This window comes from Curtobacterium sp. ZW137, assembly GCF_003762905.1.
GTDB lineage: Bacteria > Actinomycetota > Actinomycetes > Actinomycetales > Microbacteriaceae > Curtobacterium.
The window spans coordinates 458,106-514,211 of the sequence record NZ_RJKS01000002.1; the positions used below are offsets into that span (position 1 = coordinate 458,106).

Genomic DNA, 56,106 nt, shown 5'->3' on the forward strand with positions numbered 1-56,106 from the left:
CTTCCCGTCGAAGGCGGACGCGGCGCTCGGGTTCCCGCCGAACACCGTGCCCGCCGCGGTCCGGACGCGGTTCCTGGCGTCGTCCGGCGCCCTCGTGTCCGACGTCTGCGCCCTGGTCGCGCACACGGTCGCCCTGCCGCAGGACCGGCACCGCGCCCGTGACCTCGTCGAGCGGCACCCCGAGGTGATGCCGACGATGCTCGACTGGATGGCCGCGACCCGGCGTGCCGTGATCCGGGTCGCCGCCGAGCGCACCGACGAGCAGACCGCCCGCACGGCGGTGACGCTCGTGATGGGCGCGCTCATCGAGCTGGCGCAGCGCACCACCGTGGCCGACGGGGACGAGCTCACCGCGGTGCTGCGGGGCGTCGTCGGCGAGATGGGGGCGCTGGCGCGGGCCTGACGCGCGGGGGCGCGGGGGGCGCGGGGGGCGCGGGGGGCGCGGGGGGCGCGAGCTTCAGCGCGGGATCACGCTGAACAGGAACTTCTTCCGCACCATGTACCAGGCCAGCAGGATCAGCAGCGAGTGGGTGACGAAGCCGATCCACCCGTTGCTCCAGTCGACCCCCGGGATCGACGCGATGGCCAGTGCGAAGAACACCTGCCAGACGAAGACGTAGAGACTCGCCTGCCCGATCGGGATCCACAGCCACCCGATCGCCGCCGCGATCGGCTTCCAGAACACGGTGAGGATCGCGTAGGACACGATCGCGAAGAACGCGATGTCGACCAGGCGCCCCCACTGCAGGTCCACCCGCTGGTACGCCGTGTTGTACAGGTCGTCGTACATCGACGCCGGGAACGGCACAGGCGTGAAGCCGAAGTGGTTCGCGGCCCAGACGTAGACCAGGAACGCCGCGTAGCCGCAGATGCCGACGCCGATCAGCACCTTCCCGAGGCGTCCGGTCAACGCACGCACGATCTGCCGGCGGTAGTAGCCGAGGACCAGGCCGTGCGTGAACACGACCTGCCAGGTGAGGAGCGGGAACACCGACTCGAACTGGGAGTTCAGCGGCCGGAACTCCGGGTGGAGCGCCTGGAAGACGTAGAGGGCCCAGCTGCCGATGAGCACCGCCCACCAGAACCCGCGCCGGATCACCCAGAGCAGCGGCGGGATGAACAGGCTCAGCACCACGAAGAGGCCCATGATGTTGAACGGCCACGGCCCCATCTCGAGCAGCAGGAACTGCCGGATGGCGTACCAGGGCGGCGGGTACGCGAGCAGCTGCATGGCGTTCGGGTACAGGTCGTAGACGCGTCCCTCGGCGCCGACGCCGCCGGTCCCGGTCCCCCGGTCCGTGAACGTCGTGATCGCGTCGGTGTTCAGGAACGGCAGGAAGCTCAGCGCGAAGACGACCGCGATCACCACCAGCGTGACGAGGTACTGCTTCCGCGCGCGCTTCCAGGCGCCGACCGCGGCCACCCACTCGCCGAACTTCTTGATCGCGAGCGGGTAGGTCATGCCGAGGACCATGCCGGAGAGGAACACGAACATCTCCGCGCCGGTGATCGCCCCGACCGCGTGCAGCGTGATGTACGAGTACGGACCACCGATCTCGATGTGGGTGATCACCACCGCCAGGATGATGAACCCGCGGAACAGGTCGAGCCGCAGGTCGCGCCCGGGCTTGCCGTCGTCGGGGTACCGCCAGCTCGGCAGGAGTCGGCCGAACAGCCCGCTCAGCAGGAACACGATCGCGAGCCCCACCGCCAACCAGACGATTCACGCCATCTGGTCGCCGCCGGTGTCGAGCTGCTGGTTCGTCGCCGCGTTGCCGTCCTGCGGCGTGACCCGTTCGGTGACGGGGCCGAACACGAACCGGTCGGTGCCCTGCAGGTCGGTGCGGAAGGAGCCCGCGATCCCCGGCACCGCGGTGTCCCGCCAGTCGGCCACGCGGTTGCCGGCCTCGGGTTCGCGCCGGTTCGTCTCGAGGAAGGTCACACCGCGGATGAGCGGGCGGTCCTCGATCGCGCTGAAGACCTGCCGCCACCACCCCTGCTTGACCGCGAGCTCCGTCGCGCCCCGGAGCGAGTGGTCGTACAGCGCACCGGTGTCCAGGAGCATCGGCCGGTCGTGTCCCACGGCGAAGCGGTCGTAGAAGTCGCTCTGCTGCTGGGCGTCGTAGCCCCAGGCCTCGTCGAACCGGGCTGCGACCTCGCCCGACACGGGGACGTCGTTCGTCGTCAGCGGGACGTCCCGACCGGCCGCCTGGGTCGCCTTCCCCTTGCCGAAGAAGAACATCGACATGCCGACCCAGTCGACGGACGAGTCGCCCGGCCAGTAGGGCTGGTACGGATCGTCGGCGGCGGTGAGCTGGCCGTCCCCGTTGGTGTCGAGCTTCGCGGTGTCCGTCGCTGACAGGTCCGCCAGGCGCCCGGCGGACTCGCCGAACGGGTACCCGGCGCCGTACGACGGGGACCAGACCATCAGTGCGTCCGACGTCCCGCCGTGCACCGCGGTCGCGAGCGCGCGGAACGCCCGCACGTACTGCGTCGGCTGCTGCCCCCAGCGCACCCACGTGCCGTTCGTCTGCGGTGCGAAGCGGACGAGCACCTGCGTGTCGTACTGGTCGTGCACTTCCTCGAACAGCGTGTTCGCGTGCCGGGCGTCCGCGGCGGTCAGCGACCGGAGCGCGGCGTCGGGCTCCAAGCTGACGACGAGGGTCGCGCCCTGGGCGGCCGCGGCCCGGGTGGAGCGCAGCAGCTGCCGTTCCGCGCTCGCGTCGACGGGGTAGTCGATCTCCACCGCGTAGCTCGAGGGCGTCGCGCCGAGCCGCCCTTCGTACCCGTCGGGGGCGTCCGATCCCCAGTCGAGGTCCGGCCCGAACCAGGTCTTCCCCGAGGACGGCGACAGCGACGCCGCCTGCGCCGGGATGGCTCCCCCGAGCAGGAGCACGCCGACCGTGACCAGGATCGCCACGACACGGACGAGCGTCCGCCTCACCGTGTGCACACCAGGGTCCAGACGTTGTGCCCGTGTTCGTGCCGGTGTTCGAGGCGGTCCAGCGCGGCGATGGCGAGTGCGAGCCCGCGGCCGCTCTCGGCGTCGAGGTCGGCCATCGTGACGGCGCTGAGGTCGATGTCGACCGGCAGCCCGTTGTCACGGAGCTCCGCGGTGAACTCGTGGTCGGTGGCGGTGAGCTCCACGGAGTATCGGCGTCCCTGCTGTTGGTCGGCGCGAGCGGTGTGCTCGACGATGTTCGCGGCGATCTCGGCGAGCGCGGTCTCGAGCGCGAAGCGGTGCGCCATGTCGTCGACGCCGAGGCCGGCCCACCACGCGCCGAAGCGGTCCTGCACGGTGTCGAGGCTCTCCGGCACGGCGGGCACGTCGAAGGACGCGACGTCGAAGGCCGTCACAGCGGACCACCGGCCGTGCTCGACTCGTGCTCGGACTGCACGCCGGTCCCCGGGCCGCGGTACAGCACCGCGCGGATCACGATGCTGAAGATGAACAGGTCGAAGACGACCCACGCGGTGTTCACGAGCGGCGCGATGCCCGACGCCTGTCCGGCGAGGTACCGGATCCCGATCAGGATCAGCGCGGCGACGAGCGCGGCCATCGCGATCAGCTGGGGCCGGACGAGGTCCCAGCGCGGCTTCTGCTCGGACTCGTCGCGGACCTTCGGGGTGACGCGGAACCCGAGGGGCTTGCCGCGGAACACGTTCTCGAACGCGCTCGTCACGCTCTCGATCCACACCGGGAAGAGCGCGAGGGAGTACTGCTGCCCGCGCCACGTGGGTCTACCGGCCGCGACCACCCAGAACAACAGCTGGTTGAGCACCAGGAACGGGATGAGCCGGGCGAAGAAGTCCACGCTGTAGGCCTGGACGGGGACGACCCCGAACGACAGGCAGAGCACCGGCGCCGCGATGTAGACGATGGCCGCGAAGCCGGACAGGTAGCTCCACATCGTGGAGAAGTACATCAGGCGCTGTCCGAACGACAGGCCCTTCTGCACGAGCGGGTTCTGGCGGAAGAACACCTGCATGGTGCCCTGCGCCCAGCGGAGCCGCTGTACGAGCATCGTCGGCAGGTCTTCGGGGGCGAGGCCCTTCGCCAGGATCTCGTCGTGGTAGGCCGACTTCCAGCCGAGGCCGTGCAGGCGCATCGCGGTCGCCATGTCCTCGGTCACCGAGATCGTCGCCAGGGGCATGATCGCCTGGGCCTCGTCGCCGCGGTTCACGTCGACGGCGCGGGCGAGCACGGCGATCGCCTCGATCGCCGCGACCGGCGACGCGTTCCGCTGCCCGAGGACGTCGAGTGCGGCGTCGTCGAGCCCGGCGAACGTGTTGGCGTCCGTCGACATCGCGGCGAGTTCCTGCAGGTCGTTCCGCACCGACTCGAGGTCGGCCGCGGCGAACCGGAACGCGATCGCGTCGATGCCCCGCTGGAACTCGTACGTGACGTCACCGAGCGGTTCGCTGCCGGCCATCTGGTCGCGGGCGCGGTCCACCACCGCTTCGGCGTCGTCGAGGGCGCGCAGCACGCGCGGGTCCGTCTCGGTCTCGCGGGCGCGGGACAGGAGCTTTCGGGAGGTCTTGATCGTGCGCTGGACGGACGCCTCGACTTCGCGGACGTAGCGGGAGATGCCGAGCTGCATCAGGGCTTCTCGCCGGAGGATGGCGTTCGACCCGCAGAAGAACGCCGCGTTCCAGCCGTCCTTGGACTGCTGGATCGGGCCGTAGAACAGCGGCGCCTGGCTGCCGAGGAGGTCGGCGTCGGGCACGTTCTCGAACCACTGCGGTGTCTGGACGAGCGCCATCCGCGGGTCCTTGAAGTACCCGAGCGTGCGGTCCAGGATCGCCGGGTCGGGGACCTGGTCGGCGTCCAGGATGAGCAGGAACTCGCCCTGGGTCGCCATCAGCGCGTTGTTGAGGTTGCCCGCCTTGGCGTGCCGCGGCCGGTCGATCCAGTCCTGCCCGCGGGTGATCACGCCGAGCCCGAGGCGCTCGGCAGCGTCGCGCATCTCCGGCCGGTTGCCGTCGTCGAGGATCCACGTGCTGTGCGGGTACGTGATCGCCTTCGCCGCGTGCGCGGTGCGCATCACGAGGTCGACCGGCTCGTTGTACGTGGTGATGAACACGTCCACGGTGACGTCGGTGCTCGGGGTCGTCGGTGGTTCGCCGCGTTCCCGGAGCTTCCAGGCACCGAACGCGAACAGCAGCGAGTCGATCACGCTGTACGTCTCGGCGAGGATCAGCGGCACCGCGATCCACCACGAGTGCCAGTTCACCGAGGCGACCCAGCGCCATGCGACGTAGTTGATGCCGGCGAGCGACGCCAGCACCGCAACGGTCCGGACGGTCACCAGGCGGCGGCGCGCCGTGCTCTGCGTGAGGCGCCGGCGGTCCTGCCTGCTGAGGTCGAGCGCCGTCACCGTCGGGCTCCCGAGCCGACGACGGCCGTCGTGGTGCGCTGCAACGTGTCTCCTGATCGCGGCGTGGTGGTTGGTCACGCCCTGTCCGTCGGGTCGGACTCGGCGTAGGGACCTGTCTACCCCAGACCCGCTCCGTCTGTCAGCCCGCCGCCCCGATCTGGGGATGGACGTCGACGGAGAAGCCGATGTCCGCCGCCAGCCGCTCCACCACGAGGTCGAAGTACGCCGCGTGGTCGGAGACCGACCCCACGTAGTGCCCGAACAGCTCGAACGACACCGTCCCGAACACGGCCGTCCAGGCCATCAGCGTGCGCATCACGGCCTCGGCGGGCGCGTCCTTCGCGATCCCCCGCGACCGGATGTACGCGGCCGCACCGTCGACCACCGACCCGACCGGCCGGGGAGCCGGGCTGACCGTGGGCGGTGGGAGGGGCCTCCCGGCCATGGCGTCGACCACGATCCGGACCAGCACCATCGTCGCGCGCGTGGCGGGCTCGATCGTCTCCTGCGGGGCCGCGTAGCCGGGGACGGGACTGCCGTAGAGCAGCGCGAAGTCGCCGGGGTGCGCGACGGACCAGTCGCGGACCGCGCGGCACGCGGCGAGCCAGCGTGCGCCGACGTCCTGCCGGTTGTGCGCGGCGTCGGCACGTTCGACGGCGTCTCCGAGTTCGTCGTAGTCCTGCACGAGGAGCGCGGTCAGCAGGTCGTCCCGGCTCGGGAAGTACCGGTAGAGCGCGGAGGACACCATCCCGACGTCCCGGGCGACGGCCCGGAGGCTGAGCTGCGCGGGCCCCTCGTCGGTCAGCCGTGCCCGTGCGGCAGCCAAGATGCGTCCCCGGATCGTCTCGCGAGCCAGGTCTCGTGCGGTCGGTGGCCGGTCTGTCATCCCTCCACCCTGGCACGCGAGAGCACTGCACACAACCGAGAGCACTGCTCTTGCGGTGGGCGGCACCGCGTGTCATGCTCATCGAACAGAGAGCACTGCTCTCGCGATTCTCGGACGGAAGGACTCCCCATGTCGGACCACCTGGTCATCGGCGCCGGCCCCGTCGGCCGGCACGTCGCCGCACTCCTCGCCGAGCGTGGCGAGCACGTCACGGTCGCCACCCGCTCGGGTCGTGACACCGGCCTGGAGGGCGTTGGTCACGTCGCCCTGGACGCTGCGGACCCCGAGGCACTCACCCGGGCGACCGAGGGTGCGGCCGCCCTCTACAACTGCGCCAACCCGGGCGACTACACGCAGTGGGAGCGGACCTGGCCGCCGCTCGCCGCCTCCCTGCTCACCGCGGCCGAGCGGACCGGCGCGGTGTACGCGATCACCGGGAACCTCTACCCGTACGGCCCCGTCGACGGCCCGATGCGCGAGGACCTGCCCGACGCGGCGACCGACCACAAGGGGATCCTCCGGGCGCGGCTGTGGCGGGATTCCCTCGACGCCCACCGCGCCGGCCGGGTCCGCGCCGTCGAGGTCCGGGCATCGGACTACGTCGGACCCGGCATCGGCGCGAACGGCCACATCACCCGTGTGCTGCCCGGTGCCCTCGCGGGGAAGACCGCGTGGATGATCGGCCGCACCGACCTGCCGCACACCTTCACGGACGTGCTCGACGTCGCGCGGACCCTCGTCGCCGCCGCCGACGACGAGTCCGCGCACGGACGCCTCTGGAACGTCCCCTCGAACCCGCCGAGGTCGCAGGTCGAGGCGCTCACCGACGTGCTCGCCGCAGCCGGGAAGCCGCCCGTGACCGTGCGGCGGCTGCCCGGTGGAGCACTACGTGCGCTCGGGTTGGTCTCGCCGATGATGCGGGAGATCGCCGACATGCGGTACCAGTGGACGGCGCCGTACGTGCTCGACGACACCGCGGCCCGGGCGCACTTCGGCATCGAGCCGACCCCGTGGGACGAGGTGTGCCGCCGCACCGCCGCCGGGGTCGCCGCGTCAGGTCGCGCGTAGGACGTCGTTCCGCGCGTTGGCAGTCGTTTCGCGCGTCGGCAGTCGTGCCTTTCGACCCCCTCCGCACGTTTCGACCACCCAGCGCGGGTGCGGTGGGTGAGAACGCAACCCACTGACAGACGGGAGGCCCGGTGCCAGCTGGCACCGGGCCTCCCGTCCGTGTCGTCCTGGGTCAGTAGCGCGGCTTGCGCACCGGACGCTCGTCGCGGTCCTCGCGCGGGCCACGGCGGTAGCCGCCACCGCGGCGGTCCGGCTGGATCTCGATGAGACGACCGCTGATGCGGGTGTCGCGGAGCTTGTCGAGCACGTCGCCCGGCATGTCCGACGGCAGCTCGACGATGGAGAAGTCCGGCTGGATGCGGATCGCACCGAAGTCGTCGCGACGCAGCCCGCCCTCGTTCGCGAGCGCCCCGACGATCTGGCGCGGCTCGACGCGGTGACGACGACCGACCTCGATCCGGTACGGGGTCATCGGCACCGAGCGGCGACGACGGTCGCCACCGTCGGCCTCGCGCTCGCGGCCCTTGCGGTCGTCGCGACGCTGGTCGCGCTCGACCTGGCGGCGGAGGGCGTCCTCGGCCGGGTCGAGGAGCAGCGGGGTGTCCCCCTGCGCGACGACGGCGAGGGCTGCCGCGACGTCCTGCTCGGGGACGTCGTGGTGCTCGACGTAGTGGGCGATGATGTCGCGAAACGCCTCGATGCGCTCACGCGACTCGAGTGCGGCGGTGATGGCGTCGTCGAAGCGCGTCAGGCGGGTGACGTTGACGTCCTCGACCGAGGGCAGCGTCATCTCGGTGAGGGGCTGGCGCGTGGCCTTCTCGATCGCGACGAGGAGACGACGCTCACGCGGGGTGACGAAGCTGATCGCCGCACCGCTGCGGCCGGCACGACCGGTGCGGCCGATGCGGTGCACGTAGGACTCGGTGTCGACCGGGATGTCGAAGTTCACGACGTGCGTGATGCGGTCGACGTCGAGGCCTCGGGCGGCGACGTCGGTCGCGACCAGGATGTCGAGCTTGCCCGACTTCAGCTGGTTCACGGTGCGCTCGCGCTGGGCCTGGGCCACGTCACCGCTGATGGCGGCTGCGGCGTACCCGCGGGCGCGGAGCTTCTCGGCCAGGGTCTCGGTCTCGCTCTTGGTGCGGACGAAGATGATCAGACCCTCGAAGTCCTCCACCTCCAGGATGCGGGTGAGCGCGTCGACCTTCTGCGCGTACGACACGATGAGGTAGCGCTGCGTCGTGTTGGCGGACGTGGTCGTCTTCGCCTTGACCGTGATCTCGGCCGGGTCGTTGAGGTACTGCTTCGAGATGCGGCGGATCTGCGCGGGCATCGTCGCCGAGAAGAGCGCGACCTGCTTGGTGTCCGGGGTCTCGGCGAGGATCGTCTCGACGTCCTCCGCGAAGCCCATCTTGAGCATCTCGTCGGCTTCGTCGAGGACCAGGTACTTCAGCTCGGACAGGTCGAGCGTGCCCTTCGCGATGTGGTCCATGATGCGACCAGGGGTGCCCACGACGACGTCGACGCCGCGGCGGAGCGCGGAGAGCTGCACGCCGTACGCCTGCCCGCCGTAGACCGGGAGGACGTGCACGCCGCGCATGTGCGAGGCGTACTGCTCGAACGCTTCGCACACCTGCAGGGCGAGCTCGCGGGTCGGGGAGAGCACGAGGGCCTGGGGCAGCTTGCTGCCGGCTTCCATGCGGGACAGGACGGGCAGCGCGAACGCGGCGGTCTTGCCGGTACCGGTCTGCGCGAGACCGACGACGTCACGCCCTTCGAGCAGGGTCGGGATGGTCGCGGCCTGGATCGCGGAGGGGGTCTCGTACCCGATCTCCTTGACGGCCTTGAGGACGGGCTCGCTGAGCCCCAGGTCGGCGAACGTCACCACGGGCCCCTCGTCGATGGGCTCGGTGGTGCTGTTCGTGTCGGAACTCATCCTGGTACGGTACCCGGTCCCCGGCGCAGAGCACGACCAAACGATGCGCAAGAACACGGCCTGCATAGGATTCGGGCGTGGACTCCAAAGCTGCCTCGGTCATCCGGATCCTCCGCGCGGAGATCATCGACGGCACGCTCCCCGGCGGCACCCGCCTGAAGGAGGACACCATCGGTGCCCGGTTCGACGTCTCCCGGGTGCCGGTCCGCGAGGCGCTCCGGCAGCTCGAGACCGAGGGGTTCGTGGTCTCCGAGAAGTACAAGGGCGTGACCGTCGCGTCGACCTCCACCGCGGTCGTCGTCGAGCTCATGCAGATCCGCCGCGGGCTCGAGACGCTCGCCGCCGGCCTGGCCGCCCGACGACGCGGGGGCGACCAGGCCGCCGGGTTGCAGGCCGTCGTCGCACGCGGCCGGTCAGAGGGCGAGGCCGGGCACTTCGCCGAGCTCCCGCCGCTGATCTTCGAGTTCCACCGGCTCGTGGCCAGGGCATCGGGGAACGCACGACTCGAGCAGATGATCGAGCGGCTCCTCGAACAGACCGCGTGGGGCTTCGAGCAGGAGATCGAGGACCGGGTGACCTCCAGCTGGACCGACCACGGCGCCGTCGCGGCCGCGATCCTGGCCGGATCGCCGATGCAGGCGCGCCTGCTGATGGACGAGCACATCGAGAAGGACGAGGCGATCTACCGCCGGTCCTTCCCTGGCTAGGAACGTATACAAAGATGCCGCGGTCTGAAACGATGGCCCCCGAAGTCAGCGGTACTTCGGGAACGGAATCGAGACCTTACATGCGCGAAACCAGCCGGAAACAGGTTTTCGTATACAAAAGTCATGACCTCGTGAATCCAGTCCCATCGGACTCACCCCGCGAACCCATCCGTGGAGTTACCCATGACTGCCGTAACCCGCACCACCGCCCCGACCGCCACCGTCCCGCCGTCCGGATCGCGTACCGTCGCCTCCTCGCTCGACCGGATCGGCTTCACCCGAGCCCAGTTCTGGATCTTGATGCTGATCCTCGCCGGGGAGTTCTTCGACACCCTCGAGCAGAACTCCGTCGGCGCGATGGCCACCAACATCAAGGCCTCGCTGCAGATCGGAGACGTCCAGCTCACCACGATCAACACCGCGACCGTCCTCGGCGGTCTGGTCGGTCGGTTCGTCGCCGGCTGGCTCGCCGACCGCTACGGACGCCGTTTCTCGCTCAGCCTGAACCTGCTCGTCTACACGCTGGGCGGACTGCTCAGCGCGATCTCGTTCAACTACGACATGCTCCTCGTGAGCCGCTTCATCGTCGGCATCGGCATCGGCGGCGAGTTCATGATCGGCATCGCGATGCTGTCCGAGATGGTGGCCACGCGCTTCCGCGGCGGTCTCATCGCGACGATCAACGTGGGTGCCGGCGGCGTGGGCAACTTCATCTCCTACGGACTCTTCCTGCTGCTCCTCGGCCCGCTCGCCCCGGCGCTCGGCGGCGACCACCACGTGTGGCGCTGGACGTTCGTCATCCTCGCGGTCCCCGCCCTGTTCGTCGTCCTCTACCGTCGCCGCCTGCCGGAGACCCCGCGCTTCCTGCTCTCGAAGGGCCGCGTCGCCGAGGCGAACCGGTCCCTCGCGATCCTCGCGTCGAACTCGCTGCGACCCACCGACGCGAAGCCCCCGGTGGAGCTGACCGAGGCGGACCTGCCGCCGGAGCAGCTGCACTCCTCCCCCGCCGCGGTCTTCCACCGCTCGGTCCTCCGTCGCACGATCTCGATCGGCGTCGCGTCCTGGATGGCGTTCGGGTCGCAGGTCACACTGAACTTCCTGATGCCGACGCTGCTCGTCGAGCGCGGCTACTCGGTGTCGCAGAGCCTGCTCTACACGATGATCATGAACATCGGTTCGCTCCTCGGAGCCACGACCGCGGCGCTCATCGCCAACCGCGTCGGGCGGCGGAGCGCCGTCACCGCTGCCGGTGTCCTCGGCTGTCTGACGGCCCTGGCGTTCGCGGCGTTCGGCAACAGCACTGCCGCGATCCTCGTGCTCGGTGCGCTCTTCCAGTACTTCACGATGGTGACGAACACCACGCTCGCAGCCTGGACCGCCGAGGTCTACCCGACGTCGATCCGTGCCTCGGGTGCGAGCATCGTGAACGGCATCGGCAACATCGCCGGCGCGGTGATGCCCTTCCTCGCGATCGCCCTCTACGGCTCGTTCGCCTTTGCCGGTGTCTTCGGCCTGGCGGCACTGATGTACGCGATCCTCGTGTTCGCGGCCCGCTTCGCACCGGAGACCCGCGGACGCTCGCTCGAGGACGTCAACGAGCTCGCCCTGTCCCGCTGAGCGCGTGGGCGTCGGCACTCCCGGCGCCCGCACTCCCGGCACCACCAGCACCCGTACCAGCACCAGCACCAGCACCGACCCCATGGAGGAACTCATGGACACCCTCACCGTCTCCGCGACCGCGAACGGCCTCAACTACCTCCCCGAGTACGTGGCGGACGTCTCCGGCATCTTCGCCGAGCACGGCCTGTCCGTGACCGCGAAGGCCTGCGACCCGTGGACCGGCGTCCTCGACGACCTCGAGTCCGGCGAGGCCGACCTCGCTCTCGGTGGCCTCTGGGTCCCCGCGATGTACGCCGGTTCGCCCCGTGCGCTGAGCGTCGTCGGGCAGCTGAACCACAAGTTCCCGATGACCATCGTCGCGCGGAACGCGACCGGGCCGGTCGGGCTGGACTGGCTCGCCGGCAAGGTGGCACTGGCACCCGGCGCGGGCGGCAGCGCTCCGTACGAGTACACGGCCGGACTGATCCGCGAGGCCGGACTCGACCCGGCGGCCACGCGCTGGGTCCGCGACCTCTCGACCGCGATGCTCATCGAGCTCTACCGCGCCGGACTCGGCGACGCGATCGTGCTCGACCTCGTCTCGGCCATGGAGCTCGAGGCCGCCGGTGACGGCACCGTCGTCTTCCGCCACCTGGACACGGGCGTGATGCCGAACAGCGTCTACTACACGCGCACCGATCGCGTCGCGGAGCTCGGCGAGAAGATCGAACGATTCGTCGCGGCGATCGACGTCGCCGAGCGGCGCATCACCGCAGGTGCAGCCGGTGCCGACATCGAGCAGGTCCTCGCCGCGCGCTGGCCCGACAAGGACCACGACCTCCTCCGTTCCGCGGCGCAGCAGATGGCGGACGGCGGCGTCTGGGACAGTGTCACGATCGACCGAGGCGCCTCGGACCGGTGGATGCAGATCCTCGACGAGGGCGGACTGGTGACGCACCGGCCGTCGTTGGAGGAGTTGCTCGGCAGCACCAGCGCCGTCGGTTCCGCCTCGTGACCCTGGTCCTCGGAGCCGACGACGTCCGCCGGCTGCTCCCCGAAGTCGACGCGATCGCTGCGGTCGAGGCCGTGCACGCCGACCTGGGCTCCGGCGCGATGGTGCAGCCCGCCCCCGTCACGCTCGGTGGCACCGACGACGCCCTGTTCCTCCCGATGGCCGTCCGGTCGGACCGGCTCGGCTTCGCGGCGGTGAAGCTGATGGCGGACATCCCCGCGAACGTCGGCACGGCCCTGCCCAGCCAGCGCTCGACGATCCTGGTGTCCTCCGTCTCGACAGGCGAGTGCATCGCGGTCATCGACGGCGCCGGCATCACGCGGGTCCGGACTGCGGCGGCCTCGGCGGTCGCCACCCGGCACCTGGCACGGCCGGACAGTCGGGTCCTCGGCCTGGTCGGCGCGGGCAACCTGGCGATCGAGCACGTCCGCGCGATCAGCGCGGTGAGGCCGATCGAGCAGGTGGTCGTCTGGTCACGCTCGTCATCGACCGTCGAACGGTTCCGCGAACAGCTCGCGGAGGCCGGTGACGGAGCGACGGACGTGGCCGTCGTCGTCGCCGAGGACCCCCACGATGTGGTGGAACGTACGGACGTGCTCTGCACGCTCACCCCGTCCGTCGAGCCGATCGTGCGCGGTGCCTGGCTGCACCGTGGACAGCACGTCAACGCGGTCGGCGCCCGGCCGCGTCCGACGCACCGCGAGCTCGACGCGACCGCGATGGCCAGGGGCACCCTGGTGGTGGACAGCGCGGCGACTGCGCGCGCGAAGTCCGGGGACCTGGTGCTCGCGACCGCCGAGGGCGCACTCCGGACGAACGCGCGACTCGTGGAGCTGGGCGAGGTCGTCGCCGGTCTCGCGAGCGGACGGGCGTCGGAGGACGAGATCACGGTGTTCGACTCGGTCGGGCTCGCGGCGCAGGACCTTGCGGTGGCCGCGGCGGTCATCCAGCTCGCGCAGCGGCACGGGGTGGGCGAAACAGTCCACCTCTCGGCTGCCGCGTCGTCGCTCGCCCCGGTGCCCTGAGGTCCGGCGTCCCGAGGTCCGGCGTCCCGAGGTTCAGGCCGTCCGGCGCTCGCTCCGCACGCGCAGGCGCCGGGTGGGGGCGTTCCGGAGCGTCTCGGCGGGGAACTCCCCGAAGCGCTGTGCGTAGGCCGCGGAGAACCGTCCCATGTGCCGGAACCCCCAGTCGCGGGCGACGCCGCCGACCGTCACCACACCGGGGTCGGCGAGCTGGAGGACGACCCGCACGCGGTCCAGTCGCATGTCCTGGACGAAGGCCATCGGCGATCGACCGGCCTCCTGCAGGAACGCACTCTGCAGCGTCCGTGCGCTGACGTCCGCGGCGCCGCAGAGGTCGGAAAGGGTCACTGGTCCGCCGCAGTGCGCCGCTGCCCAGGAGCGCGCCGCCTCCAGGGTCCGTCGCGCAGCGCGACCACCGACCGACGGCTCGCCGACCGACGGCTCGCCGGCCTGCGCGGTGCCGAAGACGGCGAGGACGGACTCGGCGAGCTCCACCTGGAGCGACGACCGGACCACGGCGGAGTCGTCGCCCGAGACCGCGGCCGACGCCACGGCGGCGATCGCGGCGCGGAGGCCGGGCAGTCCGTCGGATCGCGGACGCCGGTTCAGCGTCGGCACGTCGCCGACGTCGGGTTCCACGAGTCGGCCGACGGCACGGAGGAAGGCCAGGTCGATCCGCACGAGGTGGTGCACGCCGGCGGGAGCGGAGAACGAGAACGGTCGGGCCACCGGGAACGTCTCGGGGACCCCGGGCAGCGTCACGTCACCCTCGGCCCCGGTCCCGATGCGGGCACCGCCCGTCGCCGTCCACCCGAACACCAGCCCGTCGCCCGGGTCCACGACGCCGTGGCGTTCGGTCGACACGGCGGCGTTCAGCAGTTCGACGTGCAGGTCGCGGATCGAGCGGTGCCGCAGGCGGAACGCGGTGTCCGTCCCGAACCCGATGCACTGCGCGTGGTAGCGGTCCTCGTACAGCCGGGTCGCGATGGCGCGGTCGTTCGTGGCCCGGTCCGCAACCCGGTGCTCGACGACGTGTGGTCCGTCGCCGACGCGCGTCAACACGACGAGGCGGACGCCCGTGGTCCGCACACGTGCTCGACGTCACGGTCCTGCCAGGCTCCCACCTCGGGGCCCTGACCATCGACGAATCCGTGCATGACAACCCCTCCTCGCGCTGAACGGCCCCGCACCACGCACACCTCCGCGAGACGATTCCAGTATCGCTCGGACGGATTGCGCAAGAGCAGGGGTTGACAAACCGAGATCGGTACGCTGGCGTCATGAGTGACGAGGACGTGTCACCTCCGGCGCCGGACGTCGTACAGCCGGGTTCGGCGGCGCCCACCGCACGGCTCTCGCGCAACGTGCGCGAGGCGCTGCGGTTCCTGCACGAGCACGCACAGGAGCGCATCTCGGTGCCCGATGTCGCAGCGGCCGTCCACCTGTCCCCCCGCGGCCTGCAGAAGGCGTTCCAGCGCGAGGTCGGGGTCACCCCGGGCCGGTACCTCCGCGCGCTCCGGCTCGACGGCGTGCGGCGCGAGCTGCAGTCCGCGCGACCCACTGACCACAGCACCGTCGCCGAGATCGCGCAGCGTTGGCACTTCAGCAACGCCGGGCGGATGGCGGCGGAGTACCGCTCCGTGTACGGCAGCGCCCCGTCCGCCGCACTGCGCTACTTCGAACCCGACGACGAGCCACGTGACCGGGTCGCGGCCATCGGGGAGCCGGGCAGCACCCGGCGGCGCTTCCGCCTGGTCCTCGACTGCGAGATCGACGTCGAGGATCCAGGAGCCCTGCTCGCGAGCGCCCACCGCCGTTCCGAACGGAGTGGCGACGCGTGGCAGGGGTACCGGCCGGACGGCGGGACCGAGGACCTCGTCGCCTTCCTGCTCAACGACGCCGTCCGCGGCGCGGTCCGTGACGCCGACGGACTCCGGCTGCTCGCACTGAACCCGCTGCTGCGCGTGCCCGAGGCCGACGGCTCCTACGCCGCGGCGGAGCTCCCGCCGTGGACGGCCGTCCTGAGCCCACCGGGCAGTCCACGGATGGGCCCGCGGGTAGCATCGGAACCGGACCAGGAGGACGCTGATGGATGACGCAGTCGATCGTGCACTCCGCGCGATCCGGTCGACCGAGATCGCGGACGACGACCTCAGTGAGCCGTTCCAGCGCGCGGTCCCCGTGGGCGGCGTCTCGGTGTCCTCGTTCGGGTCCATCGTGGCGAGCGAGACGATCTCCGCGACCGACGACACGGCCTTCCGCGTCGACGAGATCCAGTTCGACCTCGCCGAGGGACCGTGCTGGACGGCGCTCCGGCACCGCGCCCCCGTGCTCGAGGGCGACATCGTCGGCAACCCGAACCGCGAGTGGCCGGCGTTCAACGACGCCGTCCGCGCGGAATCGGTCCGCGCGGTGTTCGCGTTCCCGATCGTCTTCGGCCCGTTCCCCCTCGGCGCGGTCGACATCTACGCGCCGCGCCCCACCGAACTCCGCGGCGCACAGGTGGAGGCGGCCGCGGCCCTCGCCAACGCACTGGGCCGACGGGTACTCCGTCGCGCGATCCGCAGCGCCCAGGACGAGGACGAAGCACTCGTCGACCAGAACCCGTTCTCCCGTCGTGTCGTGCACCAGGCCACCGGGGTCGTCCTCGCGCAGCTCGACGTCACCCCCGAGGACGCCTACCTGCTCATCCAGGGGCACGCGTTCGCCCGCCGCACACCCATGCGGCAGGTCGCCGAGGAGATCCTCGCCGGGACCGTCCGGTTCGAGAAGCACGGGGACCTGATCGAGGAGGTCCGATGACCGCTGCCGAACGAGAAGCACGGATCGTGGAGACCTTCGCGACGCTCGCCGACACCCTGGTCGACTCGTACGACGTCGTGGAACTCCTGCAGACCCTCGTCGAGACCTGCACCGAGGTGCTCGACATCGACGCCGCCGGCATCATGCTCGCGAACGGGTGGGGTGAGCTCGAGGTGATCGCTTCGACCTCCGAGGCCAGCCGCCTCATCGAGGTGCTCCAGCTCGACGCCGAGGCCGGCCCGTGCATGGAGTCCTTCGCGACCGGCCGGACGATCACCTGCCCGGACATCACGGATGCCCCCGACGAGTGGGCGGCGTTCCAGCGTGGCGCTCTCGCACTCGGGGTCCGCTCGGTCCACGCCGTACCGCTCCGGCTGCGCTCCTCCGTCATCGGCACGCTCAACCTGTTCGGCTCGTCCGTCGGCGACCTCTCCGAGCCGGACGTCCGCATCGCGCGGGCGCTGGCGGACGTCGCGACGATCGGCATCCTGCACGAGCGGACCCTCCGCGAGCACGAGGTCGTCAGCGCGCAGCTCCAGCGCGCGATCGGTTCGCGCGAGGTCATCGAGCAGGCCAAGGGCGTGGTCTCCCACGTCAAGGGCGTGTCCATCGACGACGCCTTCGGGGTGATCCGTGCGCACGCGACCGCGACCGGCGGGCGACTCTCGGACGTCGCCCGCGCGATCGTGGACCGCACACTCCAGCTCTGATCAGGCGATCGGCCCGTACAGTGGCGTCTCCGCCTGGTCGAGTTCCAGCTCGGCCGTCTGCTGGATCAGCGCCAGCAGGTCGGCGTCGAGACCCGGCGCGAACTCCTCCAGCCGCTCCGGGGCGATGAACGAGGGCGCACCCTTCGGCGCCTGCTCTGATGCGTCCAGGTCCGTCCCGTCCCCCGAGGGCGACGCTCCGCGGAAGATCTTCGCCGCCTCCGACGCACCGTCGAGGTCGAAGCTGTACTGCTTGCTCTGCAGGCCGAGGTCGACGAGCTCCTTGACCTCCGGGAACTGCTCGGCGTTCGTCTTCGGGATCGGCAGCAGCGACTTCCACTCGACGCCGAGCGCCTCGAGGGCCTTCGCGTAGGCGTTCTCGTGCGCCTGGTCACGGACGATCAGGTACGCCACGGTCGCCCGCGCCGTCGGGTTGTCCGTCATCTCGTAGATGCGGCACTTCTGCAGCCGGCCGGTCGACTCGAGCATCAGGTTGTAGAGCAGGTCGAGCGGCAGGTTGCCGGAGTTGTAGACGTAGCTGCCGCTCCACGGGTTGCCGGCGGAGTCCACGGGCAGTGCCCCCTGCGCGCCGACGAGGTAGTGGTGGATGTTGCCGGTGTCGAGCGCGATGCTGAGCGGCGTCGCGCCCTTCGCACCCGGCTGGTCGACCGGGTCGGTCACCTTGCCGGTGTATCCCGGTGCGCCGTCGAGCAGGCGGGAGATCGTCGTGCCGATGAGTTCGACGTGGCTGATCTCCTCGGTGCCGACGCCCTGGATGAGGTCCCGGAACGGCTTCGCGGCTGGACCGCGGAAGTTCATCGCCTGGAAGAGGTACTGCATCATCGTGCGCATCTCGCCGAACTGGCCGCCGAGCCCTTCCTGCAGGGCGTTCGCGGCTGCGGGGTCCGGGTCGCCCGGGGCGATGTCGTTGATCCAGGTCTGTGCGTGGAAGTACATGCTGACTCCTGATCCGTGCGGCGTCGTCACCGCGCGGTGCTCACGCTCCTCGGGGCGGCCTGGGCACGGAGTCGGGTGATCCACGAGGCGCAGCGCGCGCCGCGCGGCGCGCGGCGCAGCGCGCCGTGCAGGTCCGCGGGCGGTGCGCCGTGGCGGCGCGCAACGGAAACCGGCTCGAACCACGGACGTGCGTGGTTCGAGCCGGTTTCGGTTGTGCGGGAGCGTTCCGCACCGCGGCCGGGGCGAGCAGACGGCGGACGGGAGGCTCGGTGCGGGGCCGACCCGGGCCTCCAGGCCGTCAGGGGGTCTGGTCCGCCGCGGTGGCCGGGTCGGTCGTGGCGGTGACTGCGGGTGCGTCGGAGTCAGCTGCGTCGGGTGCGTCGGCTGTAGCCGTGGCTGCGGCGGCCGCGGCCACCGCTGCGGCCGCCAGCCGGTCCGCTCGGCGGAACTCGCCGTTGCGGGCGAGCGCGCCGGCGGCGCCCGCCGCCACCGAGATCGGGCCGAGGATGATGAACCAGTCCGGGAGCGCCACGAGCGGCAGCGCCGCCAGGACGCCGGCGAGCGCCGAGGTCGCCGCGATCTGCAGCAGCCGGGAGCGGACGGGGCGCATCGCACGCCCGAGCAGCATCGTGAACGGGAGTGCCACGATCGCGGCCGCCATCGTCGGCAGGAACGCGACCACGTCGACCATCAGCATCCAGACCACGGTGCCGCCGATCGCGCTCAGCCACGAGCCGAAGGAGGTCTCGACGTCCCAGCCGGACGACGCGCCGGCCCCGACCAGGCCGATGACGACCGTCGCCGGCAGGGTCACGCCGAGCATCCAGCCGAAGGCGCGGATCTCGAGCCACCGGCTGTCCGACCAGGTCCAGGTCGCCGGTGCGGTGGCGCTCATGCCGCGCGCCCGGCGACGATGCCGACGATCTCGGTGACCGCCGTGCGGAACGGCCGGATCCGGAGCAGCGGGAGGGCGAAGCGCAGGACGCCGAGCATCGCGTCGACGAGTCGGTTCGTCCGGCTCTGCCCCGGCGAGGTGTCGTACGTCCAGAACAGCGCGAACAGCAGGTAGCCCGTCCAGAGCGCCGTCGGCAGGTCCTCGGCGAGGTCGGCTGGGAGCTTCTGCCGGGCGCCGGCGACCGCACGGCGGAAGAGGTCGAGCACCAGGTCCCGGGCTTCGGACGACTCGGCGGACAGCGGGTTGATCGGCGAGTCCGGGGCGACCGCGGCGGCGAGGAACTGCGGCGCGATGGCGTGGTAGGTGGCGAGGTTCGTCAGGCCCGAGCGGACCACGATGCCGATCCGGGCGGTGAGGTCGTCGGTGGTGTCGAGCAGGGGCAGCGCGACGGCGCGGTGCTCCTGCTGCACGTCGACGTAGAGCTCCTGGACGAGGTGGTCCTTCGTCGGGAAGTGGTAGTAGGCGTTGCCGACGGAGAGCCCGGCCTCTGCCGCGATCCCGCGCATCGTGGTGGCGTCGTAGCCCTGCTCCCGCAGCGACCGGATCGCCACCGCGCGGATGGCTGCCCGGGTGCGCTCCCGCTTCGGGAGCGGCTTCCCCTCGTTTTCGAACATGTTCAAAAACTACACCCCACCCGGTCCGGTGTCACTAGGGTGGTGCGATGACGAGCGTGCGGGAGTTCCAGGTCACCGTCGACTGCGCCGACCCGCAACGGGTGGCGCGGTTCTGGGCCGACGTGCTCGGGTACACCGTCCAGGAGTCGGGGACGTCGTGCGTCGACCCGAACGGCGTCGGGCCCCGGCTGTACTTCCAGCAGGTGCCGGAGGGCAAGGTCGTGAAGAACCGCGTGCACCTCGACGTGCGGGTCGGGACCGGGCTCGTCGGTGCCGAGCGGCTCGATGCGCTGGAGGCCGAGTGCGCGCGACTGGTCGCGATCGGTGCCACGCGCGTCCGGCTCCTGCCCGCGGACGACGACGAGGAGTCGTGCATCGTGATGCAGGACGTCGAGGGCAACGAGTTCTGCCTGGACTGATCCGTCCGACCACCCTGCTCACCCTGACGAAGGAGTCGGCGTGCTCTCACCCACCCAGGAACGGCTCACCACGCTGATGGACCGTGTCGTCCCCGGCGACGAGGACCCGTCCGCGAGTCAGGCCGGTGGCCTGGCGTTCCTCGAGTCGGTGGTCGCCGAGCGACCCGAGTGGGCCGACCGGCTGGACGACGTGGTCGCCCGCGAAGAGGCCAGTGTGCACTGGGACTGGTTCGCCGAGCTCGTCGCGGGTGGCTTCTACGCCGACCCGGCCAACGGCGGCAACGCGGGCGCGGCGTCGTGGCGGATGGTCGACTGGCAGCCGGAACCCCTCGGCGGGTGGCCGACCACGGTCCCGGTCGCCGAGGCGACGCCGGTCACCGTGCACCCGGCTGCGCTGGAGGACCGCTACGACGCGATCGTGATCGGCTCCGGAGCCGGCGGCGGCGTGGCTGCCTGCGGCCTGGCCGAAGCCGGACGCCGTGTCCTCGTGGTGGAAGCGGGCGAATGGCCCGCCATCGGCACGCTCGCCGAGGACCACCTCCGGAACCCGCGGTCCGACTGGGGCCTCGCGCCGCGCTCCGGCCCGACCGACGACCGGGACGTCCGGGTCGCCGACGACGGCCGCACCCGGCTGCCGATCCGGCCCGCGGACCCCGGGTGGAACAACAACGCGTCCACCGCCGGCGGCGGCACCCGTGTGTACGGGGCGCAGGCCTGGCGGTTCGCACCCCTCGACTTCCGGATGGCGTCGACGTACGGGGTCCCGGACGGCAGCGCGCTCCGGGACTGGCCGATCTCCTACGACGACCTGGAGCCGTACTACTCACGTGCCGAGTGGGAGGTCGGGGTCAGCGGCGGCATCGACGACGGCAGGTGGAGCGGGCCGCGCTCCCGTCCGTACCCGATGCCGGCCGTCGCCGCAGGTCCGGCCCGCGAGCGGTTCGCGGCGGCGGCGTCCGCGCTCGGCTTCGGCACGGTGCACGTCCCGCTGCTGGTCAACAGCACGCCGTGGCTCGGCCGACGGGCCTGCGCGGGGTGCAACCAGTGCGTCGGGTTCGCCTGCCCGGTCGACGCGAAGAACGGCTCGCAGAACACCATGCTGACCCGGGCGTTCGCCACCGGCCGCGCGCAGGTCGTGCTGCGGACGCGCGCCGCTCGGCTCCGCACCGACGCGACCGGACGGGTCGTCGGCGTGACCCTCGTCGGCACCCGGGACGGCCGGGACTGGCAGCGCGACGTCGACGCAGCGGAGATCGTCGTCGCAGCCGGGGCGATCGAGTCCGCACGGCTGCTCCTGAACAGCCGGAGCGACCTGGAACCGAACGGCATCGGGAACGGCAACGACCTGGTCGGGCGGCACCTGCAGGGGCACGTGTACGGCGGGGCGACCGGTGTGTTCGACGACGTGGTGGAGGACCTGGTCGGCCCCGGCCCATCCATCGCGACCACGGACCACCGGCACGGCAACGCCGGGCTCGTCGGCGGCGGCATGATCGCGAACGAGTTCGTCGCCACCCCGTCGAACACCTACCGGTACCTGGTCGGTGCGGGGCTCCTCCCCCGGGCCGGCACCGCATCGAAGGAGGGCATGCGCCGCCTGGTCCGCCGGACCGCCCGACTGATGGGCCCGATCCAGGAGGTGACCTCCGCCGACTCCCGCGTCCGCGTGGACGACGGGGTCACCGACCGGTACGGCGTGCCCGTCGCCCGCCTGAGCGGCAGCGTGCACGCCGAGGACCTGCGTGCCCGCGACGCGACGAGCGCACGCAGTGCCGCGTGGCTCCGCGCCGCCGGAGCCGTCCGGGCCGTCGAGGTCGGGGGCACTCCGGTCGGACCGTCCGGCGGGCAGCACCAGGCAGGGACGCTCCGGATGGGGTCGGACCCGTCGCACTCGGTCGTCGACGAGTTCGGCCGGGTGTGGGGACACGAGAACCTCCGCGTGACCGACGGGTCGGTGCACGTCACGAACGGCGGGGTGAACCCGGTGCTGACGATCTTCGCGACGGCGATGCGGAGCGTCGAACAGATGACCGCGGAGTAGCGCAGCCGACCGCGGAGGAGGTCAGTCGACGGCGCGGAGCGTCGTGCTCGGGTACTCCCCGAACCGCTCCGCGTAGACCCCGGAGAACCGCCCCAGGTGCGCGAACCCCCAGCGGAGCGCGATGTCCTTGACGCTGGTCTCGCCGGGGTCGGCGCGACGGAGTTCGGAGTGCACGTGGTCGAGGCGCACCGCGCGCAGGTACTCGCTCGGCGACGTGTCGAGCGCCCGCCGGAAGCCGTCCTGCAGCGCTCGGACCCCGAGGCCCGCAGCCTTCGCGGCTGCGGTCGGCGTGATCGGCAGGTGTGCGTTCGCGTGGATGAACTCGACGGCGGTGCGCACGCGTGCGTTCCCGGGCACGAGGAGCGCGGGCGGCAGCGACACCGGCAGCTGCGGGTAGAGCTCGAGGAACGCGATGGCGGCGAGCCGGGACATCTCCGCGCGGAGCAACGGCGACGCGGGCGCACCGATCAGGGTGCGCGAGATCAACCCCATCGCCTGCCCCCACGTCCGGACGGCGTCCCGCCCCGGCACGACCGCGCCGTCCACCCGGAGGTCGCCGTGCTCGATGCCCGTCTGCTCCGCGGCGACCCGTTCGACGAGCCCGCGGTCGAGGTGCACGAGCTTCTGGTCGAAGTCGGCGTACGAGAACCGGAACGGACGATCCGCGGGGAAGAGCACCGGCGTCCCCGGTGCGACGGCGACCTCGGCTGCGCCGACGTCGACGACGCCGCCGCCGGTCGTCACCCAGTTGACGATGAACTCGTCGCCGGTCGGCAGGATCTCACCGTCGAGCCGTCCGCCGTGGAAGGACGAGGTGCGGAGGGTCATCGACTCGTCGCCGATGGCGTGGTGCGAGTACGAGAACGGGCGGCCCTCCACCTCGGCCGCCGACCACCGGAGGCCGTGGTACAGCTCGCGGAACATCTCCACGGCCTCGCCACGATCGGTCCCGCGTGCTTCGATGCGCACGCGGGCAGGGGCTTCCTCGGTCACGACAGCATCGTCACACACGCAGGTGACGCGGAGCCCGTCAGTGGCACGTCCCTGTCCGGATCGCGCCGGTCACTGCGGTCCGTAGAGCCCGATGAGCATCGCGGCGGACGTCCGCGCCTCGCGAGCCGGGGCGACCGTGCCCATGGTCGCCGCTGCGACCTGCGCCCCTTCGGCCAGCAGGACGATCGAGGCCGTCAACATCGCCGGGAGACCGGCGCTGGTCACGAGGTCGTCGACGATCCCGGTGAACACCCGCGTGTGGTCACGCACCATCGCGAGGACCCGCGGGTTCGTCCGGCCGAGCTCCCCGTACGCGTTGATGAACACGCAGCCGGCGAAGTCGTCCTCGGCGAACCAGCCCTCGAGGAACGTGAAGATCCCGATGAGCGCGTCGCGGGGATCATCGATGGGGTCGACCGCGCGGAGCAGGTTGCCGGTCCACCGGTCGTGCTGCTGGCGGAGGACCGCCTCGACGAGGGCGTCCTTCGACACCACGACCGAGGCCGCACGACCCGCCGGCACACCGGCACGGAGCGCGACGTCCTCGAGCTCCACCGTGGTCGTCCCGGCGCGGTTGAAGAGGTCGTCCGCCGCCGCCATCAACCGTCGGTGGCACTCGACGTCACTGAGGACTGCGGGCATGACGGGTCCGATCGGGAGGGTGCTGCGGAGGAGTTCCGAGTTCTGACCATAGGCCAGCGTCGCCCGAGCGCCGCCAGGTGTCCGATGACCGGCGGTCCGGACGCCCCACCTGTCCGCGATGCGCGGCGCTGGCGGGTCCGGCCGCGCAGTACGGTCGGGGCATGAGCGGCGGACGCACGAGCAGCACAGAGCAGGACGACGAGACCCCACCGGGTGAGGCGGACCGCCGTGTCGGCACCGAGCTCCGCTGGCCGGCCGTCGTGGCGGTCCTCATCGCGCTCGGCCTCTACGGCGCCCTGCCGAGCGAGTTCCCCGCGTCCCTGCGCTTCGGCGTGGTCGCGCTCGGGCTCGTCCTGCTCATCCCGGTCACGATCCTCAACCCCGTCCGGCTCGACCGTCAGACCCGTTGGTCGCGCACCATGTCCACGGCGCTCGCGCTGCTGCTGGTCGTCGCGAACCAGGCGGCACTGGTGATCCTGATCGTCGTCCTGGTGTCCCAGGAGCACCCGAACGGTCCAGCAGACCTGCTCGCCGCGCTCCAGGTCTGGATCACGAACATCATGGCGTTCGGCCTGTTGTTCTGGGAGCTCGACCGCGGGGGCCCGGTGTCCCGCCGTGTGGACCACCGGGCCGACCTGCCGCCGGCGGACTTCCGGTTCCCGCAGGACGAGGACGAGAACACGGTCATCGAGGTGCAGCGACGCTCCTCGGTGAAGAGCGACTGGGTGCCCTCCTTCGTCGACTACCTCTACCTCTCCCTGACGAACTCGACGGCGTACTCCCCCACTGACGTGATGCCGCTGTCCTCCCGGGTGAAGGGGTTGATGGGTCTGCAGTCCGCCGCGTCGTTCGTGATGGTCGCGCTCGTCATCGCCCGCGCCGTCTCCCTGCTCGGATCCTGACGCGAGCGGGATCCCCTGACGCGAGCGGTATCGTCGGCCCCGACCACCCCGGAAGGACCCACGATGACCGTCACCACCCCGTTGGACACCGCCGCCCTCGACGAGCTCCTCGGTGCCGACCAGGTCCTCCGCGACCCGGTCTCGCTCGAGCGCTACAGCCACGACGACGCCGAGTGGGCCGAGTTCTCCCGGCCGCTGGCGGTCGTCCGGGCCCGGAGCACCGACGACGTCGTCGCCGCGGTCCGCTGGGCGGCAGCAGCCGGCGTCCGGGTCGTCCCCCGCGGAGCCGGCACGGGACTCTCCGGCGGCGCGAACGCCGTCGCGGACAGCATCGTCCTGTCCCTCGAGCTGATGAACGCCGTGCTCGAGGTGAACACCGACGAGCGCTACGCCGTCACCCAGCCCGGCGTCATCAACGACGCCCTCCGCGCCACCGTCGCCGAGCACGGCCTCTGGTACCCGCCGGACCCGGCGAGCTCCGCGATCTCGACCATCGGCGGCAACGTCGCCACGAACGCCGGCGGCATCTGCTGCGTCAAGTACGGCGTCACCCGCGACTACGTCCTCGGGCTCACCGTCGTCCTCGCGGACGGCTCCGTGGTGCAGCTCGGCCGGAAGACCGCGAAGGGCGTCGCCGGCTACGACCTGACCGCGTTGATGGTCGGCTCCGAGGGGACGCTCGGCATCGTCACGAGCGTCACCGTGAAGCTCCTCCCCCTCGCCGGCCGCGACGAACGCGCCGTCATCGGCTACTTCCCGTCCCTCAGCGCCGCCGGTGACGCCGTCGCGGCGATCTCCCGCGCCGGGATCATCCCCGCCGCGCTGGAGATCGTCGACCGCACCTGCCTCCGCGCCGTGGACGAGTGGATGCACCTCGGTCTGCCGTCCGAGGTCGACACCCTCCTGCTCGCCCGCATCGACGAACGCGGGGCGGCCGGGGACGAGATCGCCGACCACGTCGCCCGGGTCTTCGGGGACGCCGGTGGCACCGACGTCGAACGCGCCACCGACCCGGAGGAGATCGACCGACTCTTCCAGGCCCGCCGGCTCGCCTACCCGGCGCTCGAACGCCTCGGCCCGGTCCTGACCGAGGACATCTGCGTCCCCCGCAACGCGGTCCCCGAGATGCTCCGGCGGATCCAGGCGACCGCCGCCGCGAACGACGTCACGATCGCCAACATCGCGCACGCCGGTGACGGCAACCTGCACCCGCTGATCATCGCGCCGGAGGACGACCCCGCCGCGAAGGACCGAGCGAAGACCGCCTTCGACCGGATCGTCGCCGACTGCCTGGCGCTCGGCGGCACGGTGACCGGCGAGCACGGCGTCGGGCTGCTGAAGCTCCCCGGCCTCCGGCAGGAGCTCGGCGAGCGCGTCATCGCGATGCACCGCTCCGTCAAGGACGCTCTCGACCCCGCCGGCACGCTCAACCCCGGCAAGGCGTTCTGATGGTCGCCACCTCCGCCGCGTCCGAACTGGAGTCACTGTGAACCGTCACCCCGCGCCCGTCCAGCCCGGCCCCGGCCAGGAGTCCGTCTGGGACTACCCCCGCCCGCCCCGCGTCGAGTCCTCCACCGAGCGGATCGTCGTCCGACTCGGGGGCGTCGCGATCGCGGACACCACGTCCGCCGTCCGCGTCCTGGAGACGAGCCACCCGCCGGTCTACTACATCCCCGCGGCCGACTTCGTGCCGGGAGCGCTGATCCCCACGAGCGGCTCGAGCATGTGCGAGTTCAAGGGACGTGCGAGCTACTTCGACGTGCACGGCGGCGACACGACCGTCCCCCGTGCCGGCTGGACATACCCCACCCCCGAGCCCGGCTTCGCCGAGCTGCTCGACCGCGTCGCGATCTACCCCGGCCAGATGGACTCCTGCGAGGTCGCGGGCGAGACCGTCCACGCCCAGGCCGGTGACTTCTACGGCGGCTGGATCACGTCGAAGGTGGTCGGCCCGTTCAAGGGCGAACCCGGCACCCTCGGGTGGTGACGCTGCGGCTCTGCAGATGGTGACGGGCCGGATCTGGTCCGCGCCGGTCAGGAAGGACGTCGGGAGGAGTCGGTGTGCAGAAGTCAGTCCATGTCGAGGTGTTGGCGGACCTTCTCCTTCGGTGAGATGTCGGCGACGTCCGAGACGAAGTCGATGTCGACGCGGTGGATCCGACCGGTGAACGGGAAGCCCTCGCGGGTTCGGTAGTACTCGTCGACGGGGCGATGGTGTTCACGCCGAACCCGAGCGTCGAGTCATTGATCGCGACCGGGCCCTCCGCATCGAGTGCGCAGAAGACGGAGGTATCGCCCGTCGTGGAGCCCCACGTCTGCGCACTCGATCGCGCTGGCGCTGCGGCAGGGCCAGGACGGGGCGCGGGACAGCGACCCGCCCCGGGCACCTGATCTGGGGTGTTCTCGAAGCGAGGGATCCTCCATAAGGTCGAGATCGGCCGTCCGGCCCGTTGCTTCGTCTGCCCTCTTCCCAGAACGGGTCCATGCGTCCTCGTCCTCCTCGTCGCGCCCGAACGGTGCTCGGCGTCCTCCTCGCCGCCGTCGTCGTCCTCAGCGGAGCCGTCACGACAGCCCCCGCGTTCGCGAGCACCGTCGACCCGTCGGGATCGACCGCGTCGCCGTCGCCCGAGGTCTCGGAGCAGCCGACGGACCCCGATGACCCCGGCGCACCGACGGCGACTCCCACGCCCGATGTCCCGACGCCGTCCGAGTCACCGACGCCGTCCGAGTCACCGACGCCGGAACCGACCACCACGGCCCCACCCGAGCCGACGCCCACGGCGACCCCGACGCCGGAGCCGACCCCGGCCTCCCGGCCGACCGCGCTCCACGTGAACGGGGCGACCTCGCCCATGGCGGTCGACCCGAGCGCCACCGTGCGGTTCTCCTGGGCGCCGGACGCGGCGGTGCAGCGCACCTACCGGATCGTCGTGGCCACGTCGCCGACGGCAGCGGCGGCGGGCACCGGGGACGTATGGGACTCCGGGAACGTGACGTCGGCGGCGACGCAGAACGTGCCGTACCGGGGACCGCGCCTGGCGAACGCGACGCGGTACTGGTTCAGCGTGCAGAGCACCGGCGACGACCGCCCCGCCTCGCCGTGGGCGACGCCGTCGACGTTCGGCACCACGGTGAGCGCGTGGTCCGCGAAGCCGATCTGGTCCGCGAAGCCGACCACCGCGTGGCAGAGCTACACCGTCGACGCGACGGTCACCGTGCACGCGGTGGCCATGGGCCTGGTGTTCCGGGCGAAGGACGCACACAACGGGTACCTGTGGCAGTTCCGCGCGGACAACGACACGCTCGTGCCGCACGTCCAGCGGAACGGCGCCTACCGGGCACTGCCCGCGATCCGGCTGGCGAACGCCGGCGTCCGCATCACCCGGGGCTCCGCGTTCCCGGTCCGCATCGTGGTCACGGGGAACCGGATCGTCACCTCGGTCCGCGGGACGGTCGTGGACGACCGGCGGGACTCGACGTTCACGGAGGGGTGGGTCGGCGTCCGCACCGGCGCTTCGGAGCGGGGATCGATCACCGGACTCCGCGTCACGTCCTCGGACGGGGCGGCCCTCTGGTCGGCGAGCGGGACGGCCAGCCGATCACGGCCGGCGCAGCAGCCCACAGGGCGAGGCCGAGGAGCGTCGCGATCAGCCCGCGCGCGAGCGTCGCGACGACGACCCGTACCCAGTCCACGACGTCACCGAGCCGGGGGCTCAGCTGTTCTGGGCCTCCCACGTGAACCCGAGGGCCGCCGTCCCGCCCTGGACGGTGTTCGGGGCGGAGGTCGGGACCGTGTAGGTCATGCGGAAGACCTTGGACTCGGACGCGGTGCCGGTGGGCGCCCAGCCGCCGACGCCGGTCGCGAAGTTCGTGGACGTCGACCCGAAGCCGGCGACCGTGCCGCTGTAGAGCGAGCCACCCGTCGTCGCGGCGACGAAGCCGGTGCAGGACCCGAAGCCACCGCCGGTGCCCTGCTCGATCGTCAGGTTGATGTTCGCCGCGAGGTTGTTCGTCGTCGCCGCGTTCGTGCCGTAGAGCTTCACGGTCGAGGGCAGCGAACCGGTCGAGGTGACCGTGATGCAGTTCGCCCCCGTCGAGCCGGGCTTCAGGGCCGTCGCGTTGAAGAGCGCGGTGTTGTTGTCGTCGTCGGTGAGCGCGACGCTCCCGGCGGTCCAGTTGCTCGTCGGGTTCACCGTCGTGGCCGAGAAGGCCGAGTACGACGCGGTGGAGACGACGACGCCCGAGGCGACGAGGGCGGCGGGGATGGCGATCCAGGCCGCGAGACGGGCGGCGCGAGGGGTGACACGAGGCATGACGGTGCTCCAGATGGTGGAGAGATCTGATCGGTGGTGGCCCGGGACCGCGGTGGTTGGTCGCGCTGCGTGCCGTGTTGGTTGACGATCAAGCTACTCGGCAGTCGAACGAAGAACAAGGGGGTGTGTCACCCCTGAGGAGGGGGCGTCGTTCCGGACCCGTCGAGCGCGGTGTCGAGAGCGAGCGCGGCGTTGATCAGGGCCAGGTGGGTGAACGCCTGCGGGAAGTTCCCGAGCTGCTCGCCGGTCAGCCCGATCTCCTCCGAGTACAGCCCGAGGTGGTTGGCGTAGGTCAGCATCTTCTCGAACACGAGTCGCGCCTCGTCCACGCGACCGGCGCGCGCGAGGGACTCGACGAACCAGAACGTGCAGAGCGAGAAGGTCCCCTCCGAACCGCGCAACCCGTCCGGCGACGCGGCCGGGTCGTACCGGTAGACCAGGCTGTCCGAGACGAGGTCCCGCTCGATCGCGCCGAGCGTGGACTGCCAGAGCGGGTCGTCCGAGGAGATCATCCCGACCATCACCATCCGGAGGATCGACGCGTCGAGGACATCGGTGTCGTAGTGCTGCACGAACGCTCCTCGGTCCGCACTCCAGCCGCGTGTCATCACCTGCTCGTAGACGCGGTCACGCTCCGCGGTCCACCTGGCGACGTTCCCTGGCCTGCCGGTCGCCCCCGCGAGGCGGATGCCCCGATCGAACGCCGCCCACGAGTTCACCCGTCCGTACGTGAAGTGCTGCCGCCCGCCCCGCGTCTCCCACACGCCCTCGTCCGGTTGGTCCCAGTGGTCGGCGAGCCAGTCGAGCACCGACGCGAGCTCCGTCCACGTCCGGTGCCCCACCTGCACGCCGTGCTGGTCGGCCGCGTGGATGGCGTCGAGGGCCTCGCCGTAGATGTCGAGCTGCAACTGGTCCGACGCGCCGTTGCCGATCCGGACCGGTCGCGAGGCGGCGTAGCCGTCCAGGTGCGGGAGCTCCTCCTCGCCCAGCAGTGACGACCCGTCGATCCGGTACATGATCTTCAGCGGCCCGGAGTCGTTCCCGACCTGCTCGTGCATACGGTCGGACAGCCACGCGATGTACGAGCGGGCCTCGTCCACGAACCCGAGCCCGAGCAGCGCCGAGACCGAGAACGATGCGTCGCGGATCCACGTGAACCGGTAGTCCCAGTTGCGTTCGCCGCCCAGCTGTTCCGGCAGGCCGGCGGTCGGTGCGGCGACCAGTGCGCCGCTCGGGCGGTAGGTCAGGAGCTTCAGCGTGATGGCGGAGCGGTTCATCTGCTCACGCCACCGGCCGCGGTAGGTGGACCGGGCGAGCCATCCCCGCCAGTGCTCGAGCGTGCCGTCGAACAGCGCGCGCGCCTCTGCTTCCGCGAACCTCCTCGGCTCGGACGCGGACCCGTACTCGAGCATCCCACCGCCCACGTCGCCGACGCGGAGCGTTCCGGTGCCGTGCAGGGCCGCGCCGCCGGCGGCTCCGTCCACGGCGTCGACCCGCAACCGGTCCGTCAGCGTCCCGGCGAGGTGCACGGTCAGCTGCTCCTCCCCGGCGCGGAAGACGGCGCCGTGCTCGGTCCGCTCGACCGTGTGCGGCGCGCGCCCGTAGTCGAACGCGGGCCGGAGGTCGAAGCGCAACGCGACCTCGCCGCGGACCACGCGGACGATGCGGACCAGCCGGTGGTGGTCGGAGGACCGGGTCTCCTCGGCCACCGGCATGAAGTCGACGACCTCGGCCACACCGTCCTCCGTCATGAACCGCGTGATGAGCACCGCGGAGTCCGGGTGGTAGAGCTGCCGGGTCGTGTACGCATCCGTCACCGGGCGGATCTGGCAGAAGCCGCCGCGATCCGGGTCGACGAGCGCGGTGAAGAGCGCGGGCGAGTCGAAACGGGGCAGGCACAGCCAGTCGATGCTGCCGTCGGTGGAGACGAGCGCGGCGGTCTGCAGGTCGCCGATGATGCCGTGTTCGGAGATGCGGGAGGAGTTCGTCACGGGGTGATCGTGACCCTCCGTGGATCGCCGGACCTCACCCGCTCGGGGCGATCCCCGGGGTGCGCCGACGGCCGTACGGTCCGTTCCACGGATCGAACGACGAGGTGGGAGGCACGTGATGACCAGTCCAGCCCGCACCGCCGACCGGTCCGGCGCGCGTGTCGGCGGACCGCGCGCGTGGCTCGTCTGGGCACTGGCCAGCACGTTCGTGGTCTGGATCTTCGGCATCCAGACCGCGTACGCCGTCATCTCGCCCGACATCCAGGCGAGTGCCCACCTGACCCTGACGCAGATCGGCCTCGCCGGCTCGACGTACACGTGGGTCTTCGCCGTCGCGCAGTTCTTCTCCGGCGCGCTCCTCGACCGCTTCGGCAGCTGGCCGCTGCTCACGATCGCCGCGGCCCTCGTCACCATCGGCGCCTTCCTCTACGCGGCGACGACGGGCTTCGGCACGCTCGTCCTCGCACAGGTCGTGCTCGCCGTCGGCGCCTCCTTCGGGTTCGTCGGCGCCGGCTACATCGGCGGCTCCTGGTTCGCGGCCGCGCGGTACGGGCTGATGTTCGGGCTGGTGCAGGCGCTGGCGTCCCTGGGGTCCGCCGTCGGGCAGCCCGTGGTCCTGGTGGCGCTGCGCGCCCTGGACTGGAGCCAGCTCGTCGTGGCGTTCGGGGCGTTCGGCGTGCTCCTGGTGCTCCTGTTCGCGGCGTTCGTCCGCAACCGGCCGTCCGACGGGCTCGGCACCACCGACGAGAGCGGGGCGAGCGGCGGCCTGTTCGCCGGGCTGGCTCGGTGCTTCGCCTCGCCGAGGGTCCTCATCGCGTCCGTCGTGGCCGGTGCCGCATTCGGCACGATGCTCGCGCTCGGGACGCTCTGGGGACCGCGGCTCATGGAGGCGCGCGGGTTCCCGAGCGGGTTCTCGACGATCCTCACCGCGGTGGCCTGGCTCGGCCTCGCGGCGGGGGCGCCGCTGGTGAACGTCGTGTCCGACCGGTGGCACAGCAGACGACGGCCGGCCATCGGCGCGCTGGTGCTCCAGGGGATCGCCATCGCGCTCGTCCTGTACCTCCCGAGCCCCGGCAACGGCGCCGCGATCGTCCTGATGTTCGCGGTCGGGCTGTTCTCGGGTGTCCAGATGCTCGGGTTCACCATCGCGAGCGAGGCGGTGCCGCAGCACCGCATCGGGACGGCGTCGGCGATCGTCAACGGCGTCTGCTTCGTGTTCGGCGGGGTGCTCCTCGCCGTCCCGGGCGCCCTGCTGCCCGCGCACCCGGGGTTCGCCGACTACCGCTCCGCGCTCTGGCCGATGCCGGCGCTCATCGCGGTCGCCGTCGTCGCCGCGTGCCTCCTCCGCGAACACCCACCAGAAGGGAAGTCCCGCTCGTGAACGCCCAGACCAGCACAGCCGTCCGCGGACACGTCGTCACCGTGGTCGGCGACCCGTTCCTGAACGGCGACGAGGCGGTCCTCGTCGAACACACCGACGGGATCGTCGTCGTCGAGGACGGCGTCATCACGGCCGTCGGCCCCTACGCCGAACTGCGGTCGACGCTGCCAGCGGACCTGGCGGTCGACCACTACCCGGGCGCGATCATCAGCGCGGGCTTCGTCGACACGCACGTGCACTACGTCCAGACCGGGATCATCGCGGCCTTCGGCGCGCAGCTCATCGACTGGCTGAACGAGTACACGTTCGTGGAGGAGCAGCGGTTCGCCGATCGGGCGCACGCCGACCGCGTCGCACGGGTCTTCTTCGACCAGTTGCTGGCGAACGGGACGACCACCGCGCTGACCTTCTGCGCCGTCTACCCGGCGTCCGTCGACGCCTTCTTCGCCGAGGCGCAACGCCGGAACATGCTGATGATCGGCGGCAAGGTCCTGATGGACCGGAACGCCCCTGCCGGACTGCTCGACACGGCGGAACGGGGGTACGACGAGTCGAAGGCGCTCATCGAGCGGTGGCACGAGGTCGGCCGCAGCCGGTACGCGATCACACCGCGTTTCGCGCCGACCAGCTCGGAGGCGCAGCTCGAGGCCGCCGCGACGCTCCACCGCGAACACCCGACCACCCTGGTGCAGACGCACGTGTCCGAGAACACCGGCGAGATCGCCTGGGTCCGTTCGCTCTTCCCGGACCGTGCCGGGTACCTCGACGTGTACGACAACGCGGGACTCCTCGGTCCCGGGACGGTCCTCGCCCACGGCGTACACCTCACGGCAGCCGAGCGGATCCGGTGTTCCGAGACCGGGACCGCGGTGTCGCACTGCCCGACGTCGAACCTGTTCCTCGGCAGCGGCCTGTTCCACATCCACCAGGCGAAGTCCGGCCGGCATCCGCTCACCGTCGGCCTCGGCACGGACATCGGCGCCGGCACGAGCTTCTCGCTCCTCAGCACGATGAACGAGGCGTACAAGGTCGCGCAGATGACCCAGTACCCGCTCGACGCGATCAAGATGTTCTACCTCGCCACGCTCGGCGGCGCGGAAGCGCTCGGGCTGGCCGACCGGATCGGGTCCATCGAGGTGGGCAAGGACGCCGACCTCGTCGTCCTCGACGCGGCGGCGACGGACCTCCTGCGCTTCCGGCAGGAGACCGTCGACTCGCTCGAGGAGCAGCTCTTCGTGCTGTCCGTGATGGCCGACGACCGCACCGTCGCCGCCACCTACGTCGCCGGAGCGCTCGCACACGTCCGAGACGGCGAGCGCCACGACGGCGCGACCGCACCCACCACACGCTAGGGAGACGAGACGATGTCAACTGGTCACGCGGCATACGCACACGGGGCGCACCGCTGGTTCGCCGGCCACCGGACGATCGGTGGCCCCGAGGCCTGGCTGGTCTGGGTCCTCGCCACGGTCTTCGTGATCTGGCTCTTCGCGATCCAGACCGGCTACGCGGTCGTCTCGCCCGACATCCAGAAGACGGCGCACCTCACGATCGCCGAGATCGGGCTCGCCGCGTCGATCTACACGTGGGTGTTCGCGATCGTGCAGTTCTTCTCCGGCGCACTGCTCGACCGGTTCGGCAGCAGGCCGCTGATGGCGATCGCGGTGGGGCTCGTCGCGGTCGGGGCGTTCCTCTACGCGGGCACGACCAGCTTCGCCACGCTCGCCATCGCCCAGAGCGTGCTCGCGATCGGTTCGTCCTTCGGGTTCGTCGGAGCCGGGTACCTCGGCGGGAAGTGGTTCGACGCCGCGAAGTACGGGCTGATGTTCGGCCTCGTGCAGACGTTCGCGTCGCTCGGCTCCGCCGTCGGGCAACCGCTCATCCTCGCCGTCCTCGGGCAGATGACCTGGCAGCAGCTCCTCGTCGCGTTCGGGGCGTTCGGGGTCCTGCTCGTGGTCCTCTTCGTGGTCTTCGTCCGCAACCCCTCCCCGCTGCCGACCGACGCCGCGATCGCGGTCCCCGAGGGCGAGTCGAACGTCGTCGCGCAGATCTTCCGCGACCTCGGCCGGTCGTTCGCCAACGTGAAGGTCGTCCTGGCATCGATCCTCGCGGGCACCTCGTTCGGGGCGATGCTCGCGGTCGGCGTGCTCTGGGGCCCCCGGATCATGGAGGCACGCGGTGCGGGGACGGACTTCGCCACCATCCTGACGGCGCTGGCGTGGCTCGGACTGGCGATCGGCGCGCCGATCGTCAACGTCGTCTCCGACCGGTGGCAGAGCCGGCGCTGGCCCGCGTTCTACGGGCTCCTGCTGCAGGCCCTCGCGATCGTCCTGGTGATCTACCTGCCCCGGGAGGGCAACGGGGCGGCGCTCGTGCTCATGCTCGCGATCGGGTTCTTCGCGGGAGCGCACATGCTCGGGTTCACCATCGCCGCCGAGGCGGTGTCCGGCGCCCTCATCGGCAGTGCGTCCGCCATCGTGAACGGCATCTGCTTCATCATCGGCGGCCTGCTCACCTCGGTGCCCGGCGCACTCCTGCCTGCCGACCCGCAGCTCGCGGACTACCAGGGCGCCCTGTGGCTCCTGCCCGCCGTGGTCGTGGTCGGCGCGATCGCTGCCGCGTGCGTCGACGAACGCGCCCCGCGCACCCAGGACGCGGCGGCACCGCCCGTCGCGACGACGCTGTCCTGACCCCCGCCGGAACCGACGATGACCGTCCGCGAACTCCTCCGGATGTCCGTCCCGGCGCTCGTCATCGGTGTGGTGGCCGCGCTGGTGCTGTTCGTCGTCGAGGCAGCAGGAGCGGCACTCGAGACGCTGCTGTGGGATGCGCTCCCCGGCGTGCTGCACGTCGACGGGTCGTCCGGCTGGTGGATCGTCCTGGTGCTGACCGCGACCGGAGCGGGTGTGGGCGTGGTCCTCCGGTTCGCACCCGGCCACGGTGGGCGCGACTCCGCGACGACGGAGCTCATCGCGCCGCCACTCGACGTGAAGACGCTGCCGTCGCTGGCCGGTGCGACGGTGCTCGGACTCGGCGGCGGTGTCAGCCTCGGTCCCGAGAACCCGGTGATCGCGATGACCACCAGCCTCCTCGTCTCGGCCGGTCGGGTCCTCCGCTCCCGGATGCGGCCGGAGACGATCGTCGCCCTCGCTGCCGCGGCGACGATCGGGGCGCTGTTCGGGACCCCCGTCGCGGCCGCCCTCGTGTTCACCGGCATGGCCGGTGGACCCTCGGACCGGCTCGCGCTGTGGGACCGGCTCTTCCTCCCACTGGTCGCTGCCGGCGCGGCCGCCGTGACGATGACCTTCCTGGCTCACCCGGCCTTCGTCGTCGACCTCCCCACCTACACGACACCGTCGGTGGGCGACCTCGGGAGCGCTGCCGTCGTCGCGAGCGCCGGAGCGTGCCTCGGAGTCGCGATGGCGTGGGTGTTCCCCGCCCTGCACCGGTTCGTGCACCGGATGCCGGGTCCCGTGGTCGCGGTCACCGTCGCCGGTGCCGGCCTCGGCCTCCTCGGTGCGGTCGGCGGGCCGGTGACGCTCTTCAACGGAGCCGACGAGATCGACGAGCTGGTCTCGGACCGCGCGCACCTGTCCGCGACGGTGCTGGCCCTCGTCATCGCGGTGAAGTGCCTCGCGCTGCTGCTCGCGGCCGCCAGCGGCTTCCGTGGCGGCCGGATCTTCCCCGCCGTCTTCATCGGTGCGGCACTCGGGCTCCTGGCCCACGAGCTCGTCCCCGCAGTGCCGCTCACCGTCGCCATCGCGAGCGGCGTCGTCGGGGTCGTCCTCGCGGTCGCGCGTGACGGCTGGATCGCGCTCTTCATCGGCGCGACCATCACGGGCAGCGTCCCGGTGCTCGCCGTCCTCTGCGTCGCGATCCTGCCGGCGTGGCTGATCGTGTCCCGCGCCCCCGAGTTCATCGCCGTGCCGTCAGCGCCCGCCGTCCCCGTGCCCCGGTCAGGAGCGCGGTGGTGATGCGCCGTCCCGAGGCCCAGACGATGCTGCAGGCCCGCTCCCGCTGGGAACGCCGAACCGGCTGGCCGCTCGCCGGCCTCAGCCTGTTCTTCATCTGCGCGTACTCGTTCCTCGTGCTCTTCCCCCGCGCGAGCGGGAGCGCGTCGACTGCGCTGGAGGTCTCCCTGGGCGTGGTCGTCGCTGCGCTCGTCGCCGACGTCGTCATCCGGCTCGTCCTGACCCCGCGCGGCTCGCGATTCGACTTCGTCGTGCACCACCCGGTGGACGTCCTCGCCGTCGCACTGCCCCTGTTCCGGGCGTTCCGGGCCGTCCGCCTCGTGGAGCGCATCCCCCTCCCGAGCTCACGCGACGCGGTGAGGGTCCGGGTCCTGCTCTCCGCCGTGTCGTACGCCACGCTCTTCATGTACTTCATCGCGCTCGCGACCCTGCAGGCCGAGCGCGGGGCACCGGGTGCGACGATCACCGACCTCGGCACCGCACTGTGGTGGGCATCGGTGACGATCGCGACGGTCGGCTACGGCGACACCTACCCCGTCACGGTGCTCGGGCGACTCCTGGCGGTGGTGCTGATGGCCGGCGGCGTCGTCATCGTGGGGACCGCGACCGCCCTGATCCTGTCCTGGCTCGGCGATCACCTCGCGCCGCACGACTAGCCGAGGTGGACTCGCGGCCCAGCCAGAACGCCATCCACAGCAGGACCGCGCCGGCGAAGGCGACGCCCAGCACGAGCCGCATGGTCGGGCTCATCGTGTCCGACGCCGCGAGGGAGCACCAGAGCACGCAGGGCAGTCCTGCGGCGAACGCGAACGTGAACGCGTCGAGCCCCATCACGACGCCGCACGCGACGTGGAACACCACGGCGGCGACGACCAGGACGAGCGCGAGTCGCGGCGGCAGCACGATCGCGAGCGGGAAGAACGACTCGCCCGCGACGATCCCCCACGAGCCGAGCACGAACAGTCGCGCCGGGACCGTGCGCCGAAGACCCGACACCCCGAAGTACTCCGTGCTCACGATCCCGCGCAGGCCCCGGCCACTCCACCACATCACCGACTGCGCCTTCGACAGTCCGGCGACGCAGTAGGCGAGCGCCACGATCGCACCGACGAACAGCGCTGCCGCGGTCCGCGCCACCGGGGACGCGCTCGCCGCCCCCGCCACCGCGAGGGCCAGCGTGAGCACCCGGAGCATGTCGTCGGCGCCGTCCAGGCCGAGCCGTAGGTACGGGGTGAGGACCGCGCCGGCCACGAACGCCACGCAGAAGCCCGGCCAGATCGACGGCCAGACGATCAGCTGCACACCGGCGAGGCACTGAACCCCGGCGGCCACCCGGACCACGGTCGTGCCCGACGCCCGCAACCGGTGCGCCACGCGGAGCACGGACACGTCGATGCGGAGGCGCGTGAGCAACGGGGTGAGCCGGACGTCGAGCGCCCCGCCCGGCGCAAGCGCCCGCATCCCGACGAGCACCTGCACGCCGGCGAGCAGCGTCGCGAGCCCGATGCAACGGCCGCTGAGCGACAGCGCCGACGCGGCATCGTCAAGCATCCGTGCCGCCGAGGGCATGCCGCTCCGACAGGAACCACCGCAGGCGCTCGCTGTCGTCGGCCAGTGCGGCGCGGACGCAGTCGACGCGGTACTGGATCTCGCCGGAGGCGGTCCCGGCTCGTTCGGCATGACGACTCACGACGCCGAGGACCAGGAGGTAGGACGGGTCGAGGACCGGCACCCGGACGTCACCGCTCGACCAGCTGATGGTGTGCGCGGCCGTCCAGAGCGCCTTCCTCGACCGGCGGGACGTGTTGAGCACCGCATCCGTCCAGCGCCGCGGTCGCGGGATCGGCACTCGCACCCAGTCCCCGGGCGCACCGTCGCTCCACAGCCTGTACCAGACGAGGTAGTCCGTGATGATCGGACGCGGGGCGAACAGGTTCCACGACGGGACGAGCCCCAGCACGTCGAACCGCCGGCGCACGCTGACCGCCGGCACGCGGAGCTGGGCGATCAGCGCGACCGCGAACCACAGGGCGAACGCCCCGGCGACGAACCAGCCCCCGTCCACGTGGTCATCGCCCGAGCTGTCGCACCTGCCGGACGAGGTCCTCGAACGTGGGGAGCACCGCGCCCTCGACGCCGTCGTGTGCCTCACGGAGGCGTTCGGCGTAGAAGTTCCGGTACAGCTCGGGGAGCTCGAACACCGACTCGTCCGGGCGCGCGATGTAGTCGCCGCTGTCGTCACCCGTGGCAGCGTGCCCACCGGCACCCTGCTCACTGCCCGCGCCGGCTTGCCCGGACTGGCCGCCGCTCTGCCCTGACTGACCGCCTTGCCCTCCCTGGCCGCTCTGCCCCGTCTGGGCGCCCTGGCCAGACTGCCCCGCACCGCCGTGGCCTGACTGGCCTGCGCCGCCCTGGCCGGACTGGCCGGCCTGCCCGCTCTGTCCGGACTGGCCCGTCCCGCCTTGTCCCGTTTGGCCCGTCCCGCCTTGGCCGGACTGGCCGGCCTGGCCGGCGTCGCCGGACTCCCCGGCGGCGCCCGCCTCCCCGGACTGCCCGGTCTCACCCGACTGGCCCGACGCGCCGGCCTGCCCCGACTCACCCGACTCGCCGGCCTCGCCGGCCTGCCCGGACTCACCCGACTCGCCGGCCTCGCCGGCCTGCCCCGACTCACCCGACTCGCCGACCTCACCCCCCTGGCCGACGTCCCCGCTGGCGCCCGACGCCCCGTGCTCCCCCGACTCGCCGTCCACACCGCGTTCACCGGACTCGCCACTCGCGCCCGTGACCCCGGACTGACCGGCGCCGTCCTGGCCGCCATCGCCGAACTGCCCTCGCGGCCCTTCGTCCCCGGCGACGCCGACGTCACCGTGCGGCCCGGCGTCCCCGCGGGGACCGGACATCCCGGTCTCGCCACGATCGCCGTCCTGCCCGGACTGCCCACTCTGCCCGACCTGCCCGACCTGCCCGGAGGGTCCGGACTGCCCCGTCTGCCCGCCCTGCCCCGACGGCCCGCGCGCACCGACCACTCCGCCCTGGCCGACTTCGGCGACCTGGCCGACGTCACCGGTCTGGCCCGACGCACCCCGCTGGCCGAGCACACCCTGCTGTCCGAACACCCCGAGCTGCCCGACGTCCCCGCGTTGTCCCAGGGCACCACGCTCCCCGAGGACGCCGTCCTGACCGCGGACCCCGACGATCCCCGTTGCGGCGCCCTGGCCGAAGTGACCGTGCGCGCCGACGTGTCCGCCCGCCTCGGCGACCGCGCCGGACTCTCCGTCGTACCCGATCTGGCCGCCCGCGCCGAGCACGCCGACGATCGAGTTCACGTCCACGTACACCGGGCGGAGCCGGTAGTCGTCGACCCGGTTGAGCAACGCGGTCCAGAGGTCGGAAGGAGTCGCGTACGCCTTGTGGAAGTTCATCAGGCCGGCAATCCGCAGCGCCTCGGCGGTGGCCGTCACACAACTGTTCGAATCCAGGTCGTACTGGCCCGGGTTCGCGCGCTTCGCGTCCATGTACGCGACGACCGCCGCGACCGCGGGATCGGCGAGCGGGAACGTCAGCTTGTCGGCGAACTCCGCACGACGGGTGTCGTCGACCGTCGGGTTGACGTACATCTTCGTGCCGTTCACCTCACGCCAGACGTCGAGCGAGGTGCGTTTGCCGGTCGAGTCGCGCACTTCGACCATGACGTGACCGAAGTCGTAGATGTACCCGGTTCCGGGAGCGAGGCCCTTCGGCGGCCGGAAGTAGACGGTGATCGTGCCGGCCATGACGCACGCTCCTCAGTCCCGGACGGCGTCGTCCGGGGACTCATGTACAGCCTGATCGCCTGAAGATACGCGCATGGCCGGGCAGCGACAAGACCGTGGTCCGAGGCTGCTCGGGGATTCAGTAGTCTGAGCGTCCGGACAGCCACGATCCCAGGAGGACCCCGCATGTCAGTCGGGTTGCTCGCCGTCGTCGACGACATCCTCTCCGCGGCCCTCAAGGCGAGCGCGAAGACCGCGGGCGTGGTCATCGACGACGCCGCCGTCACCCCGCAGTACGTGCAGGGCCTCGAGCCGGCGCGGGAGCTGCCCGTCGTCGGGCGGATCGCGCTCGGCAGCCTGTTCAACAAGTTCGTCATCATCATCCCGCTCGCGCTGCTGCTCACCGCGTTCGCGCCGTGGGTCCTGCCGTGGCTGCTCGTCCTCGGCGGGACGTACCTGTGCTTCGAGGGCGCCGAGAAGGTCACCGAGTGGTTCGGCGTCCACCACGAGCGCGCCGCCACGGAGACGGTCGGCGAGTCGAAGCTCGTCTTCGGCGCCATCCGGACCGATCTCATCCTGAGCACCGAGATCATGCTGATCGCCCTGGCCAGCCTCGACTCCGGCCTCGGGTTCTGGGCGACGCTCGGCGCGCTCGCGGTGATCGGACTCGGGATGACCCTGCTCGTCTACGGCGCCGTGGCACTGCTGGTGAAGATCGACGACATCGGTCTCCAGATGATGAAGCGCCCGGTCCGCCGTACCCGGCGTGCTGGTGCCCGCATCGTCGCTTCCATGCCCGCCGTCTTCCGCGTGATCAGCGTCGTGGGCACCGTCGCGATGCTGTGGGTCGGCGGTCACCTCGTCATCGCGAACCTCGCCGAGACCTTCTGGTCGGGTCCGCTGGAGCTGCTCCACGTGGTCGAGCACGCGGTCGAGGCGGCCGGCCCCGTCGTGTCCTGGGTCGTCGACACGGCGGTGTCGGCCGTCGCCGGCCTGCTGCTCGGCATGGTCGTGGTGACGATCGTCGCCGGGATCGCGCGGGCGCGGGGCCGGTCCCACTGACGGACGGGAGGCCGGGTGCGAGCTGGCGCCGAGCCTCCCGTCCGATGTCTGCCGTGTCCACGGCCCGCGCACCGTCGCGCCGATCGGTCCGGTCAGACGCCGCCGATCGCTCCGGTCAGACCCCGACGAGGAACGGGTCGATCGCCGCCCAGGTCGCGTCGGGTGCCTCGAGGTGCGGGAGGTGCCCGGCCGCCGGGACCTCGACGAAACGCGCGCCGGGCACCGCGGCAGCGACCGCCCGCCCGTAGGCCGGCGTGACGACCCGGTCACTCGCGCCCCAGACCACCAGGGTCGGGACGTCGACCACACCGAGGCGATCGAGCAGGGTCGGGTCGTTCATGCCCTGGTCGGCGATCGCGGCCATCGTGCGCCCATTCGCCTGCTGGACCGCGCGCTGCTCGTCCGTGAACCGGGCCGGGTCCACGTAGCCACGCTCGGGGTCGTGCCAGGCGACCTCGGCGAGACCGCGGGCGTCGAGCGCGAAGAAGTCCGCGATCGGCTGGCCGTCGACCACGGCGCCGACGGTGTCGATGACCACGACGGCACCGAGCAGACCGGCGTACCGGTCGTTCGCGGCAGCGTGCACGGCCATCTCGAGGGCGACCCACCCACCGATCGACGAACCGACCACGACGACGTCGCGCTCCCCGCGGTCGGCGAGCTGCGCGAGGTACGCGTGGGCGAGTTCCGCGACGGAGCCGATCGACTCCGGTCGGGCCGTCCCGTCCCAGCCGGGGTGCGTCGGCGCGACGGCGTGCATGGTCATCGCGAGGTGTCCGGCGATCGGGGCGACCGTCTGCGGGCCGCCGCCGCCGTGGAGGACGAGCGCGGTGCGAGCGGTGGGGTCACCGGCCACGACGACGGGGAGGTCTGCGGGGAGGAGGGGATCCATGACGTTCCTGTCTCAACATGTTGATCTAAATGTGTTGATACCGTAGCACCATGACGACGGACCTCGAAGCACTCGGTCAGGCGATCAAGCGCGCGCAGTACCGGAACCACCGCACGATGGACGCGGCCCTCTCCGACGTCGGCGTCAGCCTCGTGCAGTGGGACGCCCTCCGTGCGATCGACCGGATGCCCGGGGCGTCCGGTCACGACCTCGCCGTCGCGACGTTCCAGAGCGACCAGGCGTTCGGGACGCTCGCGACGCGACTCGTCGAGCGCGACCTCATCGTCCGGTCGGCAGGACGGGGGCGCCGGCTCGTGCACACCCTCACCGACACCGGCCGCGCAGCACTCGACGGTGGCCACGAGATCGCGGCGGAGGTACTCCAGGACCTGTTCGCACCGTTGCACGAAGCGCAGCGAGGCGCCCTGATGGAGGCGCTCGCCGTGCTCACCGCTCAGGAGACGGTGATCGCCACGAGCCCCGCGACGCCGGCGCGGGAGAGCAGCACCACCACGAACGGGTCGATGCCCATCCGTGTTGCGCGGACTGTCTGAACGGTGCGTTATCTGTCTGGTCGTACGATCCGGGCCATGAGCACGACCGACGAACAGCCGCGCGGAGCGGACCGGTTCGAGCGCCTGTCCGCGGGACTCACCAGCGTCCTGGAACCGGAACTCGAAGTCCTCGACGCGATGGACCGCGTCATCGCTGCGTGCGTCGAGCTCACCTCGGCGACCGAGGCCGGGATCGTCCTGGGTGACGCATCCGGCACCCTGCACGTGATCGCGTCGACCAGCGAGCGCAGCAGCGACGCGGAGGAGGCGCAGCTCGGCACGAACGAGGGCCCGTGCGTGGACTGCCACCGAACCGGGAAGGCGATCGACGTGCCGGACGTGGCCACCCACGAGTCGGTGTGGCCGGTGTTCACGGAGACCCTGCGCGGGCGAGGACTCCACGGGACGTTCGCCGAACCGATCCGGCTGCGGGACGCGACCATCGGCTCGTTGTGCGTCTTCGCAGCACACCGGGACGGGCACGACGACAGCGACGTGGTGCTGATCCAGCTGCTCGCCGACGCCGCCTCCGCCGCACTCGTCCGGCAGCGGGACGGCGGGCGCCTGCACAGCCTCGACGAGCAGGTCCAGGACGCACTCCAGGCGCGCGTGGTCGTGGAGCAGGCGAAGGGTGCGCTCGCGTTCCGGCGTGGCATCCGCATCGACGAGGCCTTCCAGGTCCTCCGGCGCGCGGCGCACAGTGCTGGCAACGGCATGCGGGCCTCGGCCGAGGACGTCGTCCACCGCGGCTCGGACCTCGGGAGCACCGCCTGAGGAGCATCCGCGGCGGACACCGCTTCTCGGGGACCCACCACCGCCGGTTCACCCCTTGACCGCGCCGCCCAGCCCCGCCGAGTTCAGGAACATCCGCTGGAACCCGAGGAACAGCACCACCGGGATGAGCGTGGAGATCGCCAGTGCCGCCAGGAACACGTCGAGCTCGGTCGTGGACTGGATGCTCGGCAGCCGCACCGAGAGCGGCTGGAGCGCGGGGTCCGGCAGGACGAGCAGCGGCCACAGGAAGTCCTTCCACGAGTTGATGACCGCGAACACGGACACCACCCCGAGGATCGGCTTGGACATCGGCAGCACCATCGACCAGAACATCCGGAACGGTCCGGCGCCGTCGGTCGACGCGGCCTCGAAGACCTCCCGCGGGAGCGCGTCGAAGAACCGCTTGACGAGCAGTATGTTGAACGCGTTGGCGCCGGCCGGCAGCCAGACCGCCCAGTACGTGTTGATGAGCGACGTCCCGATCACGGGCGGGTGCAGGATCGTCAGGTACAGCGGGACGAGCAGCACCACCGACGGGATGAACAGCGTGGAGAGCACCATGCCCTCGAGCACGCGCGCGTACGCCGGCCGCAGGATCGAGAGCACGTAGCCGCCGGTCGTCGCGACCAGGATCTGCATCACCCACGCCCCGATGGCCAGGACGAGCGTGTTCCCGAAGTACAGGCTGATGTGGACGTCGTTCCAGGCCGCGGAGAGGTTCGCCCAGTCGACGCCGTTCGGGAACAGCGCGAGCGGCGTGCGGAGCGTGTCCTGGGTCGGGGTGATCGCGGACTTGGCGAGCCAGAGCATCGGCCCGAGGCCGAGCCCGACCAGGCCGATGAGCAGCAGCCCGTTCAGCGAGAACAGTGACGCGCGGACGGAGCGCCGGCCACGGTCGGCACGGGCGATGATGCCGCGGCTGGTGCTGTCCACCGGGGCCGCCGAACGGCGGCGCGGTCGACGGACCGGCCGGAGCGGCGGTCGACGCACCGGTGCGACGCTCGCGCCGGCGGGGTCGTCGGAGCCGAGGACGGGTGCGGAGGGAACCGTCGAGGTCATCAGACGCTCCACTTCTTCGTGAGCCGGAAGTACAGGATGCTGAGCGCCGCGAGCACGATCGCCAGCATGATGCTGAGCGCGGTGGCCGATCCGTAGTCGCCGCCGGTCGAGTTCGCGAACGCGTAGTCGTAGATCATCAGCAGGATCGTCGTGGTGGAGTTGTTCGGCCCGCCGCCGGTGAACAGGTACGGCTCGAGGAACACCTGCGCCGTCCCGATCACCTGCAGGATGAGCGTCACGAACAGCACGCCGCGGAGCTGTGGCAGCGTGACGTGCCAGATCTTCCGCCACACGCGGGCGCCGTCCACCTCGGCGGCGTCGTAGAGCTCGGGCGGCACCGAGAGCAGCGCCGCCAGGTAGATGATCACGGTGCCACCGGCCGCTGCCCACGTCGCCTCGAGCACCAGGGACGGCATCGCGGTGCCGGCGTTCTGCAGCCACGGCTGCGGCGGGATCCCGACGAAGCCGAGGATCGTGTTGAAGACACCGGTCGCGGATCCGTCGTAGAAGAACTTCCAGAGCAGCACCGCGACCACCGGCGGGACGACCACCGGCAGGTAGACCAAGGCACTGAAGAAGCCCTTCGCCCGGCGAAGCTCGCTCATCAGCACCGCCATCACGAGCGGCAGCGGGTAGCCGAACACCAGGGCCAGCACCGCGAACCACACGGTGTTGCCGATGGCCGTCGGCAGGAGCGGGTCGTGCAGGACGTTCGCGAAGTTGTCCCAACCGACGAACGTCGGCGCGGTCACCAGGTTCGTCTGCTGGAAGGACATCACCGTCGCGCGGACGATGGGCCACCAGGAGAACAGCCCGAAGACCAGGATCAGCGGGAGGGCGAAGACGAGCGTCGAGAGCCCACCCCGACGCAACCAGGTCGCGGGGGTGCGCCGCCGGTCCCGAGGACCGTCAGGGTCCGGACGGGAGGCTCGGCGCGGCTCCCGCAACCCGGTTGCGTTGGTCGTCATCTCACTTGGCCGAATCGAGCTTGGCCTGGATCTGCGTCTGCGCGTCCGACAGCAGCTTCGCCGGGTCCGCTGACTTGTCCGTCAGGACGGCCTGGACCACCGGGTCGAGCAGGCCGTAGAGCTCCTGCGTGTTCTTCGCCGGCTCCGGGACGATCGTCTGGTCGAACTGCTGCTCGGTGTACGGCTTCATCTGGTCGAGCGGCACGTTGATCCACTCCTTGGTCCACTCAAGGGTCTTGTCGTAGGTGGCCTTGTCGAAGACCGGGACCTGCGGCGCACCGACCGGCTGGTCGGAGGCGGCGAGGGTCTTCGCGTCGCGCTGGGCGTCGGCCTTCGTGAAGAGCTTCTGCATGTAGTAGAAGTCGATCCACTTGACCGCTGCGGCCTGCTGCTCGGCGGTCGACTTGGCGCTGACCGCGGCGAGCGTGCCACCGCCGAGCGCTCCGGCGTCCTTCCCGCTGAGGGGCACGACCGTCTCGCCGTAGGACTTCGGGTCGATCTGGTTCTGCGACACGAGCGAGCCGTAGTTGCCGCCGCCGGAGACGTACATGCCGACCTGGCCGGAGGCGAACGCCTGGTTGATGGCGTTCCAGTCGTAGAGGAAGTTGCCGCCCATCGAGTCGTCCTTCCACCGCATGTCCTGCATGAGCGTCAGGGCCTTCTCGTACGCGGCGGTGTCGACGGTGGCCTTGGTCTTCGCGCCGGAGCCGGTCTCCGCACGACCGCCCATCGCGTAGGCCAGTGACGTGAGGATCCAGCCGCCCGTGTTGCCCTGGGTCATCGTCGCGTAGCCGGCCTTGCCGGTCTTGTCGGCGATCTGCTTCGCGTCGGCGCGGACCTCGGCCCAGGTGGTCGGCGGCGAGTCCGGGTCGAGGCCGGCCTGGGTGAACAGGTCGCGGTTGTAGTGCAGCGCCTGGCCGTACGCCGCGATGGGGAGGGCTTCGATGTCGCCGTCCGCGTTCTCGCCGTTCTTCACGACGTTCGGGTTGAACTCCTCCGCGTACGGCAGCTTCGAGACCAGGCCGGAGATGTCTGCGATCTGGTTCTGCTGGATGAGCGACTTGCCGTCCGTGAACGGGATCGTGAACACGTCCGGCAGCGTGCCGCCGGCGAGCTCGGCGGCGAACGTCGTGCCGGTCCACGTGTACTCACGGCTCGTCACCGTGATCTTCGGGTTGGCCTTCTCGAACGCCTTCACCTGGTTCTGGAAGGCGACCTTGGCCGGCTTCTCGAGGCCGGCGTCGATGGCGACGACGATCTTGGTCTTCCCGTCGGAGCTGGCGGCGTTCGATCCGGCGCTGCAGCCGGCGAGCATGCCGATCGCTGCGGTGGTGGCGATCGCGGCGAACGCGATCCTGGTGCGTGACTTCATCGTCATGTCCTCTTGGTCGTGGAGCGGGTCGGGTGGTGCGTGCTGTGTCAGGCGGAACGGACGGTGAGCCAGACGCTCGTGTCCGGGGGCAGGGTGTGGTCGGGGAGGGGTCCGCTCGCGAGCAGGACGTCGGCGCCGTCGGGGAGCGGCACCGCGGTCGTCCCGCAGTTCGTGCGGTGGAGCAGTGCGCCGCGGTGGAACGCGATGACGTCGGGGGCGTCGTCGTCCCAGACGAGGTCGCCGTGCTGCAGGTCGTCGCCACGGCGGAGTTCGAGCACCCGGCGGTACAGGGACAGCGTCGACGCGGGGTCGTCCTGCTGCGCGGCCACCGAGTACGTCGGCCAGCCCGCGGGCTGCGGGAGCCACGGCTCGCCGGTGGTCCCGGCGGGGCTGAAACCGGCCGTCGCGGGGTCCGTCGTCCACGGCAGCGGGACACGGCATCCGTCACGGCCGGGGTCGACGCCCCCGGAACGGTGGTGCATCGGGTCCTCGATCCGGTCGAGCGGGATGTCCTCCACCTCGGGCAGCCCGAGCTCGTCGCCCTGGTAGACGTAGAGCGCACCGGGGAGCGCGGCGGCGAGCATCGCGGCGGCCCGGGCACGTCGGGCGCCGACGACGAGGTCGCTCGGCGTCCCGAACCGCTTGGTGTCGAACGCGAACGCGCTGTCCTCGCGCCCGAACCGGGTCACCGGGCGGGTGACGTCGTGGTTCGAGAGCACCCACGTCGCCGGGGCGCCGACGGGTCCGTGCACGGCGAGGGTCTCCTCGATCGCGGCACGGAGTCCCCCGGCGCCCCACGGCCGCGCCATGAAGTCGAAGTTGAACGCCATGTGGATCTCGTCGGGCCGCAGGTAGAGCGCGAACCGCTCGAGGTCCGCCAACCAGATCTCCCCCACGAGGACCCGGTCGCCGAGGGTGTCCCCGTCGTCCGTCGCCGCACGCGCGGTGTACTCGTCCGCGACCGCACGCCATCCGCGGTAGATCTCGTGCAGGTCGTCGCGGTCGACGTTGGGGTGCTGCCCGGCGGGGTACTCCCCCACGATCTCCGGCAGCGCCGGGTCCTTCGCCACGAGTGCGGCGGAGTCGATCCGGACACCGGCGACCCCGCGGTCGAGCCAGAACCGGAGGACGTCCTCGTGCTCACGCCGGACGTCCGGGTGGTCCCAGTTCAGGTCCGGCTGCTCGGGGGTGAACAGGTGCAGGTACCACTGTCCTGGTGTGCCGTCGGGGTCCGTGGTCCGCGTCCAGGTGCTGCCGGAGAAGCTCGACGGCCAGTTGCCGGGCGGCAGGTCCCCGTCCGGTCCGAGCCCGTCGCGGAACCAGAACCGGGCCCGGGCGTCGCTGCCCGGTTCGCTCGCGAGTGCCTCCTGGAACCAGGCGTGCTGGTCGGACACGTGGTTCGGGACCACGTCGACGATCGTGCGGATGCCGAGCGCGGCGGCCTCGGCGATGAGCGCCTCGGCCACGGCGACGTCGCCGAAGTCCGGGTGGATCGCGCGGTAGTCCTCGACGTCGTACCCACCGTCGGCCAGCGGTGAGCGGTACCAGGGGGTGAACCAGATCGCGTCGATGCCGAGGGCGGCGAGGTACCCGAGCCGTGACCGGACGCCCGCGAGGTCGCCGATCCCGTCGCCGTTCCCGTCCGCGAAGCTGCGCACGTAGACCTGGTAGATCGCGGCGGTGCGCCACCACTCCTGGTCGGTGACCGGCGTCGTGGAGCCGATCCGAGCCTCCAGACCGGGTTCGTCGGAGGCCGACGTGCCGGGCGTGGCCGCGGTGTCACGGGGCGGGCTGAGCGTCATCGTCCGGTCCTTCCGACGGTCGGGCGACAGTGCCTCGACCGGATTTGGTTTAGCGCTATACTCGGCGCTGGAGTGACAATATGGTGCTCCGCTCCCGGATGTCAACTCCCTTCACGAAGCAGGAACGAACCGCCCGTGCCCGTCACCCTCAAGGACATCGCCGCCGAGGCCGGAGTCAGCCTCATGACGGTCTCGAACGTCGTGAACGGCAACCACGACAAGGTCTCCGCCGGCACCATCGAGCGCGTCCGCGCCATCGTCGATCGGCGCGGCTACGTGGCCAACGCGTCCGCGCGGAGCCTCGCCGCGAAGACCTCACGGCTGATCGGCCTGCTCGTCCCGTCATCCGAACACGACATCCTCGTGCTCAGTCCGCACAACGTCGCGGTGTTCGGGTTCCTGGAACGGCAACTCCGCGATCGCGGCTACCACCTGCTGTTCCGCGGCGTGAACGAGACCGCCGAGGTCGACGTCGCACTGCGGTCCTGGAACCTCGACGGCGCGGTCGTGCTCGGGTTCCTCGACGAAGAGGTCGACGGTTTCCGACCGACCGGCGGCACCCCGATCCTGGCGCTCGACAGCTACTCCGCGAACACCCGGACCACCGGGGTGCGCTCCGACGACCGGGAGGGCGGACGGCTCGCGGCCGAACACCTGCTCGCCCTCGGACACCGGCGGATCGCGTTCGCCAGCCCGGCGTTCTCCGACGTGGGCCTGGTCCGCCAGCGCTTCGAGGGGTTCCTGCAGGCGCACCTCGAGGCCGGCGTGGCATGGGACCCGGCCGACCAGGTCGTCGTCGACCCGACGTGGGAGTTCGGCGTCACCGCCGGCGCAGCGCTCGCCGGCGACCACCCGCACGTCACCGCCGTGTTCGCCACGGCCGACATCCTGGCCGTCGGCATCACGGAGGGGCTCCGGCAGGACGGCCGCTCCGTCCCCGGCGACGTGTCGATCGTCGGCTTCGACGACATCGACGTCGCGCACTACGTCACGCCGAAGCTGACGACCGTCCGCCAGGACGTCGCGGCGAAGGGGTCGATCGCGGCGAGCATGCTCCTCGACGAGGTGCAGGGCCGGGGTGCACCCGGCGAGCCCGTGGTCATCCCCGTGGAACTGGTCGTACGGGAGTCGACGGCGGCGCGCTGAGCGCTCCGCGCGGTCCGGTGCCCCGATCCGCGGCGTTCCGGCGTCGACCGGAGGACGATGGTGGACACCGACGCACATGAACGGAAGCGAGTCGACGATGACCGCAGACGATCCCCTGGAGACGGACCCGGAGCACTACCGGCTGCTGTGGGAGAACGAGCACGTCCGGGTGCTGGACTATACGGACGAGCCGGGCGACCAGACCCACCCGCACCGGCACCCGAACAGCGTGATGGTGACGCTGACCGCGTTCGAACGGCAGCTCGCCGCTGACGACCGGACCGTGGACGTCGCGCTCCCCGCCGGGAAGGCCGTGTGGCTCGCCGCGCAACGACACTCCGGCCGCAACACCGGCGCGACCCCGACACACACCGTCCTCATCGAGCTGAAGGACGCGCCAGGGGCCGGAGCGCCGACATCCGTCCTCGGCCCGGTGCCGTGACCCGCCGTGGCCGTTCCGAGGTCAGCGCGGACCGTCGATCTCGAGCCAGGACCCGGCACCGCCCCGAGCGTCGCCGTCGATCCCGGGTCGTTCCCGCAACGCGGCGAGTTCCCGGTCGATCGCGGCGCGGTCCGTCGTCGACCCGAGTTGCCGGTCGAGGTCCGCGTCCGGTCGGCCCGTGACGTCGGGGATGCCGTTCGTCGCGAGGAGCTCGTCGGTGGCCGCAGCTCGAGCCTGCATCTGCGCGATGCGTTCCCTGGTGTGGTCGAGCCGTGCCGCGGCCTGGTCGAACTGACCGCTGATGCCGGCGACCGCCTCGTTGACGCGGACCTGTGCCGCTGAGGCCGCGTAGGAGGCCTTGATCGTCTCCTTCTCGATCCGGAACGCCGCGAGCCGTTCGCGGAGCCGCTGCTCCGTCTCCTGCAGCCGGGTCTGCTGGCGTTCGAGCCCCTCGAACTGCACGCGGAGCGTCGCGACCTGCCCGGCGACCGACGTCCGTCGTTCCAGGGCGATCCGAGCGAGGTCCTCGCGTCCCTGGACGATCGCCTCCCGCGCCTGCTCGCCGAGCCGCGCGTACCGGGCGCCCTCCTCCTGTCCCTGGAGCTCGACGCGCTTGCGGGCCGTGGCGATGTCGGCGATCCCGCGGCGCACCTGCTGGAGCATCTCGGCCTCACGGTCGTAGGTGTCGTCGAGGGCGTCGCGTGGATCGTCCATCCGGTCGATCGCTCGGGCGGCCTTGCCCTGCATGATGGCCTTCAGGCGTCCGGTGTTGCTCACGGTCGGTCCCTTCGTGTCAGGTCTCGGTACGCATTCGTCCCGGCCGCCAGCGCGGCCGCTTCCCGGTCGACGTCGTCCCGGAGGATCGAGATCCGTCCGCCGGTCTCGCTGGTGACGGAACGGATCGTGCTCGAGAGACGGTCGACGATGCCGGACAGCTCGGCGGTCTGGCTCCGGAGCGCCGGCAGCTCGACCGCGACCCGGCCGGCGTCGTGGTCGGTCAGGAGGAACGCGATCGCTCCGTCGACGGAGGCCGCACCCGCATCGATGCGGAGGACGAGCCGCCGGACTCCGGGCTCCGCTCGGTCGACCGCGATCGCGTAGGCGAGCGCCGCATGCGCCCGTTCGACCGTGCGAGCGAGGTCCGCCCTGAGCGCGATCGCGGTCCGCCGTGGTCCGGGCGTCGTCGCCATCCGGACCCGCCAGCCGATCGTCCGGACGGTCGTGCTGCGTCGGAGGGCGCGGGCCATCCGCAGCACGATGATCGCCACTGCCGCCCAGAACGCGATGAGCGCCACCACGAGCGAGACCAGCACCCAGCCGAGAACGTCCATCGAGAACCTCCTGCCGACCAGGATCACTCGCGCCGCGGCGACGGACCATCACCCGATCGGGGCGATATCGAGCGGTCCGCTCGGGTCTACGGTCGGGCGGACCGGGGAAACCAGGGCCCCGGGGTTGGGGAACACTGTGGCGTGGAGCAGGGTCGATGCGACCGTGAGCAGCAGATGACCAGTGCGACGCGGGTGCGTCGGATCACCGCGACGGGTGTCGTCGGTGCGGCGATCGGGGCGTTCGGGGCGTTCGCCCTCACGGCAGCCTCAGCGGGACCGGCGCAGGCGGCGGACGTCGCTCCGGTCAACCCCGTCACCGTGCCGGTCGACGGCCACGCGGCGAACCAGGGATTCCTGGTGTTCGTGCAGGGCGACGTCGCACTCTCCGCCGACGAGGCAGAGGGCACACTCGCCGCGGGCGGGGACCTGGCGTTCGACACGGACTACAACATCGCGGCCGGCAGCGTCCCGATCGGCGCGCCCACGCTGCCCGGCGACGACCGTCCGACGTACCTCTACGTCCAGGGCGGTGTCCAGTTCCCCGCGGACAGCGGCGCGATCCTCCGTGTCCTCAACGGCGGGCTCACACACGTCGGCGACACGTCGACCTACGACGCGTTCGACGCCGACCAGAACGGGGCGTCGATCGCCTACCGGATCGCTCCGGAGGGCGGCACCGCCGAGAGCATCCCCCGCATCGAGGGGACCGTCGCCGAGCCGGCTGCCACCGTCCCACGGCTGGCCGACCCGTCGGTCCTCGACTTCGATGCGTCCTTCACCCGCTACCGCGCGCTCTCGACCGACATCGGCACGTGCCCGGCGACGACCACCCTCGCGGACGACGAGGGCACGCCCGTCACCAGCCCCGTCCCCGACGGGTCGGCCGCCCGTGTCGCGATCCGACCGGGCGTGACGAACGTGCTGACCGTCTCCGCGGCCGACCTCGACGCCCTCGGGCAGCTCACCTTCGACGGGCTCCCCCGATCGGACAGCCCGCTGGTGGTCAACGTCACCGGGACGTCGTTCGACGGGTCCATCCCGAACCTCGCGAACCTGACCAACGGGCAGGCCCCGTTCGTGCTGTGGAACTTCCCCGACGCGACGACCGTCCACGTCACCGGTGCCGACGCGCTCGAAGGCACCATCTACGCGCCACGTGCCCTCCTGCAGTGGGACGTCACACAGAACATCGAGGGCAACGTGATCGCCGCGTCCTTCGTCCACGGGGTCCCGGCCCGACCAGGCCCCGCCCCGCGTGAGATCCACGGCTTCCCCTTCGCGGCCGAGGTGTCGTGCGTCACGACCGATGCCGTGACGGGGAACCTGACGCTCGTCAAACAGGTCGACGGCGGCACGGCCTCCGCTTCCGACTGGACGCTGACCGCTGCCGGTGCCGGGGCCGGGGCCACGACCATCAGCGGTCAGAGCGGCAGCTCCGCGGTGACCGACCAGACCGTCGCTGCGGGCGACTACACGCTCTCCGAGTCGGGCGGCCCCGACGGGTACACGGCTGGCGACTGGACGTGCGTCGGCGCGCGGGTCACCGGCGCGACGGTCACCGTCGAGGGCGGTGACGACGTGGTGTGCACCATCGTCAACACGGCCGTGTCGCCGACACCGACACCCACCCCGACGGCGCAACCGACTCCGACCCCCACCGGCACGCCGGCCCCGGACGCCGGGCCGCCGTCGGACCCGGGTGCTGGCGCAGGGCCGGAGATCACCGGTGACGGTGGGGAATCGCCCTGGGCGGATGCGGGCTCGCTCGCCTTCACCGGGTACGACCCGCTCGGGCTCACACTCGTTGCGGGAGCGCTCCTGCTCGGCGGGCTCACGCTGACCATCGTCGTCGCACGGCAGCGCGCACGTCGCTCGTGACCCGACGACCCACTCTGGGCTACCGCAGCAGCCCTTCCTTGGTCAGCCAGTCCTTCGCCGCGGTCGCGGCTTGGGCCTTCTCGCTCCCTTCGACACGGTTGCGCAGCGCGATGAGGTCGTCTGTGGTGAGCTTCGCGGAGATCTTGTTCAACACCGAAGCGAGTTTCGCGCTGGAGATCTTCTTGTTGAGGAACGGCAGGACGTTCTGCGCCGCGATCAAGTTCTCGGGGTCCTTCAGCACGAGCAGCTTCTTCGTCACGAGGTCGGGCGACGTCGTGTAGATGTCGGCCACCTGCACCGTGTCGTCGACGAGCGCCTTGACCGTGTCGGGTCCGCCGTAGTCCTCGATCGACTTGAACGTCACCTTGTCGACGCCGTACGTCGACTTGAGCCCGGGGATGCCGTAGGGAAGTGTGCCGAACTGTGGGTTGGCTCCGAGCGTGAACGGCTGGATCTTCGACAGGTCCGAGATCGACGTGAGGCCCTCCTTCGCCGCCTCCGCCTGGGTCACGACGTACGCGTCCTTGTCCTGCGCCGGCGACGGGTCGAGCACCTGGAAGTCGCTCGGGACCTCGGTCTTCAGCGCCGCGTCGACGTCCGCTGTCGTCTTCGCGGTGGCCTTGGTGTCGTAGAAGAACAGCAGGTTGCCGTTGTACTCCGGCATGAGGTTGATCGAACCGTCCTTGAGCGCGGGGATCGTGGTCTGCCTGGGGCCGAGGTTGAACTTGGTCGTCACGTCGAACCCCGCGTCCTTCAGGGCCAGCGCGTACATGTTGCCGAGGATCTCGCTCTCCGGGAAGTTGAACGAACCGACCACGATCGGCGTGCTGCCCGATCCGGAGCTGCCGCCTGGAGCCGCCTTCGTGGGATCAGAAGTGGAACATCCGGAGAGGGCGACGATCGTTCCGATCGCCACCACGCCCGCGAGGATGCGTGTCGTGGTGCCTGCTGTGAACATCAGTGGTCCCTTTCGTCGACGGTGGATACCGTCACCGCGCGGCGCCGGGATGGCAGCGTACGGACGTGTGTGCGACGGCGGCGGGTCGGTGCTTCGTGGCCGCGTCGGGTGAGGCGCTGCGCGAGCGCGAAGAGCCCGTCGATCACGAGGGCGAGCACCGTCACGAGCAACGCGCCACCGAGGATGAGGTCGTTGTCGTTCAGGCTGATCCCGGTCGAGATGATCGCACCGAGCCCGCCGAGCGAGACGTACGACGCGATGACCACCGTCGCGATGACCTGCAGGACCGATGCGCGGATCCCGCCGATGATGAGCGGCAGCGACAGCGGGATCTCGACCTTCCAGACGATCTGCAGTTCGGTCATCCCGATCGAGCGGGCGGCATCCACCGTCTCCGGATCCACGGACTCCACTCCTGCGTACGCCCCGGCGAGGATCGACGGGATCGCCAGGACGACGAACGCGATGATGGACGCGAAGAACGCGGTCTGCGTGAACGGCACGGTCAACCCGATGACGACGAAGAGGGTGCCGAGCAGACCCAGGGTCGGCAGGGCGCGCATGCCGCCGCTGAAGGCGATGACGAACCCGCGTCCGCGTCCGGTGTGGCCGATGTACAAGCCCAGTGGAAGCGCGATCAGGGCTGCGATCGCGACGGAGATGAACGTGTACAGCAGATGCTCGACGATCCGGTCCTGGATCGGGAGCGGAGTCTGGAGGCCGGGACGGTAGTTCGCCGGGTCGAGGAGCCAAGCGACGGCGTTGAGGAAGAACTGCACGGTCAGGCCCCGCGTTCGATCGTCGCCAGCGCTGCGCGCCGCCGTGGCCGGAGCGGGGTTCGACGCGACCACGGCATCAGCACGCGCCCGATCGCCACGAGGACGGCGTCGAAGACCAGTGCGATGACGAGGCTCGCCACCACGCCGACGAGGATCTCTTCGAGGAACTGCCGCTGTCGCCCGTCGGTGAACAGGAAGCCGATGTTCGCGGAACCGACGAGGGCGCCCACCGAGACCAGGGCAACGGTGCTCGCGGAGACCACCCGCATCCCTGCGAGGAGGACGGGGCCGGCCAACGGGAACTCGACCGCCCAGAAACGGTGCCACGCCGAGAAACCCACCGAGGTGGCCGAGTCGATGACGTCCGCCGAGACGGCGCCGAACGCGTCGGACGACAACCGCACCATGATGGCGACCGCGTAGACGGAGAGCCCGACGACGATGTTGACGGGATCCGTGATGCGTGTCCCGAGCAGGTACGGGAGGATCACGAAGAGCGGCAGGGACGGGATCGTGTACAGCAGACTGCCGCCGCCGACGATGACCGATCGAACTGGCCGCCAACGGTTCGCCACCCACCCGAGCGGCACCGCCACGACGAACCCGAGGACGATCGGCACGGCGGCGAGCGCCGTGTGCGTGACGGTGAGGCTCCAGATGAGACCGAAGTTCGCGGTGATCCAGTGCAGGTCAGCACCCCAATCCTCATCGGAAGGCCAGCGGATGGGGCCTTCGTCCCGCAGGGCTGCTGCGTCCGTCTGAGAGTAGCCGCGCAGGACGGTTCTGACCGGGTGGCGAGGTGTTCGGTCTATTCGCGGATGCCAGTGCTGGGGCGGATCGCGGATCCCAGTGCTGACGGGCGTTCCACGGGTTTCGGGGATCCGTTCCACGGGTTGGAGGCGAGCCCGGCGTTCAAAACGGTGCTGCCCCGGTCGAAGCCGCGCGTTTCTGCCTCGAGCGAACCACGAGGCGCCGCACTCCGGACTGATTCATGCGGCGACGGGCTTGCGGCACACTGACTTGGTAGCGCCTCGCCACGTC

General features: G+C 71.2%; 56 protein-coding genes (2 of these 56 running past the window's edge). 25 read left to right on the forward strand and 31 right to left on the reverse strand.

Going from position 1 to position 56,106, the window contains the following annotated elements:
- Positions 1–403: the 3' portion of a TetR/AcrR family transcriptional regulator gene (locus EDF55_RS07315; RefSeq protein WP_123654268.1), read on the forward strand. It extends 179 nt beyond the left edge of the window; only the last 403 of its 582 coding nucleotides appear in the window; its start codon lies off the left edge, out of view; the stop codon is at positions 401–403.
- Between the two features lie 54 nt (positions 404–457).
- Here EDF55_RS07315 and EDF55_RS07320 read toward each other — a convergent pair whose 3' ends face one another.
- The 5 genes from EDF55_RS07320 to EDF55_RS07340 all read right to left on the reverse strand — a co-directional run bounded on the left by EDF55_RS07320 (position 458) and on the right by EDF55_RS07340 (position 6,264).
- Entirely contained in the window at positions 458–1,708 is a 1,251-nt protein-coding gene (locus tag EDF55_RS07320) for an OpgC family protein (RefSeq protein ID WP_185017214.1), read from the reverse strand.
- Between the two features lie 15 nt (positions 1,709–1,723).
- A complete protein-coding gene (locus EDF55_RS07325) occupies positions 1,724–2,953 on the reverse strand; it encodes a hypothetical protein (protein WP_123654270.1) in 1,230 nt (409 codons plus the stop codon).
- Positions 2,941–3,357 (reverse strand): ATP-binding protein, encoded by a 417-nt coding sequence (locus EDF55_RS07330; RefSeq protein ID WP_165931455.1) that lies wholly within the window; start codon positions 3,355–3,357, stop codon positions 2,941–2,943. Before EDF55_RS07330 ends, EDF55_RS07325 begins: the two co-directional genes overlap by 13 nt.
- Positions 3,354–5,309 (reverse strand): glycosyltransferase, encoded by a 1,956-nt coding sequence (locus tag EDF55_RS07335; protein WP_260235874.1) that lies wholly within the window; start codon positions 5,307–5,309, stop codon positions 3,354–3,356. Before EDF55_RS07335 ends, EDF55_RS07330 begins: the two co-directional genes overlap by 4 nt.
- Before the next feature lie 208 nt (positions 5,310–5,517).
- The gene (locus tag EDF55_RS07340) at positions 5,518–6,264 is read right to left on the reverse strand and encodes a TetR/AcrR family transcriptional regulator (RefSeq protein ID WP_123654272.1); all 747 of its coding nucleotides are present in this window, start codon (positions 6,262–6,264) and stop codon (positions 5,518–5,520) included.
- Between the two features lie 129 nt (positions 6,265–6,393).
- Between EDF55_RS07340 and EDF55_RS07345 the strand changes: the two genes are divergently transcribed.
- Entirely contained in the window at positions 6,394–7,332 is a 939-nt protein-coding gene (locus EDF55_RS07345; RefSeq protein ID WP_123654273.1) for an NAD-dependent epimerase/dehydratase family protein, read from the forward strand.
- 172 nt (positions 7,333–7,504) lie between these two features.
- Here EDF55_RS07345 and EDF55_RS07350 read toward each other — a convergent pair whose 3' ends face one another.
- Complete coding sequence (locus tag EDF55_RS07350) at positions 7,505–9,268, reverse strand: DEAD/DEAH box helicase (RefSeq protein WP_123654274.1); 1,764 nt, start codon at positions 9,266–9,268, stop codon at positions 7,505–7,507.
- Positions 9,269–9,345: 77 nt separating this feature from the next.
- Between EDF55_RS07350 and EDF55_RS07355 the strand changes: the two genes are divergently transcribed.
- The 4 genes from EDF55_RS07355 to EDF55_RS07370 all read left to right on the forward strand — a co-directional run bounded on the left by EDF55_RS07355 (position 9,346) and on the right by EDF55_RS07370 (position 13,611).
- Positions 9,346–9,975, forward strand: coding sequence for a GntR family transcriptional regulator (locus EDF55_RS07355; RefSeq protein WP_123654275.1), 630 nt, complete (start codon positions 9,346–9,348; stop codon positions 9,973–9,975).
- A 183-nt stretch (positions 9,976–10,158) separates the two neighbouring features.
- Positions 10,159–11,592, forward strand: coding sequence for an MFS transporter (locus EDF55_RS07360; RefSeq protein ID WP_243698310.1), 1,434 nt, complete (start codon positions 10,159–10,161; stop codon positions 11,590–11,592).
- 94 nt (positions 11,593–11,686) lie between these two features.
- The gene (locus EDF55_RS07365; protein WP_165931456.1) at positions 11,687–12,589 is read left to right on the forward strand and encodes an ABC transporter substrate-binding protein; all 903 of its coding nucleotides are present in this window, start codon (positions 11,687–11,689) and stop codon (positions 12,587–12,589) included.
- On the forward strand, positions 12,586–13,611 hold the full coding sequence (locus tag EDF55_RS07370) for an ornithine cyclodeaminase family protein (protein WP_123654277.1): 1,026 nt from the start codon (positions 12,586–12,588) through the stop codon (positions 13,609–13,611). The genes EDF55_RS07365 and EDF55_RS07370 overlap by 4 nt, the downstream gene beginning before the upstream one ends.
- Before the next feature lie 33 nt (positions 13,612–13,644).
- Here EDF55_RS07370 and EDF55_RS19165 read toward each other — a convergent pair whose 3' ends face one another.
- Complete coding sequence (locus tag EDF55_RS19165; protein ID WP_123654278.1) at positions 13,645–14,697, reverse strand: helix-turn-helix transcriptional regulator; 1,053 nt, start codon at positions 14,695–14,697, stop codon at positions 13,645–13,647.
- Positions 14,698–14,888: 191 nt separating this feature from the next.
- Here EDF55_RS19165 and EDF55_RS07380 point away from each other — a divergent pair, with 191 nt between their 5' ends.
- Genes EDF55_RS07380 through EDF55_RS07390 form a run of 3 tightly spaced genes read left to right on the forward strand, consistent with a single transcriptional unit; the run spans position 14,889 to position 17,120 of the window.
- Positions 14,889–15,704, forward strand: a complete 816-nt coding sequence (locus tag EDF55_RS07380; RefSeq protein WP_123654279.1) for an AraC family transcriptional regulator — start codon at positions 14,889–14,891, stop codon at positions 15,702–15,704.
- A complete protein-coding gene (locus EDF55_RS07385; RefSeq protein WP_123654280.1) occupies positions 15,697–16,410 on the forward strand; it encodes a GAF and ANTAR domain-containing protein in 714 nt (237 codons plus the stop codon). Before EDF55_RS07380 ends, EDF55_RS07385 begins: the two co-directional genes overlap by 8 nt.
- Positions 16,407–17,120 (forward strand): GAF and ANTAR domain-containing protein, encoded by a 714-nt coding sequence (locus EDF55_RS07390; protein ID WP_123654281.1) that lies wholly within the window; start codon positions 16,407–16,409, stop codon positions 17,118–17,120. The genes EDF55_RS07385 and EDF55_RS07390 overlap by 4 nt, the downstream gene beginning before the upstream one ends.
- Here EDF55_RS07390 and EDF55_RS07395 read toward each other — a convergent pair whose 3' ends face one another.
- From EDF55_RS07395 to EDF55_RS07405, 3 genes are all read right to left on the reverse strand, one after another.
- Positions 17,121–18,074, reverse strand: coding sequence for a manganese catalase family protein (locus tag EDF55_RS07395; RefSeq protein ID WP_123654282.1), 954 nt, complete (start codon positions 18,072–18,074; stop codon positions 17,121–17,123).
- 298 nt (positions 18,075–18,372) lie between these two features.
- On the reverse strand, positions 18,373–18,969 hold the full coding sequence (locus EDF55_RS07400) for a hypothetical protein (protein ID WP_123654283.1): 597 nt from the start codon (positions 18,967–18,969) through the stop codon (positions 18,373–18,375).
- Positions 18,966–19,643: a TetR/AcrR family transcriptional regulator gene (locus EDF55_RS07405; protein ID WP_123654284.1), complete on the reverse strand. Its 678-nt coding sequence runs from the start codon at positions 19,641–19,643 to the stop codon at positions 18,966–18,968. The genes EDF55_RS07400 and EDF55_RS07405 overlap by 4 nt, the downstream gene beginning before the upstream one ends.
- A 47-nt stretch (positions 19,644–19,690) precedes the next feature.
- Here EDF55_RS07405 and EDF55_RS07410 point away from each other — a divergent pair, with 47 nt between their 5' ends.
- Complete coding sequence (locus tag EDF55_RS07410) at positions 19,691–20,062, forward strand: VOC family protein (RefSeq protein WP_123654285.1); 372 nt, start codon at positions 19,691–19,693, stop codon at positions 20,060–20,062.
- Positions 20,063–20,102: 40 nt separating this feature from the next.
- A complete protein-coding gene (locus EDF55_RS07415; protein WP_260235853.1) occupies positions 20,103–22,103 on the forward strand; it encodes a GMC oxidoreductase in 2,001 nt (666 codons plus the stop codon).
- Positions 22,104–22,124: 21 nt separating this feature from the next.
- On the opposite strand, the gene EDF55_RS07420 is transcribed toward EDF55_RS07415, so the two are convergent.
- Together EDF55_RS07420 and EDF55_RS07425 are read right to left on the reverse strand one after the other, a co-directional pair.
- On the reverse strand, positions 22,125–23,096 hold the full coding sequence (locus EDF55_RS07420; RefSeq protein WP_123654286.1) for a helix-turn-helix domain-containing protein: 972 nt from the start codon (positions 23,094–23,096) through the stop codon (positions 22,125–22,127).
- Between the two features lie 69 nt (positions 23,097–23,165).
- Complete coding sequence (locus EDF55_RS07425; protein ID WP_123654287.1) at positions 23,166–23,738, reverse strand: TetR/AcrR family transcriptional regulator; 573 nt, start codon at positions 23,736–23,738, stop codon at positions 23,166–23,168.
- 161 nt (positions 23,739–23,899) lie between these two features.
- Here EDF55_RS07425 and EDF55_RS07430 point away from each other — a divergent pair, with 161 nt between their 5' ends.
- From EDF55_RS07430 to EDF55_RS07440, 3 genes are all read left to right on the forward strand, one after another.
- The gene (locus EDF55_RS07430; protein WP_123654288.1) at positions 23,900–24,640 is read left to right on the forward strand and encodes a DUF1345 domain-containing protein; all 741 of its coding nucleotides are present in this window, start codon (positions 23,900–23,902) and stop codon (positions 24,638–24,640) included.
- A gap of 63 nt (positions 24,641–24,703) precedes the next feature.
- A complete protein-coding gene (locus tag EDF55_RS07435) occupies positions 24,704–26,089 on the forward strand; it encodes an FAD-binding oxidoreductase (RefSeq protein WP_123654289.1) in 1,386 nt (461 codons plus the stop codon).
- Positions 26,090–26,126: 37 nt separating this feature from the next.
- Positions 26,127–26,627, forward strand: coding sequence for a DUF427 domain-containing protein (locus tag EDF55_RS07440; RefSeq protein WP_123654290.1), 501 nt, complete (start codon positions 26,127–26,129; stop codon positions 26,625–26,627).
- 930 nt (positions 26,628–27,557) lie between these two features.
- Here EDF55_RS07440 and EDF55_RS07450 read toward each other — a convergent pair.
- The 5 genes from EDF55_RS07450 to EDF55_RS07470 all read right to left on the reverse strand — a co-directional run bounded on the left by EDF55_RS07450 (position 27,558) and on the right by EDF55_RS07470 (position 30,944).
- The gene (locus EDF55_RS07450) at positions 27,558–27,818 is read right to left on the reverse strand and encodes a hypothetical protein (RefSeq protein ID WP_123654292.1); all 261 of its coding nucleotides are present in this window, start codon (positions 27,816–27,818) and stop codon (positions 27,558–27,560) included.
- A 153-nt stretch (positions 27,819–27,971) separates the two neighbouring features.
- The gene (locus EDF55_RS07455; protein ID WP_123654293.1) at positions 27,972–28,175 is read right to left on the reverse strand and encodes a hypothetical protein; all 204 of its coding nucleotides are present in this window, start codon (positions 28,173–28,175) and stop codon (positions 27,972–27,974) included.
- Positions 28,176–28,186: 11 nt separating this feature from the next.
- The gene (locus tag EDF55_RS07460; RefSeq protein WP_123654294.1) at positions 28,187–28,375 is read right to left on the reverse strand and encodes a hypothetical protein; all 189 of its coding nucleotides are present in this window, start codon (positions 28,373–28,375) and stop codon (positions 28,187–28,189) included.
- Positions 28,354–28,953 (reverse strand): hypothetical protein, encoded by a 600-nt coding sequence (locus EDF55_RS07465; protein WP_123654295.1) that lies wholly within the window; start codon positions 28,951–28,953, stop codon positions 28,354–28,356. Before EDF55_RS07465 ends, EDF55_RS07460 begins: the two co-directional genes overlap by 22 nt.
- A 128-nt stretch (positions 28,954–29,081) precedes the next feature.
- Positions 29,082–30,944 carry a glycoside hydrolase family 15 protein gene (locus tag EDF55_RS07470; RefSeq protein ID WP_260235854.1) on the reverse strand — a complete coding sequence of 621 codons (1,863 nt, stop codon included), beginning with the start codon at positions 30,942–30,944 and terminating at the stop codon, positions 29,082–29,084.
- Positions 30,945–31,062: 118 nt separating this feature from the next.
- On the opposite strand from EDF55_RS07470, the gene EDF55_RS07475 reads away from it, so the two are divergent.
- The 5 genes from EDF55_RS07475 to EDF55_RS07495 are packed head-to-tail and all read left to right on the forward strand — an operon-like array spanning position 31,063 to position 36,952.
- Positions 31,063–32,325 (forward strand): MFS transporter, encoded by a 1,263-nt coding sequence (locus EDF55_RS07475; RefSeq protein WP_123654297.1) that lies wholly within the window; start codon positions 31,063–31,065, stop codon positions 32,323–32,325.
- On the forward strand, positions 32,322–33,677 hold the full coding sequence (gene guaD / locus EDF55_RS07480) for a guanine deaminase (protein WP_123654298.1): 1,356 nt from the start codon (positions 32,322–32,324) through the stop codon (positions 33,675–33,677). The genes EDF55_RS07475 and guaD overlap by 4 nt, the downstream gene beginning before the upstream one ends.
- 12 nt (positions 33,678–33,689) lie before the next feature.
- Positions 33,690–35,015, forward strand: a complete 1,326-nt coding sequence (locus EDF55_RS07485; RefSeq protein WP_123654299.1) for an MFS transporter — start codon at positions 33,690–33,692, stop codon at positions 35,013–35,015.
- 18 nt (positions 35,016–35,033) lie between these two features.
- Positions 35,034–36,299 carry an ion channel protein gene (locus tag EDF55_RS07490; RefSeq protein ID WP_123654300.1) on the forward strand — a complete coding sequence of 422 codons (1,266 nt, stop codon included), beginning with the start codon at positions 35,034–35,036 and terminating at the stop codon, positions 36,297–36,299.
- The gene (locus EDF55_RS07495) at positions 36,299–36,952 is read left to right on the forward strand and encodes a potassium channel family protein (RefSeq protein WP_123654301.1); all 654 of its coding nucleotides are present in this window, start codon (positions 36,299–36,301) and stop codon (positions 36,950–36,952) included. The genes EDF55_RS07490 and EDF55_RS07495 overlap by 1 nt, the downstream gene beginning before the upstream one ends.
- On the opposite strand, the gene EDF55_RS07500 is transcribed toward EDF55_RS07495, so the two are convergent.
- The 3 genes from EDF55_RS07500 to EDF55_RS07510 are packed head-to-tail and all read right to left on the reverse strand — an operon-like array spanning position 36,885 to position 40,069.
- Positions 36,885–37,847: a hypothetical protein gene (locus tag EDF55_RS07500; protein ID WP_123654302.1), complete on the reverse strand. Its 963-nt coding sequence runs from the start codon at positions 37,845–37,847 to the stop codon at positions 36,885–36,887. The two genes, EDF55_RS07495 and EDF55_RS07500, sit on opposite strands and share 68 nt — an antisense overlap.
- Complete coding sequence (locus EDF55_RS07505) at positions 37,840–38,361, reverse strand: hypothetical protein (protein WP_123654303.1); 522 nt, start codon at positions 38,359–38,361, stop codon at positions 37,840–37,842. The genes EDF55_RS07500 and EDF55_RS07505 overlap by 8 nt, the downstream gene beginning before the upstream one ends.
- A 4-nt stretch (positions 38,362–38,365) precedes the next feature.
- Entirely contained in the window at positions 38,366–40,069 is a 1,704-nt protein-coding gene (locus tag EDF55_RS07510) for a hypothetical protein (RefSeq protein ID WP_123654304.1), read from the reverse strand.
- A gap of 165 nt (positions 40,070–40,234) precedes the next feature.
- On the opposite strand from EDF55_RS07510, the gene EDF55_RS07515 reads away from it, so the two are divergent.
- Positions 40,235–41,110 carry a DUF808 domain-containing protein gene (locus EDF55_RS07515; protein ID WP_123654305.1) on the forward strand — a complete coding sequence of 292 codons (876 nt, stop codon included), beginning with the start codon at positions 40,235–40,237 and terminating at the stop codon, positions 41,108–41,110.
- Positions 41,111–41,225: 115 nt separating this feature from the next.
- Here the strand turns inward: EDF55_RS07515 and EDF55_RS07520 are convergent, their stop codons facing one another.
- A complete protein-coding gene (locus tag EDF55_RS07520; RefSeq protein ID WP_123654306.1) occupies positions 41,226–42,002 on the reverse strand; it encodes an alpha/beta fold hydrolase in 777 nt (258 codons plus the stop codon).
- A gap of 50 nt (positions 42,003–42,052) precedes the next feature.
- Here EDF55_RS07520 and EDF55_RS07525 point away from each other — a divergent pair, with 50 nt between their 5' ends.
- Entirely contained in the window at positions 42,053–42,556 is a 504-nt protein-coding gene (locus tag EDF55_RS07525; RefSeq protein WP_123654307.1) for a MarR family winged helix-turn-helix transcriptional regulator, read from the forward strand.
- A gap of 36 nt (positions 42,557–42,592) precedes the next feature.
- The gene (locus tag EDF55_RS07530) at positions 42,593–43,330 is read left to right on the forward strand and encodes a GAF and ANTAR domain-containing protein (protein ID WP_123654308.1); all 738 of its coding nucleotides are present in this window, start codon (positions 42,593–42,595) and stop codon (positions 43,328–43,330) included.
- 48 nt (positions 43,331–43,378) lie between these two features.
- Here the strand turns inward: EDF55_RS07530 and EDF55_RS07535 are convergent, their stop codons facing one another.
- From EDF55_RS07535 to EDF55_RS07550, 4 genes are read right to left on the reverse strand one after another with little or no spacing between them, the layout of a single operon-like run.
- Positions 43,379–44,389: a carbohydrate ABC transporter permease gene (locus EDF55_RS07535; RefSeq protein ID WP_123654309.1), complete on the reverse strand. Its 1,011-nt coding sequence runs from the start codon at positions 44,387–44,389 to the stop codon at positions 43,379–43,381.
- Positions 44,389–45,357 (reverse strand): carbohydrate ABC transporter permease, encoded by a 969-nt coding sequence (locus EDF55_RS07540; RefSeq protein ID WP_185017216.1) that lies wholly within the window; start codon positions 45,355–45,357, stop codon positions 44,389–44,391. Before EDF55_RS07540 ends, EDF55_RS07535 begins: the two co-directional genes overlap by 1 nt.
- A 1-nt stretch (position 45,358) precedes the next feature.
- Positions 45,359–46,735, reverse strand: a complete 1,377-nt coding sequence (locus tag EDF55_RS07545; RefSeq protein WP_260235855.1) for an ABC transporter substrate-binding protein — start codon at positions 46,733–46,735, stop codon at positions 45,359–45,361.
- Positions 46,736–46,776: 41 nt separating this feature from the next.
- Entirely contained in the window at positions 46,777–48,531 is a 1,755-nt protein-coding gene (locus EDF55_RS07550; RefSeq protein ID WP_123654310.1) for an alpha-amylase family glycosyl hydrolase, read from the reverse strand.
- A 135-nt stretch (positions 48,532–48,666) separates the two neighbouring features.
- Here EDF55_RS07550 and EDF55_RS07555 point away from each other — a divergent pair, with 135 nt between their 5' ends.
- Both EDF55_RS07555 and EDF55_RS07560 read left to right on the forward strand, forming a co-directional pair.
- Entirely contained in the window at positions 48,667–49,677 is a 1,011-nt protein-coding gene (locus EDF55_RS07555; protein WP_123654311.1) for a LacI family DNA-binding transcriptional regulator, read from the forward strand.
- 97 nt (positions 49,678–49,774) lie between these two features.
- Positions 49,775–50,119: a cupin domain-containing protein gene (locus EDF55_RS07560; RefSeq protein ID WP_123654312.1), complete on the forward strand. Its 345-nt coding sequence runs from the start codon at positions 49,775–49,777 to the stop codon at positions 50,117–50,119.
- A 21-nt stretch (positions 50,120–50,140) separates the two neighbouring features.
- Here EDF55_RS07560 and EDF55_RS07565 read toward each other — a convergent pair whose 3' ends face one another.
- Positions 50,141–50,896 carry a PspA/IM30 family protein gene (locus EDF55_RS07565; RefSeq protein WP_123654313.1) on the reverse strand — a complete coding sequence of 252 codons (756 nt, stop codon included), beginning with the start codon at positions 50,894–50,896 and terminating at the stop codon, positions 50,141–50,143.
- The gene (locus tag EDF55_RS07570; RefSeq protein WP_132048881.1) at positions 50,893–51,450 is read right to left on the reverse strand and encodes a hypothetical protein; all 558 of its coding nucleotides are present in this window, start codon (positions 51,448–51,450) and stop codon (positions 50,893–50,895) included. The genes EDF55_RS07565 and EDF55_RS07570 overlap by 4 nt, the downstream gene beginning before the upstream one ends.
- Before the next feature lie 174 nt (positions 51,451–51,624).
- Between EDF55_RS07570 and EDF55_RS07575 the strand changes: the two genes are divergently transcribed.
- Positions 51,625–53,328, forward strand: coding sequence for a collagen-binding domain-containing protein (locus EDF55_RS07575; RefSeq protein WP_185017218.1), 1,704 nt, complete (start codon positions 51,625–51,627; stop codon positions 53,326–53,328).
- Positions 53,329–53,347: 19 nt separating this feature from the next.
- Here EDF55_RS07575 and EDF55_RS07580 read toward each other — a convergent pair whose 3' ends face one another.
- From EDF55_RS07580 to EDF55_RS07595, 4 genes are all read right to left on the reverse strand, one after another.
- Positions 53,348–54,286 carry an ABC transporter substrate-binding protein gene (locus EDF55_RS07580; RefSeq protein ID WP_123654316.1) on the reverse strand — a complete coding sequence of 313 codons (939 nt, stop codon included), beginning with the start codon at positions 54,284–54,286 and terminating at the stop codon, positions 53,348–53,350.
- Positions 54,286–55,065 (reverse strand): ABC transporter permease, encoded by a 780-nt coding sequence (locus tag EDF55_RS07585; protein WP_123654317.1) that lies wholly within the window; start codon positions 55,063–55,065, stop codon positions 54,286–54,288. The genes EDF55_RS07580 and EDF55_RS07585 overlap by 1 nt, the downstream gene beginning before the upstream one ends.
- A gap of 2 nt (positions 55,066–55,067) precedes the next feature.
- Entirely contained in the window at positions 55,068–55,685 is a 618-nt protein-coding gene (locus EDF55_RS07590) for an ABC transporter permease subunit (RefSeq protein WP_311317146.1), read from the reverse strand.
- Positions 55,686–55,977: 292 nt separating this feature from the next.
- Positions 55,978–56,106, reverse strand: partial view of an ImmA/IrrE family metallo-endopeptidase gene (locus tag EDF55_RS07595; protein ID WP_123654318.1) — the final stretch only. It continues 450 nt past the right edge of the window; only the last 129 of its 579 coding nucleotides appear in the window; its start codon lies off the right edge, out of view — the gene reads right to left on this strand; its stop codon occupies positions 55,978–55,980.

What these genes read in the sequence shown, in the direction of transcription:
- EDF55_RS07340 (WP_123654272.1), bottom strand. Translation starts at nt 6,264, where the DNA reads ATGACAGACCGGCCACCGACCGCACGAGACCTGGCTCGCGAGACGATC.
- EDF55_RS07345 (WP_123654273.1), top strand. Translation starts at nt 6,394, where the DNA reads ATGTCGGACCACCTGGTCATCGGCGCCGGCCCCGTCGGCCGGCACGTC.
- EDF55_RS07350 (WP_123654274.1), bottom strand. Translation starts at nt 9,268, where the DNA reads ATGAGTTCCGACACGAACAGCACCACCGAGCCCATCGACGAGGGGCCC.
- EDF55_RS07360 (WP_243698310.1), top strand. Translation starts at nt 10,159, where the DNA reads ATGACTGCCGTAACCCGCACCACCGCCCCGACCGCCACCGTCCCGCCG.
- EDF55_RS07365 (WP_165931456.1), top strand. Translation starts at nt 11,687, where the DNA reads ATGGACACCCTCACCGTCTCCGCGACCGCGAACGGCCTCAACTACCTC.
- EDF55_RS07380 (WP_123654279.1), top strand. Translation starts at nt 14,889, where the DNA reads ATGAGTGACGAGGACGTGTCACCTCCGGCGCCGGACGTCGTACAGCCG.
- EDF55_RS07385 (WP_123654280.1), top strand. Translation starts at nt 15,697, where the DNA reads ATGGATGACGCAGTCGATCGTGCACTCCGCGCGATCCGGTCGACCGAG.
- EDF55_RS07390 (WP_123654281.1), top strand. Translation starts at nt 16,407, where the DNA reads ATGACCGCTGCCGAACGAGAAGCACGGATCGTGGAGACCTTCGCGACG.
- EDF55_RS07395 (WP_123654282.1), bottom strand. Translation starts at nt 18,074, where the DNA reads ATGTACTTCCACGCACAGACCTGGATCAACGACATCGCCCCGGGCGAC.
- EDF55_RS07400 (WP_123654283.1), bottom strand. Translation starts at nt 18,969, where the DNA reads ATGAGCGCCACCGCACCGGCGACCTGGACCTGGTCGGACAGCCGGTGG.
- EDF55_RS07405 (WP_123654284.1), bottom strand. Translation starts at nt 19,643, where the DNA reads ATGTTCGAAAACGAGGGGAAGCCGCTCCCGAAGCGGGAGCGCACCCGG.
- EDF55_RS07410 (WP_123654285.1), top strand. Translation starts at nt 19,691, where the DNA reads ATGACGAGCGTGCGGGAGTTCCAGGTCACCGTCGACTGCGCCGACCCG.
- EDF55_RS07425 (WP_123654287.1), bottom strand. Translation starts at nt 23,738, where the DNA reads ATGCCCGCAGTCCTCAGTGACGTCGAGTGCCACCGACGGTTGATGGCG.
- EDF55_RS07430 (WP_123654288.1), top strand. Translation starts at nt 23,900, where the DNA reads ATGAGCGGCGGACGCACGAGCAGCACAGAGCAGGACGACGAGACCCCA.
- EDF55_RS07435 (WP_123654289.1), top strand. Translation starts at nt 24,704, where the DNA reads ATGACCGTCACCACCCCGTTGGACACCGCCGCCCTCGACGAGCTCCTC.
- EDF55_RS07465 (WP_123654295.1), bottom strand. Translation starts at nt 28,953, where the DNA reads ATGCCTCGTGTCACCCCTCGCGCCGCCCGTCTCGCGGCCTGGATCGCC.
- EDF55_RS07475 (WP_123654297.1), top strand. Translation starts at nt 31,063, where the DNA reads ATGACCAGTCCAGCCCGCACCGCCGACCGGTCCGGCGCGCGTGTCGGC.
- EDF55_RS07485 (WP_123654299.1), top strand. Translation starts at nt 33,690, where the DNA reads ATGTCAACTGGTCACGCGGCATACGCACACGGGGCGCACCGCTGGTTC.
- EDF55_RS07490 (WP_123654300.1), top strand. Translation starts at nt 35,034, where the DNA reads ATGACCGTCCGCGAACTCCTCCGGATGTCCGTCCCGGCGCTCGTCATC.
- EDF55_RS07495 (WP_123654301.1), top strand. Translation starts at nt 36,299, where the DNA reads ATGCGCCGTCCCGAGGCCCAGACGATGCTGCAGGCCCGCTCCCGCTGG.
- EDF55_RS07500 (WP_123654302.1), bottom strand. Translation starts at nt 37,847, where the DNA reads ATGCTTGACGATGCCGCGTCGGCGCTGTCGCTCAGCGGCCGTTGCATC.
- EDF55_RS07510 (WP_123654304.1), bottom strand. Translation starts at nt 40,069, where the DNA reads ATGGCCGGCACGATCACCGTCTACTTCCGGCCGCCGAAGGGCCTCGCT.
- EDF55_RS07515 (WP_123654305.1), top strand. Translation starts at nt 40,235, where the DNA reads ATGTCAGTCGGGTTGCTCGCCGTCGTCGACGACATCCTCTCCGCGGCC.
- EDF55_RS07520 (WP_123654306.1), bottom strand. Translation starts at nt 42,002, where the DNA reads ATGGATCCCCTCCTCCCCGCAGACCTCCCCGTCGTCGTGGCCGGTGAC.
- EDF55_RS07525 (WP_123654307.1), top strand. Translation starts at nt 42,053, where the DNA reads ATGACGACGGACCTCGAAGCACTCGGTCAGGCGATCAAGCGCGCGCAG.
- EDF55_RS07530 (WP_123654308.1), top strand. Translation starts at nt 42,593, where the DNA reads ATGAGCACGACCGACGAACAGCCGCGCGGAGCGGACCGGTTCGAGCGC.
- EDF55_RS07535 (WP_123654309.1), bottom strand. Translation starts at nt 44,389, where the DNA reads ATGACCTCGACGGTTCCCTCCGCACCCGTCCTCGGCTCCGACGACCCC.
- EDF55_RS07540 (WP_185017216.1), bottom strand. Translation starts at nt 45,357, where the DNA reads ATGACGACCAACGCAACCGGGTTGCGGGAGCCGCGCCGAGCCTCCCGT.
- EDF55_RS07545 (WP_260235855.1), bottom strand. Translation starts at nt 46,735, where the DNA reads ATGACGATGAAGTCACGCACCAGGATCGCGTTCGCCGCGATCGCCACC.
- EDF55_RS07550 (WP_123654310.1), bottom strand. Translation starts at nt 48,531, where the DNA reads ATGACGCTCAGCCCGCCCCGTGACACCGCGGCCACGCCCGGCACGTCG.
- EDF55_RS07560 (WP_123654312.1), top strand. Translation starts at nt 49,775, where the DNA reads ATGACCGCAGACGATCCCCTGGAGACGGACCCGGAGCACTACCGGCTG.
- EDF55_RS07570 (WP_132048881.1), bottom strand. Translation starts at nt 51,450, where the DNA reads ATGGACGTTCTCGGCTGGGTGCTGGTCTCGCTCGTGGTGGCGCTCATC.
- EDF55_RS07575 (WP_185017218.1), top strand. Translation starts at nt 51,625, where the DNA reads ATGACCAGTGCGACGCGGGTGCGTCGGATCACCGCGACGGGTGTCGTC.
- EDF55_RS07580 (WP_123654316.1), bottom strand. Translation starts at nt 54,286, where the DNA reads ATGTTCACAGCAGGCACCACGACACGCATCCTCGCGGGCGTGGTGGCG.